45 protein-coding genes (2 of these 45 cut by a window edge) are annotated in these 57671 nt (G+C 57.6%); 33 read left to right on the top strand and 12 right to left on the bottom strand.

Going from position 1 to position 57671, the window contains the following annotated elements:
* A protein-coding gene (locus tag FEM03_RS25670) for an autotransporter-associated beta strand repeat-containing protein (protein ID WP_138087605.1) crosses the window boundary here: on the bottom strand, positions 1–2596 show its start. It extends 5123 nt beyond the left edge of the window; only the first 2596 of its 7719 coding nucleotides appear in the window; its start codon is at positions 2594–2596; its stop codon lies off the left edge, out of view.
* A 207-nt stretch (positions 2597–2803) separates the two neighbouring features.
* Here FEM03_RS25670 and FEM03_RS17605 point away from each other — a divergent pair, with 207 nt between their 5' ends.
* Positions 2804–3229, top strand: a complete 426-nt coding sequence (locus FEM03_RS17605) for a ParA family protein (protein WP_138087604.1) — start codon at positions 2804–2806, stop codon at positions 3227–3229.
* Here the strand turns inward: FEM03_RS17605 and FEM03_RS17600 are convergent.
* A complete protein-coding gene (locus FEM03_RS17600) occupies positions 3202–3828 on the bottom strand; it encodes a DUF4412 domain-containing protein (RefSeq protein ID WP_138087603.1) in 627 nt (208 codons plus the stop codon). The two genes, FEM03_RS17605 and FEM03_RS17600, sit on opposite strands and share 28 nt — an antisense overlap.
* 19 nt (positions 3829–3847) lie before the next feature.
* Here FEM03_RS17600 and FEM03_RS17595 point away from each other — a divergent pair, with 19 nt between their 5' ends.
* Positions 3848–4219, top strand: coding sequence for a hypothetical protein (locus FEM03_RS17595; protein WP_166442950.1), 372 nt, complete (start codon positions 3848–3850; stop codon positions 4217–4219).
* A gap of 17 nt (positions 4220–4236) precedes the next feature.
* On the opposite strand, the gene FEM03_RS17590 is transcribed toward FEM03_RS17595, so the two are convergent.
* Complete coding sequence (locus tag FEM03_RS17590) at positions 4237–5844, bottom strand: hypothetical protein (protein ID WP_138087601.1); 1608 nt, start codon at positions 5842–5844, stop codon at positions 4237–4239.
* 290 nt (positions 5845–6134) lie between these two features.
* Here FEM03_RS17590 and FEM03_RS17585 point away from each other — a divergent pair, with 290 nt between their 5' ends.
* The 5 genes from FEM03_RS17585 (at position 6135) to FEM03_RS17565 (ending at position 8727) form a co-directional block, all read left to right on the top strand.
* Positions 6135–6758, top strand: coding sequence for an OmpA family protein (locus tag FEM03_RS17585; protein ID WP_138087600.1), 624 nt, complete (start codon positions 6135–6137; stop codon positions 6756–6758).
* A gap of 577 nt (positions 6759–7335) precedes the next feature.
* The gene (locus FEM03_RS17580) at positions 7336–7596 is read left to right on the top strand and encodes a type II toxin-antitoxin system Phd/YefM family antitoxin (protein WP_138087599.1); all 261 of its coding nucleotides are present in this window, start codon (positions 7336–7338) and stop codon (positions 7594–7596) included.
* Complete coding sequence (locus FEM03_RS17575) at positions 7587–8015, top strand: PIN domain-containing protein (protein ID WP_138087598.1); 429 nt, start codon at positions 7587–7589, stop codon at positions 8013–8015. The genes FEM03_RS17580 and FEM03_RS17575 overlap by 10 nt, the downstream gene beginning before the upstream one ends.
* 109 nt (positions 8016–8124) lie before the next feature.
* Entirely contained in the window at positions 8125–8319 is a 195-nt protein-coding gene (locus FEM03_RS17570) for a hypothetical protein (RefSeq protein WP_138087597.1), read from the top strand.
* Positions 8320–8322: 3 nt separating this feature from the next.
* The gene (locus tag FEM03_RS17565; protein ID WP_138087596.1) at positions 8323–8727 is read left to right on the top strand and encodes a transposase; all 405 of its coding nucleotides are present in this window, start codon (positions 8323–8325) and stop codon (positions 8725–8727) included.
* A gap of 70 nt (positions 8728–8797) precedes the next feature.
* Here FEM03_RS17565 and uvrA read toward each other — a convergent pair whose 3' ends face one another.
* Positions 8798–14590: an excinuclease ABC subunit UvrA gene (gene uvrA, locus FEM03_RS17560; protein ID WP_138087595.1), complete on the bottom strand. Its 5793-nt coding sequence runs from the start codon at positions 14588–14590 to the stop codon at positions 8798–8800.
* Between the two features lie 105 nt (positions 14591–14695).
* Here uvrA and FEM03_RS17555 point away from each other — a divergent pair, with 105 nt between their 5' ends.
* The 5 genes from FEM03_RS17555 to creB all read left to right on the top strand — a co-directional run bounded on the left by FEM03_RS17555 (position 14696) and on the right by creB (position 18674).
* Positions 14696–15598 carry a hypothetical protein gene (locus FEM03_RS17555; protein ID WP_240772825.1) on the top strand — a complete coding sequence of 301 codons (903 nt, stop codon included), beginning with the start codon at positions 14696–14698 and terminating at the stop codon, positions 15596–15598.
* A 117-nt stretch (positions 15599–15715) separates the two neighbouring features.
* Positions 15716–16924, top strand: coding sequence for an inner membrane CreD family protein (locus tag FEM03_RS25665; protein WP_138087594.1), 1209 nt, complete (start codon positions 15716–15718; stop codon positions 16922–16924).
* A complete protein-coding gene (locus tag FEM03_RS17545) occupies positions 16921–17388 on the top strand; it encodes a hypothetical protein (protein ID WP_138087593.1) in 468 nt (155 codons plus the stop codon). Before FEM03_RS25665 ends, FEM03_RS17545 begins: the two co-directional genes overlap by 4 nt.
* Positions 17389–17442: 54 nt before the next feature.
* Positions 17443–17862 (top strand): hypothetical protein, encoded by a 420-nt coding sequence (locus FEM03_RS17540; protein WP_138087592.1) that lies wholly within the window; start codon positions 17443–17445, stop codon positions 17860–17862.
* Between the two features lie 89 nt (positions 17863–17951).
* Entirely contained in the window at positions 17952–18674 is a 723-nt protein-coding gene (creB, locus tag FEM03_RS17535; RefSeq protein ID WP_206171059.1) for a two-component system response regulator CreB, read from the top strand.
* A 150-nt stretch (positions 18675–18824) separates the two neighbouring features.
* On the opposite strand, the gene FEM03_RS17530 is transcribed toward creB, so the two are convergent.
* Positions 18825–20438 (bottom strand): right-handed parallel beta-helix repeat-containing protein, encoded by a 1614-nt coding sequence (locus FEM03_RS17530; protein ID WP_138087590.1) that lies wholly within the window; start codon positions 20436–20438, stop codon positions 18825–18827.
* Between the two features lie 31 nt (positions 20439–20469).
* On the opposite strand from FEM03_RS17530, the gene creC reads away from it, so the two are divergent.
* On the top strand, positions 20470–21924 hold the full coding sequence (gene creC / locus FEM03_RS17525) for a two-component system sensor histidine kinase CreC (RefSeq protein WP_166442949.1): 1455 nt from the start codon (positions 20470–20472) through the stop codon (positions 21922–21924).
* 177 nt (positions 21925–22101) lie between these two features.
* On the opposite strand, the gene FEM03_RS17520 is transcribed toward creC, so the two are convergent.
* Positions 22102–22335, bottom strand: a complete 234-nt coding sequence (locus FEM03_RS17520; protein WP_138087588.1) for a hypothetical protein — start codon at positions 22333–22335, stop codon at positions 22102–22104.
* A gap of 182 nt (positions 22336–22517) precedes the next feature.
* Between FEM03_RS17520 and FEM03_RS17515 the strand changes: the two genes are divergently transcribed.
* Positions 22518–23831: a bifunctional UDP-3-O-[3-hydroxymyristoyl] N-acetylglucosamine deacetylase/3-hydroxyacyl-ACP dehydratase gene (locus FEM03_RS17515; RefSeq protein ID WP_138087587.1), complete on the top strand. Its 1314-nt coding sequence runs from the start codon at positions 22518–22520 to the stop codon at positions 23829–23831.
* Positions 23832–23872: 41 nt separating this feature from the next.
* Complete coding sequence (gene lpxA, locus FEM03_RS17510) at positions 23873–24652, top strand: acyl-ACP--UDP-N-acetylglucosamine O-acyltransferase (protein ID WP_138087586.1); 780 nt, start codon at positions 23873–23875, stop codon at positions 24650–24652.
* Positions 24653–24691: 39 nt separating this feature from the next.
* Here lpxA and FEM03_RS17505 read toward each other — a convergent pair whose 3' ends face one another.
* On the bottom strand, positions 24692–25969 hold the full coding sequence (locus FEM03_RS17505) for a Gfo/Idh/MocA family protein (RefSeq protein ID WP_138087585.1): 1278 nt from the start codon (positions 25967–25969) through the stop codon (positions 24692–24694).
* Positions 25970–26155: 186 nt separating this feature from the next.
* Positions 26156–28909 (bottom strand): DUF7133 domain-containing protein, encoded by a 2754-nt coding sequence (locus tag FEM03_RS17500; RefSeq protein ID WP_138087584.1) that lies wholly within the window; start codon positions 28907–28909, stop codon positions 26156–26158.
* Between the two features lie 100 nt (positions 28910–29009).
* Between FEM03_RS17500 and FEM03_RS17495 the strand changes: the two genes are divergently transcribed.
* The 3 genes from FEM03_RS17495 (at position 29010) to FEM03_RS17485 (ending at position 32407) form a co-directional block, all read left to right on the top strand.
* Positions 29010–30269, top strand: coding sequence for an outer membrane protein assembly factor BamB family protein (locus FEM03_RS17495; protein ID WP_166442948.1), 1260 nt, complete (start codon positions 29010–29012; stop codon positions 30267–30269).
* Between the two features lie 135 nt (positions 30270–30404).
* Complete coding sequence (locus FEM03_RS17490) at positions 30405–31301, top strand: hypothetical protein (RefSeq protein ID WP_138087582.1); 897 nt, start codon at positions 30405–30407, stop codon at positions 31299–31301.
* A 113-nt stretch (positions 31302–31414) separates the two neighbouring features.
* On the top strand, positions 31415–32407 hold the full coding sequence (locus tag FEM03_RS17485; RefSeq protein WP_206171058.1) for a TIM barrel protein: 993 nt from the start codon (positions 31415–31417) through the stop codon (positions 32405–32407).
* Between the two features lie 93 nt (positions 32408–32500).
* On the opposite strand, the gene FEM03_RS17480 is transcribed toward FEM03_RS17485, so the two are convergent.
* Entirely contained in the window at positions 32501–32866 is a 366-nt protein-coding gene (locus FEM03_RS17480; RefSeq protein ID WP_138087581.1) for a hypothetical protein, read from the bottom strand.
* A 211-nt stretch (positions 32867–33077) separates the two neighbouring features.
* Between FEM03_RS17480 and FEM03_RS17475 the strand changes: the two genes are divergently transcribed.
* The 10 genes from FEM03_RS17475 to FEM03_RS17430 all read left to right on the top strand — a co-directional run bounded on the left by FEM03_RS17475 (position 33078) and on the right by FEM03_RS17430 (position 43997).
* A complete protein-coding gene (locus FEM03_RS17475; protein WP_138087580.1) occupies positions 33078–34328 on the top strand; it encodes an exo-beta-N-acetylmuramidase NamZ family protein in 1251 nt (416 codons plus the stop codon).
* Positions 34329–34344: 16 nt separating this feature from the next.
* A complete protein-coding gene (gene rsfS, locus FEM03_RS17470; protein ID WP_138087579.1) occupies positions 34345–34878 on the top strand; it encodes a ribosome silencing factor in 534 nt (177 codons plus the stop codon).
* 362 nt (positions 34879–35240) lie between these two features.
* The gene (locus FEM03_RS17465) at positions 35241–36497 is read left to right on the top strand and encodes a competence/damage-inducible protein A (RefSeq protein ID WP_138087578.1); all 1257 of its coding nucleotides are present in this window, start codon (positions 35241–35243) and stop codon (positions 36495–36497) included.
* 81 nt (positions 36498–36578) lie between these two features.
* On the top strand, positions 36579–38615 hold the full coding sequence (locus FEM03_RS17460) for a fibronectin type III domain-containing protein (protein ID WP_138087577.1): 2037 nt from the start codon (positions 36579–36581) through the stop codon (positions 38613–38615).
* Positions 38616–38721: 106 nt separating this feature from the next.
* Complete coding sequence (gene dnaN, locus FEM03_RS17455) at positions 38722–39819, top strand: DNA polymerase III subunit beta (RefSeq protein ID WP_138087576.1); 1098 nt, start codon at positions 38722–38724, stop codon at positions 39817–39819.
* Positions 39820–39833: 14 nt separating this feature from the next.
* A complete protein-coding gene (locus FEM03_RS17450; RefSeq protein WP_138087575.1) occupies positions 39834–40310 on the top strand; it encodes a hypothetical protein in 477 nt (158 codons plus the stop codon).
* A 115-nt stretch (positions 40311–40425) separates the two neighbouring features.
* Positions 40426–41274, top strand: a complete 849-nt coding sequence (locus FEM03_RS17445; RefSeq protein WP_166442947.1) for a prephenate dehydrogenase — start codon at positions 40426–40428, stop codon at positions 41272–41274.
* A 2-nt stretch (positions 41275–41276) separates the two neighbouring features.
* Positions 41277–42680, top strand: coding sequence for a 3-phosphoshikimate 1-carboxyvinyltransferase (gene aroA, locus FEM03_RS17440; protein ID WP_138087573.1), 1404 nt, complete (start codon positions 41277–41279; stop codon positions 42678–42680).
* An 8-nt stretch (positions 42681–42688) separates the two neighbouring features.
* Complete coding sequence (cmk, locus tag FEM03_RS17435) at positions 42689–43342, top strand: (d)CMP kinase (RefSeq protein WP_138087572.1); 654 nt, start codon at positions 42689–42691, stop codon at positions 43340–43342.
* A 43-nt stretch (positions 43343–43385) separates the two neighbouring features.
* Positions 43386–43997: a lysophospholipid acyltransferase family protein gene (locus FEM03_RS17430; protein ID WP_138087571.1), complete on the top strand. Its 612-nt coding sequence runs from the start codon at positions 43386–43388 to the stop codon at positions 43995–43997.
* A 42-nt stretch (positions 43998–44039) separates the two neighbouring features.
* Here FEM03_RS17430 and FEM03_RS17425 read toward each other — a convergent pair whose 3' ends face one another.
* Together FEM03_RS17425 and FEM03_RS17420 are read right to left on the bottom strand one after the other, a co-directional pair.
* Positions 44040–45503: a glycoside hydrolase family 130 protein gene (locus FEM03_RS17425; protein ID WP_206171057.1), complete on the bottom strand. Its 1464-nt coding sequence runs from the start codon at positions 45501–45503 to the stop codon at positions 44040–44042.
* A complete protein-coding gene (locus FEM03_RS17420; RefSeq protein ID WP_138087570.1) occupies positions 45500–47779 on the bottom strand; it encodes a glycosyltransferase family 4 protein in 2280 nt (759 codons plus the stop codon). Before FEM03_RS17420 ends, FEM03_RS17425 begins: the two co-directional genes overlap by 4 nt.
* A gap of 205 nt (positions 47780–47984) precedes the next feature.
* Between FEM03_RS17420 and FEM03_RS17415 the strand changes: the two genes are divergently transcribed.
* Together FEM03_RS17415 and FEM03_RS17410 are read left to right on the top strand one after the other, a co-directional pair.
* A complete protein-coding gene (locus tag FEM03_RS17415) occupies positions 47985–50255 on the top strand; it encodes a TonB-dependent receptor (RefSeq protein WP_166442946.1) in 2271 nt (756 codons plus the stop codon).
* A 158-nt stretch (positions 50256–50413) separates the two neighbouring features.
* On the top strand, positions 50414–52537 hold the full coding sequence (locus FEM03_RS17410) for a sialate O-acetylesterase (protein WP_240772824.1): 2124 nt from the start codon (positions 50414–50416) through the stop codon (positions 52535–52537).
* Between the two features lie 12 nt (positions 52538–52549).
* Here FEM03_RS17410 and FEM03_RS17405 read toward each other — a convergent pair whose 3' ends face one another.
* A complete protein-coding gene (locus FEM03_RS17405; protein ID WP_166442945.1) occupies positions 52550–54181 on the bottom strand; it encodes an aspartate:alanine exchanger family transporter in 1632 nt (543 codons plus the stop codon).
* A 281-nt stretch (positions 54182–54462) separates the two neighbouring features.
* Between FEM03_RS17405 and FEM03_RS17400 the strand changes: the two genes are divergently transcribed.
* The 3 genes in view from FEM03_RS17400 to FEM03_RS17390 are tightly spaced (at most 18 nt apart) and all read left to right on the top strand, a layout consistent with a single transcriptional unit that may run on beyond the window.
* On the top strand, positions 54463–55146 hold the full coding sequence (locus FEM03_RS17400) for a hypothetical protein (RefSeq protein WP_138087566.1): 684 nt from the start codon (positions 54463–54465) through the stop codon (positions 55144–55146).
* A complete protein-coding gene (locus FEM03_RS17395) occupies positions 55146–56699 on the top strand; it encodes a Y-family DNA polymerase (RefSeq protein ID WP_138087565.1) in 1554 nt (517 codons plus the stop codon). Before FEM03_RS17400 ends, FEM03_RS17395 begins: the two co-directional genes overlap by 1 nt.
* Before the next feature lie 18 nt (positions 56700–56717).
* Positions 56718–57671 carry the beginning of a DNA polymerase III subunit alpha gene (locus FEM03_RS17390; protein WP_138087564.1) on the top strand. 2157 nt of this gene lie beyond the right edge of the window, so the window shows 954 of its 3111 coding nt (coding positions 1–954); it begins with the start codon at positions 56718–56720; its stop codon lies beyond the right edge, outside the window.

The raw sequence follows: 57671 nt of genomic DNA, 5'->3' as shown, positions 1-57671 counted from the left end.
TGTTGCCGATGGCGCTGAGGGAGAGGTTGGTGGTTCCGGCAAATTCTAGTCCGTAGCCGTTGCTGTTGGTGACGGTGAGGGTGTTGCCTCCGATGGTGAGGTCGCCCATCTGGATGGTTTTGTTGCGGATGCTGCCGCTGCTGGTGAGGTTGTTGACGATGATGGTGGAGTCGCCTTCGATTTGGACGTTGTTGCCGAAGATGAGGGCCTCCGGGGTGCCGTTGGTGATTCCGTTGGCGCGGAGGTCGAGGGTGCCTGCGTTGATGATGATGTCGTCGGCTCCAAGCGTTTGGGTGCCCATGGCGCGGAGAGTGCCGGCGTTGAGGGTGGTGTTGCCGGTGTAGTCATTGTTACCGGTGAGGACGAGCAGACCTGCGCCGGATTTGGTAAGGCCGCCGGTGGAGGTGGCGAGGATGTTGGTGTTGAGATTGACGGTGTCGCCTGAGGCGTCGGCGCGGATGATGAGTTCTTCGGCTCCGCTGGTGATGCCGGTGCCGCCGCTGATGGTGGTGGCGTTGGCACCTGATTTGAGGATGCCGCCTTCGCTGATGGTGAGGGTGGCACCAGCGGCAAGAGTGACGTTGTTTGCAGCGGTGATGCGCAGGCTGCGGATGGCGTCGGTAGTTTGGGCGCTGATGCTGCCGGTCAGGTCGACATGGGAGTCGGTTCCACTGGCCATGGTGGTTCCGGCGGTGACGGTGGAAGTATTGGCATCGGTTACATAGGAGAGGGCGCGAATGAAGCCGCCGCTGTCGTAGGCGGCGTAGTTGTTGCCAGCGACGAAGAGGCCCTGGTCGAGGAATGCTTCCGCAGCGGGCGCGGTGGTGAGGGTGACTTTGTTGAGGGCGGTGGTGGCTCCGGTGCCGCCAACAGTGAAGTTGGCGGTGGCACCTGAGGAGCGAAGGATGTTGTTGAAGGTGAGGGTGGTGTCGAAGGCGGTGGAGCGTTGGGAAAGAATGGTGGCGTCGCCGGCCTGGAGTTGGAGGTTGGCGAAGGTTTCGCTGATGGCGGCGGCGGCTCCGGTGTTGTCGTATCGGAAGGTGCTGTTGCCAGTGATGACGACGTTGGAGAGGTCGTTGATTTTGCCGGTGTTGCCGTTGAGTTGGAGGGTGATGGGCCCGCGCAGGGTGGTGTTGCCGTCGTAGGTGTTGTCGCCGCTGAGGGTGACGTTGCCGACGTTGAGACCTTTGACGCCGGCTTCGAGGGATCTGCCAGCTCCCGCCAAGGATGAGGAAATCACTGTGGTGGTGCCGCTGCTGCCACCTAATTTGAAAGTGTTGGCGTAGGGGGTGATGGTGCCGGAGTAAGTGGAGGTGCCGCTGGCTGAACCGAGGATCATGTTAGGCAGATCGCTCAAGTCAAGGTTGCTGGAACTGGCAGTGTTCCAGGCTCCCACGAAACCGACGGAACTGGTGTCGATGCGGTCGAGGAAGGCTTGGTTGAGGGGGTCGGTTACGATGGAAAGGGAGGCGCCACGGGTGACGAGGACGTTTCTGCCGGTGCCGCCGAGGGAGGTGATTCTTCTGACGACAAGTTTTCCGCCTTCAACAACAGTGCCACCGGTGTAGGTGTTGACGGTGTTGGCGAGGTAGAGGGTGCCGGCTCCGTTTTTGGTGAGGGTGTAGGCGTTGCCTCCATCGCCGAGGACGCCGTTAAAATTGTATTGGGAGGCATTGACGGTAAGAATAATGTCTTTGCCCATGGTCATGGGTCCGTTTTGGCTGAAGCTTTGGGAGCCGATGAAGGTGTAATCGCCATTCATGGCGACGGCGTTGGTGATGGTGAGACTGGCGGTGGTGACGTTGAACATGCCGCCGTTGATGGTGAGGGCAGTGGCGGAGGAGCCGATTGCGGCTGCAGTGGTGTTGAGGGTGAGGGTGCCGTCGTTAAGTGTGACGCCGCCGGTGAAGGTGTTGGTGCCGCTGAGGGTGAGGTTGGTGCCGCCGGGACTGTCGACGAGGACGCCGATTTGTCCGGTCCCGTCGGTGATGTTTCCGCTCAGGGCGATGGGGCCGACGTTCGGAGATGATGCGTAGGGGCTGGAGCCAAAGGCTGGAAATACGGTGCCTGGAATGGTGATGGTTTTTAGGCCTGTGGTGGCAGTGCTGATGTTTCCGGATACGGTGAGGGTGCGGTCGGTCGCTGCGTTGATGAGCGAAAGAGAGCTGTTGAGTGAGAGGGGCGCGGAGACGGTATCGCCGTTGCTGTTGCCGAGCTGGATGATGGTTGAGTTGGTAGCGTTCGGGCTGTTGTCGAACGTGAGGGTGGAGAGGTTGGATGTGGATAGCAGGTAGGAGCGGCGATCGGTGGTGTTGTTGTCGCCTAGACGAAGGTGGCCAATGGTGCGGTCCGAGTTGAGGTCGATGGTCTGGTTGGCGGTGATGATGTTGAGGTTGCCGAAGTTGGCGGTGAATCCGGCACCGTCGGCGATGGTGTTGGACGTCCAATTACCGGGGGTATCCCATGCTCCGCCGAGGAGGTTGCTCCAGGTGCCGTCTGCGCCTTCGGATTGTTGCGGAAAGATGGAGACGCAAAGAAGGATGACGCTGCAAATAAAGTGCAGGGCATGGGGGTGGTGTGGACAGAGCTTGGTCATGGGAGATCGGTGAGCCGCGATGCTAGGGAGATTCTACTTTTTTTGCAATGGGAAAGATGGACGAGGCAATGCTCAACCAAAGCGAAATAATTCAATGAGGCCCGAGCATGCTAGGATGGGGGGCACTATTAATTTCCCGACTTTCCAACTGATGAAACATCGAGAAATCGAGGTTGTTTTTGTGCTCAGGCTTTGGTAGGTGGATCGATGTCAGCGAAACGATTGGCCATGCTCAATTTTAAGGGGGGTGTCGGCAAAACGGCCAACACGGTGAACATGGCGGCGGCGCTGGCTTTTCATCCTGATTTTGGGGGTCAGCGTGTGTTGGTGGTGGATTTGGACCCGCAGTGCAATTCGACGTTCTGGTTGCTGACGAGGGAGGGATGGAATCCGCTAAACGAAGAGGGTTGCACGATTCGGGCGTTTTTTTGGCCGCAGGTGGTGACGCATGGGTTGAAAGTAAGGGATTACATCGTGCCGGTTTCGGGCATTCCGATGAAGGGAAAACTGGACATGCTGGCCGGGGATTTTTCTCTATTGGAAGTCGATGATGACGGTATTCGAGGTTGCTCGAATGCCGTGTGGATGAAGGGTGTGGGGGGCGATTATTTGGGGAGATTTATTTCCTGGTAGCCGGCGGGGATGGAGATTTCGAATTCGGAGTCGTCGACGGGGGTTTTTTTGATGGAGTTGATGGTAATGGTCGAGGTGGTGCCGGCGGTTTCCATTTGGGTTTTGATGACCAATCCGTCGATACCGCCAGTGGGATTTGGTGCGTCGGGGATGGTTGTCAGTTTCTCGTATTCTTCTTTGAATTCTGCGTAGTCGGGGAAGTCGTTGGTGGCCCAGAAGGTCATTTTGGTGCCGGAGTGTTCGATGGTCCAGATGGCGCACTTGTAGCCGTTGACTTCTTCGGTTTTGCCGTTGTCGATGGCTTTGATGTCAGGGTCCGCTACGGTGGTTTCTGCTGCGGTTTTGATTTGGGCGGGGTCGGTTTTGATGACCATTTTGGTGGGATGCATCAGGGTGATGTTTTCCATGGTCTCGATATTAACGATGGAGGTGGTCGTGTTGCCGAGATCGGTGCGGATTTTGTTGCCTTTGACTTTCAAGGTCATTTTGGAGGTCGGCTGCGTGGAGTTTTCGATGGTTTGTTCGATGACGAGGTCGGCTTGGGCGATGGAGGTGATGGCAAAAGCAGTGCCGATGAGAAAGTTGATTTTGGTTTTCATGGTTGTGAGGGTATTTGATTTGAATGGTTCCAAGGGCGGTGGCGCAGAATGGATGGAGGTTGCTAGAGGGGAATGTGGGGGCGGTAATGCTTGTGAGGAAAGTAATAGAAAGCGGGTGTTGGCGGCGAGGGTTTTTTTAACGGGGAGTGAAAGTGGTGGGTGGTGGGCTGTTGAGGTGGGAGGGGATTCGGACAAGGAGGCGAATGAGTCGCTGAAGGTGTGGGGCAGATTGACAGAGGCGGAGTTTTTGCCGGTGTATCGTGGATTGGATGCGGATTTGCTGAAGCGGGCCGGGGCGATGCTGGGGTTGAAGATTGGCAAACCAGCGCCTGCGAATATGAAGTCGCTGCACAAGGCCGCGCACCGGTTTGCGGTGAACACGGCTTCATGAATGCGAGGTAGCGCGGGTTATTCGGCGCAGAGACCTTCGGAGGGTCGGCTGGTGATGCCGTTGCCTTGGGCTTCGGTGTCGCGGTTTTGATTGGCGGTGCGGGTGTTGGCGGTGAATTCAATTTGTGCGCGTCCGGGGTTGTAGTTCCAATGGGCGCGGTCAGGCACGAAGTCGACGCGCAGGAACCATTTGCCGGGGCGGTCGGGGGTCCATGCCCATTGCAGGGTGGGGGTGTTGCGATGGACGATGGTCCATTCGCGCTGGGTCTCGTGGCGCACAAGATAGGTGACCCGGGCGTTGTTGCGGGGCATATCGGTGGTGGAAGCGCTGGGCCATTCGATTTTGACGTAGGGAGCGACTTTGATCCAGCGCTGAACGCCTGTCTGACCCTGGTTTTGGTCGATGCTAACGCGCAGGACGATGTGAGGGGCATTGCCGGCGGGTTCGACGTAGATGGGAATGAAGTCGCCAAGGCCGACGGCGCGGGGTCTGCCGCGCTGGGTGTTGGAGGTGACTGGCGGGGTTTGCTCGCGGGCGAAAGCGCGCTGTTCTTCGGAGCCGAGGGGGACGCCGGCGCTGTAGACGACGACCTTGTAGGCGAAGTGGCCGGAGTCTGGGAGGGTGTAGCGAATTTTGGGGCTGCGTTGCTGGTTGGCGATGGTGCGCCAGGCGCGGTCGGTGTCGTAGCGCACGAGGAAGGTGTAGCGGTAGTTGGGGGTCATGGGCTTGCCATCAAGGGTGGCGACGAATTCGATTTCGTTGTTGAGGATGATGGACGTGGGTGCCTGGGTGATTTTGAGGGTGGGTTTGACGAAATTGGCGACGTCGGTGCGGTCGTTGGCGAGGTTGCGGTCGGCGGTTCCGACTTCGTTGGAAGCGGTGTAGACGAAGTCGAGGTTGCTGGTTCCGCGTGGGATGGTGGTGGTGACGGTGGGTGGGGTGAAGGTCAGGCCGGAGCCGGGTTTGGCTTCGATGATGATGCGCAGGCCAACGGGATGGCTGAAGCGGAACTGTCCCTGATTGTTGGTGCGCACGGTGGAGATGAGTTGACCGGTGCTGGCGTTTTTGATGAGGAAGTGGCGATTGGAGACGTCGGCCTGGCTCTGGGATCGGGGGTGGCGTTTGAGGTTGCCGAGGATGGTGCCGGTGACGGTGGGGGCGTTGGAATTGGAGCCGGAGTCGAGACCGGTGGGGGTGGGGACGCGGGTGTTGTTGATGTTGTTGGGGTCGTCGGCGCGTTGGGCGGTGGCGATGATGGTGGGGATGTCGCCCGGTCCGCGGGGGTGGAAGCGCAGTGGGTTGGGGGTGAAGTGGTAGCCGCGGACGAGGACCTGGATGATGTGTGGCTCGTTGGTGAGCCGGAACTGGTAGGTGCCGTCGCGGGCGAGGGCGGTGCTGTCGGTCATGCGGCCTGCGGCGTTGGTGACGCCGACGCGTCCTTGATTGAAAGGAACGAGAGAGCCGTCGGCGTTGCGGAGTTGGACCTTGCCTTTGTAGAGGGCGGTGCGCACGGGTTCTTGGGCGCTGAGGTTGAGGTTGAAGGTCAGCATGTTTAGGCAAGTGCCAAAGAGGGCGAAGGCGATCAAGCGGGTGATGCTGGGGCTTATGAGTTGGATCGGTTTCATGAGTGTGGGTGAAGTGACGGACAGGCGATTGGTTTTATTCAGTGGTTGTCGAATTTTGGCTTCAGGGAGTGATGAGGCAGATGGGGATTTTTTTGCCATGAGCATGATCATGGTCTTGCGGTTGGATGTGAAAGATCCGTGGGTTTGTGACACGGCGGCGATTTGGATCGAGCTCCGGATTTTTTGATGAGAGCGGGACAAGTGTTGGACCGACCGGGAGAGAGGGAAGCTGCCTGACAAGCGCAAAGGGGTAGCGGGAACCGATCTATGGTTGAACCAACCCATTTCGAATGATGAAACTAAAATTGCTTACTTATGGTGCCGCGATGACTTTTTTCGGTGTTTGCGGAACGATGTCGACATTGGAGGCCCAGGGGTCGGACGACGCGGTGACGGCAAAAGAGCTTGAGGTGAAACAAAAGGAGATCGAGCTCGAAAAGGCCAAGCTGGATAATCAAAAGGCGGAACTGCTGGCATTGGAAAAGGCGAAGGTGGAACTGGCCAAGAAGGAGCTGGAACTGGAGAAGGCGCGGATGGATTTGGCGGTGAAAGAGACTGACAGTGAGCTGCAGATGCAGTTGTCGGGAGATGTGCTGTTTGACACGAACAAGGCAGTTCTGAAGGAGGATGCGCAGGCGAAGTTGAAGCAGGTGGGGCTGATCCTGGCGGCCTATCCGGAGGGTGCGGTGACGGTGACCGGACATACCGATTCCCGTGGTGAGGCGGAGACGAATATGGAACTGGCGGAGGAGCGTGCGGAAGCGGTGAAAGTGTGGTTGATGAATCAGTCGGGACTAAAGGATGAACGCATCAAGGTGAAAGCGATGGGTGAGGAGGTTCCGGTGGCGTCAAACGAGACGGCGGATGGACGTCAGCAGAACCGCAGGGTGGAGATTGCGGTGAACAAAGGGTGAGGAGTGAGGAGTGGGGTGGGGCGTTGAAGTTTAATTGGCTTCAACGCCCAAGTGCACGGCGAGCCATAGGGCGTCCGAAGAGCTGCTTTCGACGCAAAGCTTTTGATGTTTTGGGATGGTGAGATGGCCGCCTAGGCGGAGGCCTATGGTCTCACCGGATTCGAAGGTGAGGACGGCGTGGCCACGTAGCAGGGTGACCCATTCGTCCGAAGGTTGGTCATACTAGAAGCCAGGCGGACTGGCGGCGTTGTAGGAGACGATCGTTCGATGGTAACGCCGCCGGAATGGAGGAGGGGTTCGGTGAGCTTGCTGTGTGGAGAAATGCGCGGGGAGGCGAAGAGGTTAAAGACAGTGGGCATTTTAGGAAATGAGTTGGGTGGAGGGAGCAATGCGAATTTAACGATTTGCTACCAATTTGTGATGAATTGGTAGCAAATCGTTTCAAGAATGGCAGGCGCAAGTTTGGGCCAGGAGGTGATACGCCAAGATCGGCGGAAGGATATTGGGTATTAGGACGAGTCAGGATCTGATGGATACTTGATTGCATTTCGTAATTGTGTAGATTACATAGTTACGTATGGAGACGGTTATCAGTTCCACGGAGGCGGCGCGGCATTTGGGGGATTACCTTGCCCGCATCAAATACAAGGGAGAGCGATTTATATTGACCCGAAATGACCGGCCAGTGGCTGAATTGTCTCCGGTTTCCGGAAGTCATGTTGCCACATGGGGACAGTTACGTCATGCGCTTGCGGGGTTGCCGATTGATTCATCGTTTGCAGATGATTTGGAGAAAGTGAACCTGTCTGACCAGTTGCCGGTGAATCCATGGGATTGATTCTGGACACTTCTGCTCTAATTTCGTTGGAGCGTATGCTGGCACGCGGGCTTCAATCCGATCTTCCTGACGATGAGGAGATCGCTCTGCCAGCGATTGTTTGGGCTGAGGCTTTGACGGGGGTTCGTCTTGCGGATTCACCCATTCGTGCTGCGCAACGTCGAGCGCGTCTCGAAGTTTTACGACGGACGTTGGAAGTGCAACCGTTTACAGCGGAGATGGCCGAACATTATGCTGACATTTTTGCGGAGTTGAGTGAGGCGGGAACGATGATTCCGCAAAACGATCTTACGGTGGCGGCCACGGCGCGGACTTTGGGTTTCGGTGTGCTGGTCGGGCCGAAGGATGAAGTGCATTTCCGGAAGGTGGAGGGGTTGGTGGTGCGGGTGTTGGGGGTGCGGGTGTTGGGGGTGGGATGAGGGTTTTTCTTTGTGCTTGTGTTTTGATGGGGAAGGTTTAGGAGGAGGGACATTTTTTGTCCCTCTCTTTTTGAGATGAGAGGGACAGGAATGTCCCTCCTCCTATCCGATGAGCGAGTTCCTAAACCCCTTTGATGAAGTTGATCGACATGGGTCGCAGCTGCCGCATTGGCAGCGGGATGGGGTGATGCAGTTTGTGACGTTCAGACTCGGGGATGCGATGCCGCAGGAGAAGTTACGGGTTTGGAAAAGGGAACGGGAGATTTGGTTGGGTCTTCATCCAAAGCCGTGGACGCCGGAGTAGGAGGTGGAGTATCATCGGCGGTTTACTGCACGACTGGAAGAGTGGCTGGATGAGGGGATGGGGTGTTGTCTTTTTGATGAAGAAGCGAATCGGGAGATTTTAGAGGAGGTGATGATGCGGTTTCAGGGGACGCGGGTGGAGCATCAGGCGTGGGTGATCATGCCGAATCATGTGCATGCGTTGTTCGTTCCGCGTGAGCCTTTGCCGGGGTTGATTAAGGTTTGGAAGGGCGTGTCGGCGAGGAGCATTCGTCGGGGGAGTATCTGGCAGGAGAATTATCGGGATACGATGATTCGTGATGAGGGGCATTTTGCCCGGGTGGTGAGTTATATTCGGAGGAATCCGAGAGGGCTTGGGGTGGGGAGGTTTACGTTGTGGGAGGCGGAGCGGGCGAAAACGGTGGTTTGAGACTGGAGGAGGGACATTTTTGTCCCTCGGGGGGGTTGGGGTGATGAGAGGGACAGGAATGTCCCTCCTCCTAGAGCATTGCTTTAAGAAATGGGGCGGTGTGGCTGGTTTTGGATTGGGCGACTTTTTCGGGGGGGCCTTGGGCGACGATTTGTCCGCCGCGTTCGCCGGCTTCGGGGCCGATGTCGATGATGTTGTCGGCTTCAGCGATGACGTTCAACTCGTGCTCGATGACGACGACGGTGTGGCCTTCGTCGACGAGACGATGGAGGATGTCGATGAGTCGGGCGACGTCGTTGGCGTGGAGGCCGATGGTGGGTTCTTCGATGAGATAGAGGTTGCGCTTGGTGGTTTTGAGGCCGCGCATTTTGTCGGTGATGGTGCGGCCCTGGCCGGCCTGAAGTTCGGTGACGAGTTTGAGGCGTTGGGATTCGCCGCCGCTTAGGGTGGGGCTCGGTTGGCCGAGTTGCAGGTATCCGACGCCGGTGTCGGCGAGGAGTTGCAAAGGACGGGCGATTTTGGGCAGGCTGGAGAAAAATTCGGCGGCTTCGGTGATGCTCATTTTGAGGACTTCGCCGATGTTTTTGCTGTTGTAGGTGACTTCCATGGTGGCGGCGTTGAAGCGCAGGCCGTTGCAGGTTTCGCAGTGGACGCGGGTGCTGGGGAGGAAGTTCATCTCGACTTTGATTTCGCCGTTGCCCTGGCAGGATTCGCAGCGTCCGCCTTCGGTGTTGAAGGAGAATCGGCCGGGACCGAAACCGCGGGCGCGGGCGGTGGGGAGTTGGGCGAAAAGTTTACGGATGTCGTCGAGGACGCCGACATAAGTGGCGGGGCAGGATCGGGAGGTTTTGCCGATGGGGGATTGGTCGACTTCGTAGACGGAGGCAAGATTCTCTGAGCCTGTGAGATTGGTATTTTTTGATTTAGGTTTGGCCTTGGTGGGTTTTGCCAAAGCTTCTTTGACGGCGGGGTGGAGGGCGGCGCGCATGAGGGTGCTTTTGCCGGAGCCGCTGACGCCGGTGAGGACGGTGAGTCGGGCGAGGGGGATTTTTAGGGTGAGGTTCTTGAGGTTGTTGTTGTTGGCGTTTTCAAGAGTTAGCCAGGCGTCGGGGGCGTTGGGTTTGGGGAGGGGGCGGCGTTTGCCATGAAGGGGGTGGATCATGGGCTCGCGCAGGGCTTTGCCGGTAACGCTGGTTTTGTGTTTGAGGATGTGGGCGAGGTTGCCTTGGGCGATGATTTCGCCGCCGTATCGGCCGGCACCGGGGCCGAGGTCGAGGATGGTGTCGGCAGCGCGCATGGTTTCTTCGTCGTGCTCGACGACGAGCAGGGAGTTGCCTTTGTCGCGCAGAGCGAGGAGGGTGTTGAGGAGTCGTTGGTTGTCGCGGGGGTGGAGGCCGATGGTGGGTTCGTCGAGGACGTAGAGGACGCCGCGCAGGTTGGAGCCAAGTTGGGCGGAGAGGCGGATGCGTTGGGCTTCGCCGCCGGAGAGGGTGTCGGCGCTGCGTCCGAGCTGGAGGTAACCGAGGCCGACTTCCTGCATGAAGTGGAGGCGTTGTTTGATTTCGGTGAGGATGTCGCGGGTGATTTCGGCTTCGGTGCCGGTGAAGGTGAGGGTGGCGATGAGGGCGGCTGCGCGTTCGGCGGAGAGGGTGGCGAGGTCGCCGATGGCGAGGGGGGATTGGGGTGAAGGAGGTGTGTTGGCTGATTTCTTTTTGGTGACGGACAGGATGTCCGTCTCACGCACCGACTGGAAGTCCGTGTCACGCTTGAGGCGGACGCTGCGGGCGATGCGGTTGAGGCGGGAGCCGTGACAGGTGGGGCAGGGTTCCGTGGAGTGGTCGGCGCTGTCGAATTTGCGTTCTTCTTCGAGTTCGGCTTCGAGTTGGGAGATGTCGTCGCGTTTTTGGTCGCTGCCGGGGTTGGAGGTGATGACGCCGAATCCGCGGCAGTCGGTGCACCATCCGTGAGGGGAGTTGAAGGAGAAGAGTCGGGGGTCGAGTTCTTCGAAGGACATGCTGCACTGGGGGCAGCTCATCTGGGTGTTGAGGATGTGGATGGACTGGTCGGGGAGGCGCAGTTTGAGGGTGCCTTTGCCGAGCTTGAGGGCGCGTTCGATGATGGGGCGCAGGGTGTGGATGTCGATGTTTTTGGAGGTTTGGGCAACGACGGCGTCGATGGTGTGTTCTTTGAAACGTTCGAGTTTTTGGAAGTTGGCGGTGTCTTTGAATTTGCCGTCGACGAGGAGGGTTTCGATGCCTTGTTTGGCGGCGGCTTCGGCGATGTCGGTGTGGAAGCCTTTGCGGGCTTTGATGAGCGGGGCGAGGATGTGGACGAGGTGGGTTTTGGCTTCCTTGGCGACGAGGTTGACGATGGCGTTGACGCTTTGTTTTTCGACGGGGATGTGGCAGTCGGGACAGTATTGGGTGCCGACTTTGGAGAAGAGGAGGCGGAGGAAGTGGTAGATTTCGGTGACGGTGGCGACGGTGGATTTGCCGGAGCCGCGCGAGACGCGTTGTTCAATAGCGACGGTGGGGGGGACGCCGGTGATGAGGTCGACATCGGGTTTTTCCATCTGCTCGACAAAGGTGCGGGCGTAGACGGACATGGAGTCGAGGAAGCGGCGCTGGCCCTCGGCGAAGATGAGATCAAAAGCGAGGGAGGATTTGCCGGAGCCGCTGAGGCCGGTGACGACGACGAGTTCGTCGCGGGGAATGTTGACGGAGATGTTTTTGAGGTTGTGTTCGCGGGCGCCGCTGACGGAGATGGAGTTGAGAGTTGAGAGTTGGGGGTTGAGAGTCTGAGGGCGATATTTGGCGGGTTGTTCGCGAAAAGTGGCGGATGGGTTGAGGAGTTCGGTGAGATATTTTCCGGTCCAGGAGGTTTGAGATTGGGCGATGAGTTCGGGGGGGCCGACGGCGACGAGTTCGCCGCCTGCGGAGCCGGCTTCGGGGCCGAGGTCGATGACCCAGTCGGCGCATTTGATGACTTCGAGGTTGTGCTCGATGACGAGGATACTGTGGCCTTCGTTGGTGAGGCGCTGGAGCAGTTTTACGAGGAGGGCGATGTCGTCGAAGTGGAGACCGGTGGTGGGTTCGTCGAGGAGGAAGAGGGTGGTGTTTTGCTCGGAACTGGGTTCGAGGAGATGACCAATGAGTTTGAGGCGCTGGGCTTCGCCGCCGGAGAGGGTGTTGAGGGGTTGGCCGAGACGGAGATAGCTGAGTCCGGCTTCAGTGAGGAGATGGAGGGGGGCGAGGATGGATTGGAGTTTGCGGTCGAAGGGGGAGGGTTTGGGCTGTGGATGGCTCCGCACTTGAGCTCCCTGCCGGACAGGCAGAATGCCTGTCCCACCCACAGGCTGCAAGCCTGTGTCACTGGTAAGGGAACTGAAAAATTCGATGGCGTCTTCGATGGTGAGGTTGAGGACGTCGTGGATGTTTTTGCCGTTGAGCTGGTATTTTAGGGCGTGGGTTTGGTAACGTTTGCCTTCGCATTCGGGGCAGCTGACGTAGAGGTCGCTGAGGAATTGCATCTCGATTTTTTCGAAGCCGTTGCCCATGCAGCGCTCGCAGCGTCCGTTGCCGCTGTTGAAGGAGAAAAAGCCGGGGGTGAGGTTGTCGGCTTTGCCGTCGGGGGTTTCGGCGAAGAGTTGCCTGATGAGGTCGAAGGCACCGATGTAGACGGCGGGGGTGCTGCGGGGGGTGCGGGCGAGGGGGGATTGGTCGACCATGACGATGGTGCCGACCTTGTCGATCCCGTCGATGGATTTGACCTTGCCGGGTTCGTCTTCGGTGGCTTCGCCGCGCTGGCGGAGGAGGTTATTGTAGAGGACGTCGTGGATGAGGGTGGATTTGCCGGAGCCGGAGACGCCGGTGACGGCGCAGAGGAGGCCGAGGGGGATGTCGACGTTAAGGTTTTTGAGGTTGTTTTGTCTGGCACCTTTGATGCGGATGTGCTGGCCGGGTTTGGGCTGGCGGCGGGTGGTGGGAACGGGGATGGTTTTGATGCCGTAGAGGTAGTCGCCGGTGAGGGAGGAGAAGGTGGGAGTGAGGTCGCGGGCTTTGGGTTTTTTGGAAGATAAGGCTCGGGACGAGCCTTCTACTTTGGTGTGCAGGTCGGTGAGGGGGCCGTGGAAGACGAGGTGGCCGCCTTTTTCGCCGCGACCGGGGCCGATTTCGATGAGGTTGTCGGCGGCGCGCATGACGGCTTCTTCGTGTTCGACGACGAGGAGGGTGTTGCCTTTGTCGCGGAGGCCTTCCATGACACCGATGAGTTTGCCGATGTCGCGGGGATGGAGGCCGATGGAAGGTTCGTCGAGGACGAAGAGGGTGTTGACCAATGACGCACCGAGACAGGTGGTGAGGTTGACGCGCTGGAGTTCGCCGCCGGAGAGAGTGCGGGTTTGGCGGTCGAGATTGAGGTAGGTGAGGCCGGCGCGTTCCATGTAGCTGAGGCGCGAGACGATTTCATCGCGCAACATGCGGGCGGCTTTGTCGGAGTCGATGATTGGGAGGGTTTCGAAATAAGGGAGAAGTTCGCTGACGGGGAGTTGCCAGAGGTCGTGCAGGGTTTTGCCTTCGACGTTGAAGAAGGAGGCTTCGATTTTGAGTCGGGAACCGAGGCAGTCGGGGCATTCGGTGTAGGCGCGGTAGCGGCTGAGGAAGATGCGGACGTGCATCTTGTAGGCGCGGGATTCCTGCCATTTGAAGAAGCCGCGGATGCCATACCATTCACCGTTGCGATAGGCTTCTTCGGGATCGGAGTTGTCGCCTTCGATGAGCCATTGGCGGTCTTCCTTGGTGTAGTCTTCGAAGGGGAGGTTGAGGTCGATATGACGGGCTTTGGCGCACTTGACGAGGTCCTGCTGGCATTCGGCGTAGGTGTCGCCGGTGAAGGCTTTGACCAGTCCTTCGTTGATGCTGAGGGATTCATCGGGCATGGCCTTGGTGAGGTCGAGCGCGAGGGTGCGTCCGAAACCCCGGCAGGTGGGGCAGGCTCCGACGGGGTTGTTAAAGGAGAAGAGGCCGGGGGTGGGGGCGGGCAGTTTGAGGTCGCAGTGGGCGCAGTGCCAGGTGGTGCTGAAAGATTTGAGATCCAAGATTTGAGATTTGAGATCGGTGAGGGCGATGGCGACGGTGCCTTTGCCGAAATGGAGGGCGACTTCGAGAGCTTCGATGAGGCGGGGTTTGTTGGTGGGGGCGAGCTGGATGCGGTCCTGGATGACCTGGACCTGGGCGGGGAGTTTCTTTTTGAAGGATTGGGGTTCGTCGGTGCGGATGACTTCGCCGAACAGGAGGACGCGGGTGTAACCCTGGCTTTGAAGGAAGGTGAAGAAGTCGGCGGTGTTGGTGTCGGAAGGGACGGGAATGGCGAAGGTGATGAGGGCGGTGGTGTCGGCGTGGTGGTGGAGGAGGTCGTGCTGGATGGAGTCGGGGGTGTCGGGCTGGACGGGGCGCTGGCAGCTGGGGCAGGTGGCTTTGGCGAGCCGGGGGAAGAGCATTTTGAGGTAGTCGTTCAGCTCGGTGATGGTGCCGACGGTGGAACGGGTGGAGCGGATGTTGTTGACCTGCTCGATGGCGATGGCGGGGGGGATGCCGTGGATGGCGTCGACCTTTGGTTTGTCCATGCGCTCAAAAAACTGACGCGTGTAGGGGGAGAAGGTTTCGACGTAGCGGCGCTGGCCTTCGGCGTAGATGGTGTCGAAGGCGAGGGAGGATTTGCCGGAGCCGGAGGGGCCGGTGACGACGTTGAGCTGGTAGAGGGGGATGTCGAGGTCGAAGCCTTTGAGGTTGTTTTGATGGACGCCGCGGACCTGGATGATGTTGGCGGGTGGGCTGGGCTTTGAGGAAAGTGGGCGGCGGGACATGGGTGTGGGCGTGAACCTAGAGATACGTTTGCGGTGTGCAATGAGGGGGTTGGGATTTGTGTTTTGTGAGGTTGCGTTGAGGAGGGTTTGGGGTTTGTTCGAGGAATGATGAAGCCGCTTCTTTCCATTGTGTTTCTGGGTTTTTTCGCGTCGCTCGTGGAGGGGCGGGAATTTCGTGAGTTGACGAATCTGGAGGGGAGGAAGATCAAGGCGGAGTTGCTGGATCTGACGCCGGAGGGGGTGCTGAAGGGGGTGTTTAACTTGAAGCCGTTTGAGATCGCGCTGGATCAGTTGTCGGAGGAGGACCGGGTATGGCTTAAAAAATGGGATGCGGAGAAGAAGCTGGGCAAGGACGCGGCCTATTATGACCGGTTGATATTTGAGGATGATTTTTCAGGCGAGGGGTTTGGTCCGAAGTGGGGTCATTACAAGAGCAATAGTGTGGTGAAGGACGGGGTTTTGGTGGGGATCACGGGGGTGGGATCGGATCATGCGGCGGTGGACAACATCAAGTTTGAAGGGGAGCAGGATTTGGAGGTGTCGGTGAAGTTCAAGTTTGTGAGTGCGGAGGCGAAGCGGTTTGATATCTGGTTTGATGACAAGGATTTTAAGGGGGCGCACGCGGGACATGTTTGTCAGGTGTCGGTATCGCCGACGCAGGTGCAGGTGATGGATGCGAAGGAGGGGATGTTCCGCAATGATTTGAATGCGAAGCGCAAAGCGCCGGAGGGGTTCAGTGCGGAGGAGAAAAAGTATCTGGAGACGAAGGTGGTGAGGTGGCCGGTGAAGGTGACCTTGAATGAATGGCACACGCTGGTGGCGCGGACGAAGGGGGATGAGGTGACGGTGACTTTGAACGGGGATGAGGTGGGAGTGTTCAAGTCGGAGGGGGTGGCGCATGAGACGAAGTCATTGGTGAGTTTGACGACAAATCTGGTGGATGTGCATTATGATGATTTCTCGGTAAAGGCAGGGGGAGGGGATGGAAAAGTGAAAAGTGAAAAGTGAAAAGTGAAAAGTGGGGTGAGCTGACTGAAGTTCTTTTCACGGGGAATTCATCGGGGCTTCATGAAGGGTTCATGGAGGGCGGACAGAATGAGGTTGTTATTATTGAACCTCATTTTGATGCTTATGAAACTTGGACGGATGATTGCGATTGGTGTGGTGTTTTGGGTGGTCACGTTTGCGTGGCTTTTGCTGGGGGTGCGGATGAGTGCGCGATCGGCAATCGCGAAGGATGAGATGGGCAACGAGGTCCGCGAGGTTTGGGGGCCGGGGCTGGTGCAGGGGCATGTGGAAGTGTCGGGGATGGTTCAGGGCTCGGATGTGGTGAGGTTGGAGTCGACGCAGGTAGAGGTGGATTTGAAATATCGTCCGCAGAAGCGCGGTTTGCTATGGCACCGGACTTATGATGTGGCGTTTGGATTGAAAGGCGTGGTGGCGAACGGCAGTGAGTCGGCGCAGAATGTGCGGTTGAAGCTGGTGCTGCCGGAGGGGAACACGAGTTATGACCAGTTCAAGTTCCGCGTGGGCGAGGAGACGGAGACGCGGGTTGCGGCGAAGAACGGGGTGGTGGAGACTTCGGTGATGATTCCGGCAAAGTCAGAACTGCCGCTGGAAATTGGGTATGTGGCGCGGGGGATGGATAGTTGGAGTTATGCGTTTGGAACCGATGTGAGATTGCGGGATTTTGGGCTGAAGATGCGCACGGATTTTGAGGAGATCAGCTTTCCTGTGGGGTCGAGTTCGCCGACATTGCGGACGCCAGCGGCGGAAGGGGAGGGATGGTTGCTGGAGTGGCGTTATGAGGATGTGCTGGCGGCGCGGGGGATTGCGATGGAGATGCCGGGGGTGGTCAATGCGGGTCCGGTAGTGGCGCGGATCACCTATTTTGCGCCGTTGTCGTTGTTACTATTTTTTGGGGTGGTGATGGTGGTGGGAATGCTGCGAGGGGTGGATCTGCATCCGGTGCAGTATGGTCTGGTGGCAGCAGGGTTCTTTGCGTTTCACGCGTTGCTTGGATATCTGGTGGATGTGATGCCGTTGGGATGGAGTTTTGTGATCGCGACTCTGGTTTCGCTGGCTTTGGCGAGCGGGTATTTGTATCTGGTGAAAGGGAAGGCGTTGGCGGGTCCGGCGTCGGCAGCGCAGTTGGTGTATCTGGTGTTGTTCAGTTACAGCTTTTTCTTTGAAGGATTCACCGGGTTAACGTTGACGGTGATCGGGGTGGCGACACTTGCAGGGTTGATGTGGGCGACGGCGAGGGTGGATTGGGATGGGGTGGTGGGGAGCGGTCGGAGTATGTGGATTGGTGGGAGAAAGGAGGAGGCGTGAAAAAGGTTTTTTCTTGTTTTGTCATCATAGGTTTCATTTTTCTGGGGCCCATTTCCTGCGCCGTTCATTTGATTTTGATCGGTCATGATATCGAGCGAATTGGTGCGAAGCTTGACCAATATGGTGAGGCGGATTGGTCGCTGATGTTTAAAGAGGCGGCCCGTTGGCATCAACAGCTTCTGAGTGATGGCACATCGTTTGGTGAAAGAGTGAAGTCCGTCCAGATGTCAAAGGGGGTGGAGAAAATGGGATTTCCAGCGGTCGTTTTTTACGAAGAAGGATTTGTGTTCAACCGAAGTATCAGCGGAGGCCCAGGAGTTCGCGTAGATGTTTTAGTTCATCCGAAAAATGATGGAGAGCCATCATGGCAAGTTATTAGAAAACGAGGGGTGTATTATTCCTCCACGCGTGGTCGCATAACTCCACAGTATGTTTATCTGGATGAGGATGGAGCTCTAGATTAGAAGAAGAGCGAGTGATTCGTTTTGGCTATGGAGAAGTTCTTTATCTGGAATTATATGAAAATTTACCTGCGCATTATTCTTGGCATGCTGTTGATCCTTTCTCCTGTGTTCTGGTATGGATATCAATTAGGACAGTATGAGCAAGGGGCGAAGAATATTGCGATGCATCTGTCGAGCATGTCTGATGACGATTGGTCGAAGGTATATGATACCGGAGAGTCGTTGTATAAGAAGCTGATTATTGAATCACGTAATGATCATGCTGTTGTTCCAGTTGATAAGTTGCCGCCTGACTTGAAGGCGTTGGGGTTTGATGGTGCTACTTTGGAGTCGGATGGCCTCTATTTCAGTATCGGGGGCGGACACATGCTCAACTCAGCTTCTGTAAGAATCATTATTTTTCCGCCGGAAGGGGAAACGCAAAGAGTCGAAATAAATGGGTGGAGAGAGTTGCGAACTTGGAATCGAGATTAATCTTTATGGATTCGAAGCGTTTGCTTTTAGACACGGCTATTTTTTATTCGGTGGGTAGCGAAATCAGAGATGAAGTTTGTATTATGAATGTGAATCAATCACCGCGGGTTTTGATTGTTGAGGATGAGCCGTCGATAGCGGATAATATTCTGTATTCGCTGGAGTCGGAGGGGTTTGTGGCGAAGGTGGTGGGGACGGGGGCGGAGGCGTTGCGGGTGATGGTTGATGAGGATTTCTCTTTGTTGATTCTCGACGTGGGATTGCCGGACATGTCAGGGTTTGAGGTTTGCCGGAAGTTGCAGGGGTTGAGTGATGTTCCGGTGATTTTTCTGACGGCACGGAATACGGAGGTGGACCGGGTGGTGGGGCTGGAGATTGGGGGGGATGATTATTTGTGCAAACCGTTTAGCCCGCGTGAGTTGACGGCTCGGGTGAGGGCGGTGTTAAGGAGATATAACGGCAATGGGAAGGCGCGTGTTGATGGGGTGGAGCTGTCGGAAGGTGCGTTGGTGGTGAAGCCGGTGGAGGTGGATGAGGGAAGGTGTTTGATCCGTTATTTTGGATCGGCGTTGCCGCTATCGGCTTATGAGTTCCGGCTTTTGAAAACGATGGCGAAACATCCGGGGCGGGTGTATTCGCGGTCGCAGTTGATGGAGTGTGCGAGTGATGAGCCGGATGCGGCGATGGAGCGCACGGTGGATGCGCATGTGAAGTCCTTGCGCGCGAAGATGAAGGCGGTGAAGGAGGGGGTGGAGCCGATTGTGACGCATCGGGGCTTGGGGTATTCGTTGGCGGAGGTTTGGGAGGGGTGAGGGGGTGTTTCAACCACGAATGGACACGAATTCACACGAATGATAAGGCAGACCGACGGAACGCCGGTGGTCCGATGATGGGAGGGATGGCCGATGAAACATCGGCGCTCCATGGAACTGAGCCGACGTGACGTCGGCAGAAGAAATGCGTCAACGCCATTCGGAGGCGCCCATGTCGGGGGATTTGCCTTTGAAGGTGGTTGGTTGGGTGTCGGGGAGCTTGCCTTTGAAAAGGATGGAGAGGTCGGTGCCGGTGTCGATGGCGGCTTCGAGGGGTTGATCGATTGGGGCAGGGGGCTGGATGAGGTTGTGATCAGAAATTTGAAGGTCGTCGGGAAGGCCTTTACTGCGGGATTTGTAGATGCCTTCCTTGGTGAGGATGAGGTTGTTGATGAAGTGCCAGTTCGGGGTGGTGAATTTTTCGGTGGGTTTGTGGATGAGGATGCTGACGGCAGGGTTTTTGCCGGTGATGGTGTTGTGATAGAGGAAGCCCTCGGCGGGGGAGGAGTCCATGCTGAACCAGATGTTGAAGGGGGAGCCGTCGATGAGCTGGTTGTGATGGATGAAGACGGGTCCGATGCGGGGGGTTTTGAAACGGAGGCCTCCGTGGGTGCGCCGCAGGGTGTTGTGGTGGACGTTGACGTTGATGCAGCCGCCGCCGAGTTCGATGGCGGAGTCGCGGGTGTTTTCGATGAGGTTGTGGGCGATTTCAGTGTCGCGTCCGTGGTCGGGGTTGGTCAGGGGTTTGCCGAGGGTTTCAACGGAGTAGTCGCCGACATTGATGCCGTCAAAGACGCGGTCGATGTTGTTGAGGAGGATGCGGTTGGCGGTGCCGGCGCGGAAAAGGTTGATGGCGACGCGGTCGTAGTAGCCGGTGTCTTTGTGGATGCGCCAGATTTCGTAGTTGGGTTTGTCGTCGGTGAGGGGAGGCTGCCATTCTTCGAGGGCACCGCGGGTGATTTGATTGTTGTGGATGGTGCAGCGCGAGGTGTTGTTAGTGAGCAGGATGCCGGTTTCTTCGTAGCTGGTGATCTGGCATTTTTCGATGGTGGAATCGGTGCTGTTTTGAAGATGGATGGAGGTGGCGGAGTGACGGAGGCTGAGATCTTTTATCTGGACGTTTTGGGTGTTTTCGATGGTGATGAGAGGGGCGTCGTTGGGGACGATGGCGAGATTGGTGTCGGAAGGAGTGACGTTGTCGGGGAGGCGGAGATAGATGAGTTTTTCTCTGGGGTGGTAGATATAAAGGGCGCGGATTTGGGTGAACTGGCTGAGGGGCGGGCCGTTTTTGAGAAGAGTTTGCCAGTGCCAGTCGCCGGGTTTTTGGGCGCGGTCGAAGTCGAGGGCGGCGATAAATTTGTCTTGGAAGAGGAGTCCGGCGGGTCGGTGTTTGCAGGGGGTGGTGTAGACGTGGGGGAGATCGGGGGCGGGTGTCCAGGGGGTGGTGATGGGTTTGGAACCGTCGAGTATGGCACCGGGTTGGCCGAGGAGGGTGAGGGGTTTGTTGATGGTGATGGTTTCGAAGTAAATGCCAGGTGCGAGGATGAGAGTGTCGCGGGGGTTGGCGGCATCAATGGCGGGTTGAAGGATTTTGGTTTTTGAAGAGGTGGATGGCCTGAGTCGGATTTCATCGGCACGGAGGCAGGTGCTGAGAGTGATGAGGAGGACTAGGAACAGGTGGAGGCGCATGGACGGGGTAGGTTTTTTGTGAAGTTGAGATTGCGTGGGATGGGAGAAACGGGGAGGCTGGGCGGAAGGTTTCATGAAGTGGCTGGCTTTTTACTTCAGATTGGTGATGCACTTTATCAACACGGCGTCGCTGACGTCGCGGTTGCTGGCGGGGTTTACCTTGATTGCAGGGATGGGATTTTGGTTGATGATGGACAAGGTGTTGGATCGGGTGGAGAGGCAGTATCTGGAGGCGGCGGAGGAGGGGATGGTGGACATGGCGAACCTGCTGGCGGAGCTGCTGGAGCGGGATCTGGGGCCAGGGGGAAATTTTGATCCGAAGGTGTTGGAGGAAGCGTTTGTGGGGGTGAAGGGGAGGGTGTTGGAGGCGCGAATCTATTCTTTGGTGAAGACCGAAGTGGATCTTGAAGTGTATGTGACGGACGCGGACGGGCGGGTGTTGTTCGATTCGATGCACCCGGAGCAGGTGGGCGATGTGCGGTCGATGCGGGATGTGTTGTTGACGTTAAAAGGCATGTATGGAGCGAGGTCGACGCGATGGAACGAGGAGGACAAGAACTCGTCGATGCTGTTTGTCGGGGCGCCGATTTTTGTGGAGGAGAGGATTGTGGGGGTGGTGAGTTTGGGTAAGCCGCAGAAGAACGTTTTTATGTTTCGGGATGAGACGAAGGAGTGGTTGAAGCGGACGATTGGGAGTTTGGTTTTGGCGATGATGATGGGGTCGTTTTTGCTGGCGCGGTGGACGACGCGTCCGATTCGTCGGCTGACGGATTACGCGCGGGCGATTACGAGGGGGGAGCGACCGCGTTTGCCGGGGTTGCATGGGAGCGAGATGAAGACGTTGGGCGGGGCGTTTGAGTCGATGAGGGATGTGTTGGAGAACCGGGAGTCAGTGGAGCATTATGTGCAGACGTTGACGCATGAGTTGAAGAGTCCGGTGGCGGCGATTCGCGGGGCATCGGAGTTGTTGCAGGAAGGCGAGATGAACGAGGCGCAGCGGCAGAAGTTTTTGCGGAATATTCAGCTGGAGTCGTTGCGATTGCAGGATTTGTTGGATCGTCTGTTGAAGCTGACGGCGCTGGAGAAGCAGAAATTTTTAGAGTCGGCGATGGAGGTCGATTTAAGTGCGGTGGCGCGCGAGGTGTGTGAGCATTTCACGGCGGTGGCGGAGCAGCGTCAGTTGCGGGTGAAGTGCGAGATTGAGGACGGATTGAAAGTGTTTGGGGAGGCGTTTTTGTTGCACACGGCGTTGAGCAATCTGGTGCAGAATGCGGTGGATTTTTCGCCGGATGGTGGAGTGGTGTTGGTGAGATTGAAGCGCGATGACGAGGAGCGCTGGGTGAGGTTTTTGGTGGAGGATGAGGGACCGGGGATGCCGGATTATGCGGCGTCGCGGATTTTTGAGAGGTTTTATTCGCTGCCGAGGCCGGGAACAGGGAAGAAGAGCAGCGGGTTGGGATTGTGTTTTGTGAAGGAGGCGGCGGCGCTGCACGGAGGAACGGTGGTGATCCGGAATCGTGGGAGTGGGGGTGTGAGGGCGGTGTTTGCGGTGCCGGGGTAGGAAGAAAAGGCGAAAGGCGAAAGGCGGAAGGCGGAAGGCGGAAAGGTAAAGTGAGATGGGCAACTTAGCGATTCCTTGATGTGGGATTGACAAACCTGGTTCTGAGACCGACGGCACGTCGGTGGTCCGATGCGAAGTAAAAACTCGCGGTCCTTTGAGGGGAAGCCAAAGCCAGTTTTACCAAAACCAGGCGAGCAGGGCTGCGATCACGATGAGAGTGAGAGACATCCAGTGCCAGTGGTCAATGATGTTTTGCACGCAGGCGCGGGATTCCTGGTCCATGGGGGATTCGCCGACGCGGGAGTTTTCGGAAAGACGATCCTGGCCGGTTTTGATCAGTTCAAAGAAGCTTACGACGGCATGGCCCACGTAGTAGACGGCCTTGATGAGGATGGAGGCTGGATCGGGCATGGTTGACCGGGAGTGACCAGGAGGCCTTGGATCGGAGATTAGTCTACCTGCGAGTGGTGGGAATGGCAAGGTGGAGACGTGATGACAAAAGGGCAATGAGCAGGACGAAATGCCACTTCGCGGTCAAGGGGGGTGGATGATGCGCTTGACTCGGAGGTTGAGGCGGTTAAGGGAATCGGTTCATGTCTGACCGTCAACACACTCTGGCTAAAGCGGCTTCTCTCGAAGGCACTTCGTTGCATACTGGCGAAAAGGTTACGCTGACCCTGCAACCGGCACCTGCGGGGTTTGGGATCAAGTTCCGCCGGGTCGATATGGAGGACAAGCCGTTCATTGAGGCTTCCGTGGATAAGGTGCAGAAAGTGGAGCGGTCGACGACGATTGCTGAAGGCGGCGTGATTGTGCATACGGTGGAGCATGTGCTGTCGGCGTTGACAGGGATGGGGATTGACAATGCGATTGTGGAGATGGACGCGAATGAGCCGCCGATCGCGGATGGGAGTTCTCTGCCATTTGTGGAACTGATCAAGAAGGCCGGTCGGGTGGAGCAGGCGGAGTTGAGGTCGGTCTTTGAAGTGCGCGAGCCGATGCATCTGGAGTCACGCGATGGCAGTTTGTTGACGATTGTGCCGGACAAAAAGTTTCGGATCTCCTGCACGCATGTGGGTCCGGGTGGGAGGACGACGCAGTTTTATTCGACGGAGATTAATCCCGAGACTTATGAAAAGGAGATTGCTCCGGCGCGGACTTTTGTTTTTTACGAGGACATTGCGCCGTTGCTGGAGAAAGGGCTGATCAAGGGGGGGACGCTGGAGAGTGCGGTGGTGATCCGTGGGGATTCGGCGTTGAGCAAACATCCGATGCGGTTTGATGAGGAGTTTGTGAGGCACAAAATCCTCGATATCGTGGGTGATTTGACATTGTTTGGAAAACGCATCATGGGCCACGTGATTGCGGTGCGTCCGGGGCATGGTCCGAACACGGAGCTGGCGCGGAAGTTGAAGAAATCGTATGAAGAAATGCGGTCGATGGTGCCGGTGCCGGTGAGCATTCCGCATGGGGAGGCGGTGTTGGGGATCAATGAGATCATGAAGATTCTGCCGCATCGTTATCCATTCCTTTTGGTGGATCGCATTGTGGGTTTTGAGGGCGAGACGAAGTGCACAGGAGTGAAGAACGTGACGATCAATGAGCCGTTTTTCCAGGGGCATTTCCCGGGTCATCCGATCATGCCGGGCGTGTTGCAGTTGGAGGCGATGGCGCAGGTGGCGTCGATCCTGTTGCTGCGGGCACCGGAGAATCAGGGCAAGATTGGTTATTTCATGAGCGCGGACAATGTGAAGTGGCGCCGGCCGGTTTTGCCGGGGGACATCCTGTTTATCGAGACGGAGATGTTGAAAGTGAAACGTTCGATTGGTCAGGCAAAGGGACGCTGCATCGTGAACGGTCAGGTGGTGAGCGAGGCGGACTTGATGTTTAGCTTGGTGAACATGTGAGGTCGGCGAATGGTGATGGTTTGACTGATTACTAACTGACTATGGCTTCGCAAATTCATGCTACGGCGATTGTTCACCCGGACGCGGTGATTGGGGAGGACGTGGTCGTGGGGCCGTATTGTGTGATTGGTGAAGGGGTGAGAATTGGGGATGGTTGCACGCTGCAGAATCACGTGACGATTTGTGGGCCGTCGGTGATTGGTGAGAGAAATCAGTTTTTCTCCTTTACCAGCATCGGTCAGCGGACGCAGGATCTGAAGTATGCGGGGGAGCCGACTTATCTTGAGGTGGGCGATGACAATGTGTTTCGTGAGTTTTGCACGGTGAATCGCGGGACCTTGCCAGGAACGAAAACGATCGTGGGGAGCCATAATCATTTTTTATCTTACTGCCACATCGCGCATGACTGTGTGGTGGGGAATCATGTGATTTTCTCGAACAATGGGACGCTGGCGGGGCATGTGATCGTGGAGGATCACGTCATTCTTGGGGGGCTGACGGCGGTGCATCAGTTTTGTCGATTAGGTAAACATTCGATCACCGGTGGGTGTTCGAAGATTGTGCAGGACTGCATGCCGTTTACCATTGCGGATGGGAATCCGGCGAGGACGCGGAGCATCAATCAGGTGGGCTTGCAGAGGAATGGATATGGGGACGATCAGGTGGCGGCGATCCGCAAGGCATATAAGACTTTTTTCAGGAGCAAGCTGAACATGGCGCAGGCGGTGGAGAGGTTGAAGTCCGAGGGCGGGATGACGGCGGAGGTGGCGCACATGGTGGCTTTTGTTGAAGGTAGCCAGCGGGGGATGGTGGGATCTTAGAAAGGATAAAGGATAAGGGATAAGGGATAAAGACTCAAGCTATGCTGGGAGCTTCCATTGGTCGCCGTCGCGCATGGGGCGGGTGAGGAAGGTGTTGGCTTCGGGGTCGGAGTCGAAGGTTTCGGTTTGGGGATTGTAGGTGAGGGGGCGGTTGAGTTGGGCGGAAAGGCTGGCGAGGTGACAGATGGTGGCGGCGCGTTGGGCAGATTCGGAGTTGGCGGCGACGGGACCGCGGGTTTGGACGGCGTCGATAAAATTGCGGAAGTGATGTTTGGAGACGAGGAGTTGGGTGTCGGTGTCTTTGAGTTTGGTGCGCAGGATGTCGAGGTTGCTGGCTTTGAGGGTTTCGTTTTCGGTGAAAATCCAGCCTTCGGTGCCGATGAATTTGGTGCCGTAGGTGGCTTTGTCGTCGGTGGTGAAGAGGGTGATGCGCGGTCCGCCGTGGTATTGGAGTTCGATGTGGTATTGCTCGGGGGCGTCGTAAAGGCTGGAGTTGCGGCGGGTGACTTTGGTGGCGTGAACGTGGGTGGGGGAGGTGTGGTCCATTCCGGCGCCCCATTGGCCAACGTCGGCGAAGTGCGCGCCCCAGTCGGTGATGTAGCCGGGAGAGTAGTCGTTGATCCAGCGGAAGTTGAAGTGGCAGCGGGCGGCGGTGTAGGGTCGGTCGGGGGCGCTGCCGAGCCATTGGGCGTAGTCGAAGTGGGCGGGGATGGGTTCGGATTTTTCCTGGCCGGTGAAGCCGCCGCGGATGGCGAAGGTGCCGGGGACGCCGAGTTGGATTTCTTTGAGTTCGCCAATGTAGCCGTTGCGGACGAATTCGCAGGCCATGCGAACTTTCATGTTGGATCGACGCCAGGTGCCGCATTGGAGGATGCGTTGGTGTTTTTGCACGGCGTTGCAGATGGCGCGGCCTTCGGTAATGCTGGCTCCGAGGGGTTTTTCTGAGTAGAGGTCTTTGCCGGCCTGGGCGGCGGCGATGGCAATGTGGGCGTGCCAGTGGTCGGGGGTGGCGTTCATCACGGCGTCGATGCCGGGTCGGGCGAGGGCTTCCCCATAATTGGTGAAGCAATCGGCGGGGGTGAGGCCGGTTTTGGCCATGGCGCGTTCGCGGTGTTTGGCGTCAACGTCGCAGAGGGTGGTGATCTGCACGCGTTCGTCGGCGAGGAAGTTGCCGAGGTTGCTAATGCCCTGTCCGCCGAGTCCGATGCAGGCGAGGTTGATGCGGGAGTTGGGGGCGGTGGCTCCGGCGCGGCCGAGGGTGGAGGAGCCGAGGATGAGGGGGAAGGTGGATTTGAGGAAGTGACGGCGAGAGGGCATGGTGGTGGGAAGTCGGAGGTCGGAGGTCGGAAGTCGGAAGTCGGAAGTCGGAAGTCGGGAGTGGGCAAGGGGGCGCGGCCGGTGGGAAGAGGGTAGGAGGGAAGGTTGGCGGTGGGGAGGATTGTTGACGTGGAGTGCGGCGAGACAGGCAAAATGCCTGTCACACCCACAGGCTGCAAGCCTGTGTCACAGGGATTTGATGTAGAGGATGAGGGACTGGATTTGGGATTCGGTGAGGATGCCGTTGTAGATGGGCATGCCGGCGTCGAATTTTTCGTAGCCTTTGATGACTTTGGCGTTGGGGTCGATGATGGATTCGTGGAGATAGGGGGCGTCGGCTTTGACTTTGGTTTTGCCGTCTTTGAGGAGGCGTTCGCTGCCATACAGGCCTTTCCAGCTGGGGCCGACTTTTCCGACGACACTGCCGTCGATGCTGTGACAGGCGATGCAACCGGTCATTTCAGCGAGGCGTTTGCCTTGTTCGAGGGTGGGTTTTTCTTCGGTGACGGCGGCGACGGGTTGTTTGGGGGTGAGATCGATTTGGATGTCGCCGAAGTTTTCCTTGATAGGGTCGAAGGGTTGGAGTTTGGCGGGGGTGAAGTAGGCGCTGTTTTGGGCGGGGAGTCCGTCGGCCCCTTTGATGCCCCAGCCGACGCGCATTTGCATGACGGGTTTCATGTCGGGGATGCCGAGGAAGAGGCTAAGTTTGTCGGTGGAGAGGTAGGCGCTGCTGGGTTGCATCCATTCCTGGCCGGGGGTGCCGTCGAGCTTGAGGTGGGGGGAGCCGTATTTTGGGGTGCGCTGATAGTTCCAGCGTTCGATGCTGTAGCTGGCGAGGTCGGCGGCGGTGGTGGGGTCGAGAGGAAGATTGAAACGAAGGAGGACGCCTTTGTCGGTGGGGCTAAGGTCTTTGAGGAGAAGTCGGGGTTTGCCAGTGTAACGGATGCGTGCGAGGCCGCTGATGGGTTTGGCGGTGGTGCCCCAGACTTGAAAGCCGGTGATGTAGAGCTGGCCGTCGGCGGGGTTGACGATGCCGTTGAGAGGCGGGAGGTCGAGGTCGCGGCTGAAGGGGACGACGGTGGCGCGGGTAGGGTTGGCGGGATCATCGAGGAGGACGCGGAAGAGTTCGGGTCGATTGTAGCCGATGTGGATGCATTCGTCGTTGAGAGGGCCCATGTTGGCTCCGGTGAGCCAGACCTGGGAGGCACCGGAGGGATTGACCGGATGGGGGATCCAGGCGAGCGGTTCGGCGATGGGGGCGGGGTATTTTTCTTCGGGGAGGAGGTCGCTGAGAAAGCCGTAGTATTGGTTGTCCTTGAGGATGTGGAAGGGGGTGGAGGGGACGTAGTTGCCTTGCTGGTCGCTGGCGGTGACAAGTCCGGTTTTGGGGTGGACGCCGATGAAGGGCTGGCGCAGGCCGTGGGCGATGGTGGTGTAGGATTTGCCGTCGGGGGCAATTCGAAGGACGCTGCCGTTGTCTTTGCCGATGGTGGTGCCTTGCTGGCCGCCTTTGGCAAGGTAGAGGGCGCCATCGGGGCCGAGTTTCATGCTGTTGGGGAACTCGCGGGTTTCGGCGGTTTGGGTGAAGAGGTTGCAGAACATTTCGTGGGTGTCGGCTTCGCCGTCGCCGTTTTGATCGAGGATTTTCCAGATGCCGTTGCGGTCGAAGACGAAGAGGTCTTTGTCGCGGGCGACGATGGACATGGGTTCGTGGAGGCCGGAGGTGTAGCGTTTCCAGGTGACGTCTTTGAGGTCGCCTTTGAGGCCGGAGATGAGCCAGATGTCGCCGTCGAAGGTGACGCCGGCGGCGTTGCCGTTGTTGTCCAGGAAGGTGAGGTCGGCGAGGCGGACTTTGCGGTGCCAAGGGTTGTCGTTGGGGAGGGGGATGGAGTCGGTGACGTAGGCGGCGTCGGAGGATGGGGCGAGGGTGGCGGTGGTGGTGAGGGGGCTTGGGGTGGACCAAAGGGGGGCTGCGCTGAAAGGGTCTTTTTGTTTAGAGTTAGACTTGGCAGGATGGTCTGGTTTGCTGTGTAAGGCAATCAACTCCAACAAGACATGCTGGGTGGCAGTGGAAGGAGGAACGAAGACATAATAAGTGCCGTCTGGCGCACATTTTAGGACAGCTTTTTCAAGAGTAGTTCCTTCGGGAGAATCCGTGCCAACCGATAAAGCTAGAGTAGAATTATCATCTGGAGAGGTGTTGCCTAGAAGAAACACCGAGTCACTCAGATCTGGGCTTAGCAGGTTGGGTATTTTCCCGAGAACCAGCGCTAACGATTTTTCATGAGGGGCAATTGTAAAAAGAGTGGTGATACCCGGGACTAAGTCAGTTTTTCTTGGCGCTGCATCAATATCGATATCAATACCGGCCAGACTAATGGTGAACGAAACACCCTTCGAATCGTAGCGTAGGGCCGTGAGCTTGCCATTTTGACTAGATAAAGGGCCGCGGCCGATTTCTTCTGGAGTGAAGGGCGCGGGGCGGGGGTCGGTGAAGGTGGGAGTGTCGGTTTCGGATTGGAGCACCTGCCAGCCGGGGTAGATGCCGTTGGTGAGGAGGATTTTGCCTTGGGGGACGGGGAGGTGTTCCTGGCCGTCTTTGGTTTTTTGTCCGGCGATTTGATAGGAGCCGGGGGCGAGGGCGTTGAGGGTGGTGGGGGGCTTTCCTTCTTCGGACTGCCAGATGCAGGCGATGCGGAGGAGGTCGGTGTCAAAACAAGCCCAGAGGTTGTGGCCGAGGTTGAGGATGATGCCGCGCGGGGTGAGATTGTTTTTGGCGTGGGGTTCGCCGAGGTGGCGGGCGTCGAGAACGGAGGAGAAGAAGGGGAAGTCGGGTTCGATCCAGGGAGTGGTGTCGACTTTGGCTTTGAGGTCGTCCTTGGCGGGGGCGCAGGAGATGAAGGTGGCAGAAAGGAGGAGGGCGATAGCAGCACGACGCATGAGGAGAAAACAGCAGATGGGGAGGGGGTCTGTCAAACTTTGCGGTGGTTGATATGAAAGGATGATAAGACGGCGGAAAAAGAGACGTTTGATTCGGCGCATGAATTTTGACCGACTGCTCTTGGGATTGTTGATGGGAACGCTGACGGCGGGAGGACTGAATGCTGAGGAGTGGTCGAGATTTCGCGGTCCGAACGGGTCGGGGGTGGCGGAGGTGAAGGATGTGCCGGTGAAGCTGGATGATGGGACGCTTGCCTGGAGTGCGTCGGTCGGCAAAGGGTGGTCGTCGCCGGTGTTGTGGGAGGGGAAGGTGTATCTGACCGCAGAGGCGTCGGATTCAAAACGGTTGGTGAAGTGCCTGGATGCTTTGGATGGAAGTCTGCTTTGGTCGTATGAGCTGCCCTATAAAGAACACAAACAGCATCATTTTAATACTTTCGCTTCGTCGACGCCGTTTGTGAATGAGGCGGGGGTGTTTGTGAACTGGACGAATGGGGAGACGGTGGAGGCGCTGGCCCTGAATCATGAAGGGAAGCTGTTGTGGAGACGGGAAAATTTGTCGGCTTATGTGCACGAGCATGGGTCGGGCAGTTCGGCCTTGGTGGTGGACGGGGTGATGGTGGTGAGGTGTGAGTTTCAGGGTCCGGAGAATGTCATTCTCGGATTGGATGCGAAGACGGGGGAGACAAAGTGGAAGTTGCCGGTGGAGACTTCGAAAAACACTTACAGCACGCCGGTGGTGCGTGAGACGTCGAAGGGACGCGAGGTGATGATGGCGAATGAGGCCAATGGATTTTTTGGAGTGGATGTGGTGTCGGGCAAGATGAACTGGCAGCACAATCCGGGGTATAAGCAGCGCAGTGTGGGATCGTTTGGTTTTGACGGGAAACGGTTGTTTGGGACGATGGGGTCGGGTGGGGGCGGCAAGGAGAGTGCGCTGCTGGATTTTTCGGCGGGCGGGGACAAGCCGGTTGAGGGGTATAAGCTGACGGCGGGGATTCCCTATGTGCCGACGCCGTTGGTGGTGGATGGGTTGATGTATCTGTTGGGGGACGGGGGAATTTTTAAGTGTGTGGATTTTGCCACGGGGGAGCAGATTTATGAGGAACGGCTGACGGGCAAGGGCGGGAGCAGCACGAAGTTTTTCTCGAGTCCGGTGGCGGCGGATGGGAAGATCTATTGTTGTTCGCAGCGGGGTGAGGTGCTGGTGCTGAAGGCGGGGAAGGTTTTTGAGGTGCTGGAGGTGAGTGAGTTGGGGGAGGCGATCAATGCGACGCCGGCATTGGAGGAGGGAAGGATTTATGTGAGATCCGGGGAGGAGTTGAAGGTGTTTGGGAAGAAGGCGAAGGTGAAGGGCTGAGGGGTGTGGGTTGACTGTCAAGGAGGGTGGGCAGGGGTAGACGTTGGGCTCCGGCGAAAGCGGTGCGTAGCACCGCAGTCCAAATGTGAGTTTTGGCTTTTCCTGAAGCTCGGGAGGTTTTAGGGTGGAGGCCTCATGAGGTTTGCGAATGGTTTATTTTTGCTGTTGTTGATGGTGGCTGCTGCGGTTCCGGTGCGGGCAGATGTTCATGCGCTGAGGAGGGAGCTTGACCGGTCTTATTCGGCCTGGCGCGAAGCGATGGCGACGAAGAACTTTTCTGGATGGCAGCAGACCACGGCGGCGCACCGGCAGATGTCGATTCGCAATTTGATTGTGAGTCAGCAGCAGCCTTTTCCTGCGGCGCTTTTTGCGGTGCCGATGAAACCACCAGAGACGGCACCTCTGCGATTTGTTGAGGTGCAGCAAAACGGCGAGACGGCGTCGCTGGTGTATTTTGGCAAGGTGGACCTGGGGATCGCGGACGCGGCGGAGATTCCGGAGAACTTGTTGTTTTTGAGGTTTGTGAGGGAGGCTTCGGGCTGGAAGTTTGATACAACGAGCTTGATCAATCTGGAGCCGCAGCCAGATGTGCGGGCGGTGCTGAAAGGGGGCGGGAAGCCGGGGTTGTTGAGCGATCCAGATTTGTTGCCGACGGGAGTGGTGCCACCGGTGGCGAAACCTTGTCCGAAGCCGGACCGGATCGGGGTGTTGCAGGTGGCTTCGTTTGGTTATGAAACGAGGGCGGTGGTGAACGGCTTTGATGTGGCGTCGGTGACGGACAATGCGGAGGAGCACATCATCATTGGAGGATTGCGCGACGGGGTGAATCCGCTGGTGCTGGATTTGAAGGAGGTGCCGTTGCCGCCGGGAGCTCCGGCCGATGCTGAACGGGTGGTGAGGGTCAGTGCGCTGGTGCTGACGGGCGAGGAGAAGCGTCCGGCAATTGAGGTTTTTGAGTGGAAACCGACAGCGCAACCGGGGGCGGGGACGCAGAATTTGGTGATCCATGTGAGCAAGATCACGCTGCGTTAGTGATTTGAATTTTAAGCGTGCTTTTCGCGGGCGGCTCTTTATGCTCGTTGCTCGAATTCGAAACCCAATTCCATTACATCATGGCAAATACTCTTCCTAAACTGCACAACGCAATGTGGCCTGGTCTCGTCGGCAAGGAACCGGATACGGATCATCCACCGATCAGCCTGGAGCGCATGCTCGAATTGACCGTGGCCGCCGAGGTGGATGGTCAAAAATTTGAGGGGGTGGACTTGTTTTTGTTTCATCCGCACACCGATCCTGACGCAACCGACGATCAGCTCAAGAGCATGGCGGACAAGATTGCGGGTCACGGGTTGAATGTGGGTTCGTTGGTGGCGCCGATCTGGCCAGGCACGGTGGGCGATACGGCGTTTGGTGATGCCGAGCAGCGCAAAAAATTTGTGCTGGCGGTCGAGAAGGCCTGCCGCATTGGCAAGATTTTGAATGAGCACGGCGTGCGCAAGTATGGGGTGATCCGTATTGACACGGCGGGTGGTCCGGGAGCTTTTGCAGAAGACGAGGCAGGCAATTTGCAGCGTGCATCGGAGACCTTCCGTGAGGCGGGTGCGGTGGCCGAAAGCTACGGTGAGCGTCTGGCGGCTGAAGGCGAAATTTGCTGGGGCGGGATGCATTCGTGGAGAACGATGCTGAAGCTGCTTGAGGCAACCGGACTGCCGAAGACGGTGGGCTTCCAGGCTGACTTGGCGCATACCTATTTGTATCTGCTTGGCTACAACGCGCCGGAAGATGCGTTGCTGCAGCCGGGTTATTCACAGGCGGAGTTTGACGCCGCTTACACGACGATGACCGATGCTTTGCGTCCCTGGACGATTGATTTCCACGTCGCACAGAATGATGGATCGGTGCATGGCACGGGTTCGCACGACCGCACGGGTCGCCATTGCGTGGCGGATGATCCAAATGGCAAACTGGACATCACGGCGGCCTCCGGCTACTGGCTGAAGGATGCAGCGGAGCGTGGCATTCAGCACATTTGCTGGGATGGTTGCATGTTCCCGAATGCGGTTTTGGAGGATGCGAAGACCTGGAACACCATTCTCGCAGCGATGATCAAGGTGCGCGAGGCGCATGGTTGGAGCTGATCAGTTTCGAGTAACGCGTTAACAAAACAGCGGCACGGACAAAGGTCCGGTGCCGCTGTTTTTCGTTGGGGGATCGATTAAGGTAGGGGTCGATTAATCCGCAATGATGATGCGGTTCACGACGCGAGTTTCGCCCTCGGTGGCGTATTGAACGCTGACGGGAACGCCGACTTTAACGCGGGTGCGGACTTGTTCTTCGGTGAGAGTCTGGCCGGATTTGGTCACGTAGGTGACGGATTGGCCGTAGCGGTAGTTCATGGGGCCGGAGGTTTCTTTCACGATGAAGGTTTTGCCGGGGGAGTATTCGTGAAGGGTGCCGGTAGAGGTCTGTGTGGTAGTTGTGGTGGTGGTGCCGCCAGCGCCATCAGTGGTGGTTGTGGTTTCCTCGGTGGTGGTGGTTTGGGCGAGGGAGATGCCGGTGCTGAGAGCAAGGGCGAGGAGGGTGGTGGTGAGCTTCATGGTGTATTTAGGTTGGCAGTTTTTTTGTGGCTTATTGGACCGCGTCGTGCGACCGGTCATCACTGAACGGATCGAGTGAATGGGGATGATTGGCGGTCACCTGAGGCCGAACTAGGGGGCTTGCCTGAGCTTGACGGGGGCAGGAGATTCTCCGTTCAGCAATGGAATCCGCTGGTTGCAATGTGTGGGGGATTCATCGAATGAAGGGTGTATGCCTTTTGTTTGGTTGAGACGAGTTCTGATGTTGGGAAGTGCGCTGTTGATGGCGGGTTGTGCTTTGCCATCATTGCCGTCGATGGCTCCGACCGCTGGGCGGGCATCTCAGGGTGGTCCTTTTCGGTTGGGGATTGATGTGCTGGCGGGGAACCGGTTTGATTTGTTGCGTGGGAAACGGGTGGGGTTGATTTGCAATCAGACCAGCATGTCGGGCACGGGGGTGCATACCCGCGTGCTGTTGCAGAGGTCGGGAGTGAATTTGACGGCGTTGTATGCGCCGGAACATGGGATTGACGGGACGATCAAAGCGGGGGTGCATGTGAGCAACCGACGGGATGCGGTGACGGGATTGACGGTTTGGTCATTGTATGGTCCAACGCGCAAGCCGACGCCAAGGATGCTGGCGGGGATTGATGTGCTGCTTTTTGATCTGCAGGACATCGGGTCGCGAAGCTACACCTATATCAGCACGATGGCGCTGGCGATGGATGCGTGTGCGGAGACGGGCAAGGAGTTTGTGGTGCTGGACCGGCCGAATCCGATGGGCGGGTTGCGGGTGGAGGGGCCGCCGGTGGAGCCGAAGTGGAAGAGTTTTGTGAGTCAGATCAATGTGCCGTATGTGCACGGAATGACGACGGGGGAGCTGGCGATGATGATCAGTGGCGAGGGCTGGTGCTCGGCGCGTCCGAATTTCCGGGTGGTGCGGATGAATGGCTGGAATCGCAACATGGTGTGGACGGACACGGGGTTGAAGTGGTATCGGACTTCGCCGAACATTCCGCATGCGAACTCGCCGATTTATTATGTGGCGACAGGGATGCTGGGTGGCGCGGCGGCGGTGGATGTGGGGATCGGGACGGAGAATCCCTTTGGTTATGCAGGTGGGCGTGGGGTGAATGCGGCGGCGTTTACGGCGTATTGTCAGAGACTGGGATTTTCGGGGGTGTCGTTTTCGCCTTATTCGCGAAACGGGTTTGGCGGGGTGAAGTTGGGGATCAATCCGAGGGCGGCGGCGAACATCACGGCGCTGGATGTTTTTATGATTGCAGAGTTGAACCGGCTGTCGCGGGGAGCGGTGCTGGGGAAGATGTCGGCGTCGCAAATCAGCCTGTTCAACAAGGTGTATGGCAGCGATTCGTTGCGTCGGGATTTGATGCGCGGGGTGTCTCCGGCGCGAATTGTTGGGTCGTGGAGCGGATTTGAGAACAGTTTCCGCTCGAAACGTCAGCGTTATCTGTTGTATTAATGGAATCTATTTATTTATGGCAAAAAAGAAATCAGCCGAGTTATCTCCGATCACTGACGGAGAATTGATGGCCTTTGCGGCGGCCACGTATGCAGAAGACAAGAAGGCCGAGGACATTGTCATCATGGACATGCGCGGCATTTCCCCGGTGACCGATTATTACGTGCTTTGCACGGCGAATTCGATGCCCCACCTGCGGGCGGTGCGCAATGAGTTGCGCGATCGTTTTTGGGAGGAGCAGACGCTGAAGCCGGTGGCGGCGGATGAGAATTTCGAGAGTTTGTGGATCATTCTTCATTACGGGGATGTGATGGTGCACATTTTTCACAAGGATCGTCGCGATTTTTATGCGCTGGAGGAGTTGTGGGGCGATGCGCCGCAGGTCGAATGGCCGCTGGCAAAGGCGGAGCCTGAGAAGCCGAAAGAGAAAGTGGCGGCTGTCGTGAAGAAGGCGGCGGCGAAGAAATCACCAGCCAAAAAGGTGGCAGCCAAGAAAGCGGCTGCCAAAAAGGCGGTGAAGAAGGCGGCGAAGAAATCCACTGGCAAATGATCGGCGGGGTCTGAATCAGTCGGCCAACCACACCATCCGCATGGGCATGGGCGAATACAACACACCACTGCTGAATGTTCCTTATCTATTGGCGGCTCTTGGAGTGCTGAGCTGGGTTTGCGGCAGCGTGACCTTGTTTGGGCGTCCCCTGGCACTTCGAATGGGGCCGTTTTGGGTGGGATGCCGTTGTTTTGGTGTGGGTGTTTTGATGACGTTGGTGTCGACGCAAGAATTTGAGCAGCGGTCGGTGGTTTTTCTTTGGGTTGGTGCCCTTTCGCTGCTTGTTGGTAGCGCCAGAACGAAAATCGTCGCTCCAGTGAGTTCGAAGCCAGGAGATTTTCGTCAGGGGTAAACGCAAGGGCATGAAAATTGAGATTATCAATACAGGAACGGAACTGTTGATCGGCGATGTGATCAACACCAACGCGGCTTGGCTGGGACAGTGTTTTGTGGAGCTGGGGCTGGAGGTGTCGCGTTCGACCTGTGTGCCGGATGGGGCGGCGATTCAGGAAGCGCTGGGGGAGGCTTGTGCGCGGGTGGATGTGGTGATTGTGACGGGTGGGTTGGGTCCAACGATGGACGATGTGTCGAGGGAGGGGGCATCGGCGGTTTTTGGGCTGGCGATGGATTTTGATGACGAGGTGCTGGCGTGGTTGACGGCGTTTTTTGCATCGCGTGGGAAGCCGGTGAATGAGCATAACAAACGGCAGGCGATGAAGCCGCGTGGGGCAATCGTGATGCCGAATGCGCATGGAACGGCTCCGGGATTGTATCTGCCGGCGGAGTTGGGGGCAGCGCGCGGGTTGAACTGCCATGTGTTTTTGTTGCCGGGTCCGCCGCGGGAGCTGAAGCCGATGATGACGGAGCAGGTGGTGCCAGTGCTGCGATCACTGTTGCCGGATGGGAATTCGACGGAGTGCCGGTATTTCAAGTTCACGGGCATGGGGGAGTCGGACATTTCGATGGCCCTGCAGGGCGCACTGGAGGCGATTGGGGGTTTGGAGATTGGGTATTGTCTTGGCAAAGGGGATGTGGATGTGCGGTTGCGGGGTTCGGTGGCGGCTTTGGATGAGGCGGGAACGTTGTGCCGGGAAAAACTCGGAGAATTTTTGGTATCGGACGACCGGCGCTTGCTTGAACAGGTGGTGGTGGAGAAGCTGAAAGAACAGGGGCAGTGGGTGGCGACGGCGGAGAGTTGCACGGGCGGGTTCATTGCGAGCCGGTTGACGGATGTGAGCGGGGCATCGGGGGTGTTTGGATTGGGGTTGGTGACGTATGCGAACGAGGCAAAGACGCGGCAACTGGGGGTGCCATCGGCATTGATTGAGGAATTTGGGGCAGTGAGCGCGGAGGTGGCGGCGGCGATGGCGGAGGGGTGTTTGCAGGTGAGCGGGGCGGACCATGCGTTGGCGGTGACCGGGATTGCGGGACCGGGCGGGGGTTCGGAGGGCAAACCGGTAGGGACGGTGTTTGTGGCGCTGGCTTCGAAAGGGCGGGCGACGGAGGTGAGGCGGCGGTCGTATCCGGGAGGGCGTGACCGGTTCAAGATGCTGACCAGTCAGACAGCTTTGGATTTTTTACGGCGTCGCTTGTCAGGGTTTGATCTGCCGGGTGAGTGATGGTCTTGTCATCACGTCGGCTTTGTGGTAAATAGGCAGGCTGTTTGTCCAGAGGATCAATTTTTTTCCGTTTATTTGACCATGTTTTCTGTTGCCATTTCCCGATTTCGAAGAAGCCGCCCAGCGGTGCGGTTCTTGTTGTGGGGTCTGGTCATGATGATGTCGACGTTGGTGCATGGAGATGTGAAACGTCGCGGTGAAGAGGCGGAAAAAAAGAACAAGAATCCGATTCAGGTGCCGGAGGTGAGGGCGGTGGGCGCGAATTTCATCGCCGGCGGGCGTGTGGAAGTGGAGTTGGTGGCGGTGGTGGGAACGTTGCGGAGGGTGGAGTTTGTGATTCGTGATCAGCCGCAATTTGGAAGTTTATCTGAAGTTCGCCCGCATCCGAGGGACAACAACAAGGCTTTCATCATTTACACGCATCAGGGCAAAGATGCGCCAACGGCAGATCATTTTACCTATGCGTGCCGGGTGGATGGCGGGCCGTTTTCGGCACCTGGAAGGGCGACTCTGACCGGACAGAAGTTTGATCCGATTTTGAAGGTGCGTTCACAACCGATGTTCAATCGGATTTTTGCGGGTGGGCAGATTGAGTCGAAGGTGATGGTGGAAAATGTGGGGGCGGCGGCTTTTGACGGGAAATTGAATTGGGAAGCTCCTTTCTTTGGTCCGCCGGATTTGCAGGTGGCACCAGGGCAGAAACTGGAGTTTGTGGTGGCGTTCAGACCGGACAAGGCCGGGCACTACCGTTGGGAACTGCCGTTGCAGACGAACCAGGATGCGGAAAGTGTTTTGCAATTTTATGGGGACAGCATTCCGGCGCTGACGGTGAGTCCGGGAAGGATGTTTTTGAAGTGGGAGAGTGAAACGCGCGAGCGGTCGGCGATTCTGACGCTGGCGAATGGTCGTCCAGACATGATGGATGTGAAGTTGAGGCTGCCCAAGCGTCTGCAAGGGGGCGATGTTGTGACGATCAAACCGCAGGGTCGCGAAGATGTCAGGTTATGGCTGGCGGCGACGGATGTGGCGGAGTTTAGTGAGGAGTTGGTGATCGAGGCGGCGGGTGTGACGGAGCGGGTGTTGATCACGGCGGAAGCGCAGCCGGCACAGTTGCGACTGGTGACTCCGACTGACAAGTGGTTGAATTTTGGTTCGGTAAAGCAGCGTGAGGAGGTGGAGCGCGAGTTTACGATCGCGAATCATGGGGGGCAGGATTTGCTGACGACGCTGGCGTTGCGTCCGCCATTTGCGGTGGAGGAGCTTGGGCAGACGATTCGGCTGGAGCCGGGTCAGGAGCGTCGGTTTTTGGTCAAACTTGACACTCGTGCGGCGGGCAAGTTTGATGTGAATCTGGAGATTTCAGGGGCTTCTCAGAAGGCGGTGATCAAGATGGAGGCGGTGGTGACGGCAGTGGCGCTACCGGGCGCTGCCAAGGCTGGTCCTGCCAAGCCCAACACGGTGCGGCCCAGTGTGGCGGAGGCGAGTCGCCCGAAGACCGAAACCTCCTTGGAGCGGCCATCGGTGGCGGCCGTTTCGCCGCAAATGCCAAAAGCAAAAGCTCCTCCGGTGGCTGGTGGCAGTGGCAATCCGCCGCCGTTGGACAGGAAGGGGCTGGTGTCTGCGATGCTGGCAATGAGAGGGATGCGAGTGGACAAGCTGGAGGTGAATCCCAATCTTGAGCAGGTGAACGAGATTCAGGCGCATGGAATGACTCAGTCGAGCCTCATTTTGTCATGGCCACAGACGAAGGTGAAACCGGCTTCCTGGAGGGTGGAGGCGGCGTCCAACGGCATGAAGCCTGAGGAAAACTTGATCGTAAAATTTTGGCAGCCGATCAGTAACTGGAGTCCAGCGGAAGGTGGCGATGCGGATAAAATTTCGGTGAATGTGAACGCTTTGAGGCCGGGTTTGCAGTATGAATTCCGGGTGGTGGGGGTGGATCAGGAGGGCAAGGTTTCCGAACCATCGCCGTCCATCATGGTATCCACCCTGCCGGCCTGGCGCGTTCCGGCCTGGGTGTGGCGGGTGCTGGTGGCGGGGGCGCTGGGCATGGTGTTTTACATCCTTTTCCGGGTGCGGCGCGGAGATTTTGAGTTCGAACACAAGCTTGGCATTTAACCTTCGGCACGAAGGTGGGGATTTTCTATCGACAGTGGGCGCTTTCTTGTCCATTGTGCTTGCTTAATTTTTGCCTCTCGCTATGAGAGATTTGCAAGTTCGCACCATGAAATTTACCATCAGCAAGGAAGCTTTCCTCTCGGCGTTGCAGCAAGTGCAGCATGTTGTCAGTTCGCGCACGACACTGCCAATTTTATCCAACGTCCTGCTCAGGGCTCAGAACGGTCGTTTGGAATTGTCGACGACGGATCTCGACGTCAGCATTGCCGGTTCGGTCGAGGCCGAGGTGGAGACTGAAGGGGCGACCACGTTGCCTGCCCGTCGTCTGGCGACCATCGTGCGCGAACTTCCCTCGGATGAGGTGGACGTTTCGGTGGATGAGAAGAATGTGGCGCACATCCGCAGCGGACCGAGTTATTTTAAGGTGATGGGGCTTGCACATGATGAGTTTCCCCCGCTTCCCGTGTTCAGCGAGGCGAAGGAGTTCCGCATTGAGCAGCGGGTATTGCGCGAGTGTTTGCGCAAAACGTCGTATGCGATTTCGACCGACGAAACTCGCTACGTTTTGAACGGCATTTTTTGTGCGTTCAAGGACAGCATGATGACCATGGTGGCGACGGATGGACGTCGTCTGGCGATGGTGGAGCAGGAGCTGGAGTTTCCGCAGAGTCAGGAAGTGGACATCATCATCCCGACCAAGGCGGTGAACGAAGTGCAGCGTTTGTTGGACGACGAGGGGGAGTTGATCATCAAGATCAGTGCTGGCCAGATTGGTTTTGACCTGGGCAACTATTTCCTGACCAGCAAGTTGATCGAGGGCAATTACCCGAACTACCGTCAGGTCATTCCCGGCGAGAGCCGCGAGCGCATTGCCCTTGAGCGCGAGCCGCTGTTGCGCACGCTGGTGCGTGTGTCGTTGCTGTTGAGCGACAAGTCGAATTCCGTGAAGCTGCATTTCAGCCAGGACAACGTTGAAGTGGTGGCCAATTCCCCGGATGTGGGTGAGGCGCGTGAGAGTGTGGCGATCGCTTACAAAGGTCCGGAAATGGTCATTGCGTTCAACCCGGAGTTCATGATGGCTCCATTGCGCAATCTGGCCAGCGATGAGGTGTATTTGCACCTGATTGATGACATCAGCCCCGGAGTGTTGCGTAGTGGTTCAAACTTTCTCTATGTGTTGATGCCGATGCGTGTAAATTCCTGAACTCAAACAGCCCCATGAAAAACGCCACTTTGCTCAAACTTATCGCCGCGCCGTTTTGCCTTGCTTTGGCAAGCTGCGCCTCCACTGAAGCTCCTGTTCGGACCCCTGGCGGTCAGTCGTTGGATCAAGCCCCACCCGCGCGTTTTTCGCCAACGGTATCGGATACCAGCCCACAGACGGGTCCAGACACTTCGGCGATTGCAGATGATCTTCCTGGCACGACTACCACGACGACAACCACCACCAGCCCAGGGACCGACGTTCCTGCTCCTCCTGTGGAGACCCAGCCTCCGGTGATCGCACCGGGTGGTGGCGAACAACCAGTGGCCCCGGCAGCGCCTTCGTATGGCAAACCAGTTCCCGGTCGTGTGGGTTTTGTTTATCCTCCTGGTGTTGAAGGCAAGCCGGAGAACATGGTGGACGTGCGCGATTTCACTCCAGGTCAGAAAGTTCGTGATCCTCGCACGGGCAAAATCTTTCTGGTTCCTTGAGCCAACGGATTCAATCAGTAGAATTGACAGGGCGCGTTGATCATCAACGCGCCTTTTCTTTCCGCAGGAGTCGAGTCGAAACATGAACAGTCAAGCGTCTTATTTGCCTTCAAAGGTGGCAATCCTGGGTCCCGGCTTGCTGGGTGGATCGCTGTTGATGGCGCTGCGCCAAAAGCTGCCCGGCGTTCATTTGCGGGCTTGGGCGAGAAGACGTGAGGCGGTGGCGGAGCTGGAGGCTTTGGAACTGGCGGAGATTTGTTCGGACGACCTTGCGATGGTGGTGGAAGGTGCCGATTTGGTGGTGATTTGCACGCCGGTGCGGACGATGGCGGTGCTCGGCAGGCAGTTGGCGAAACTTCCACTCGCCAAAGGTGCAGTGGTGACGGATGTGGGAAGCGTGAAGGCGATGGTGGTGGCCGGGATGGAGGAAGCTTTGAGCGGCTCGGGGTTTGATTTTGTTGGGAGTCATCCCATGGCGGGATCGGAGCGCGCGGGGTTGGAGGCGGCGCGGGCGAACTTGTTTGAAGGACAGGGGTGTTTGATCACGCCCACGTTGTTTACGACGGACAGGGCGCTGGGTGTGGTGCGGGAGTTTTGGAGGTTGATGGGATGCCGGTTGTTGGAGATGGGGCCCGAGGAGCATGATCGGTGTGTCGCGCGAATTAGTCACATGCCGCATCTTGCAGCGGCGGCGGTGACTTTGGCGGCGATGCAGGACGATCATTCCGTGAGGCTGTGTGTGGGCAACGGATTTCGTGATACCACGCGGGTGGCTTCAGGGAATCCGGATTTGTGGACGGGAATTGTGTTTGAGAATCGTGACGAGGTGCTGCATGCAGTGCGGGCTGCGCGAGACCGTTTTAGTGATCTGGTTGATATCCTTGAAAAACTGGACGAAGACAAAATGCGCCAATTTCTCCGTGAATCGAAAGTTTTGCGGGATTTGGCGGCACCAAACGTTTGATCATGTCCCAATTAAAAATTCGCCCACTTAAGAACATCCCTGCTGAAATCATTGTGCCGGGGGATAAGAGCATCAGTCATCGTTCGGTCATGTTTGCGGCTCTCTGTGAGGGGCAAACGTTGATTGAAAATTTCCTGTCCAGCGAGGACTGCCTTTGTTCGTTGGAGGCGATGAAGGCGCTGGGGGCGGAGTGCGAGGTTCTGAAAACGGATTCGCGTGGCAAGCCGGTGACGTTGTTGATGACGGGGCATGGCATGAAGTTGCGTGAGCCGTTGGCCGTCATTGATTGCGGCAACTCGGGCACGACGATGCGCCTGCTGTCGGGGATTTTGGCAGCGCAGAATTTCAAGGCGACGATGACCGGGGATGAGAGTCTGCAAAAACGCCCAATGAAGCGGGTGGCGGAGCCACTGGAGATGATGGGCGCCAAACTGAAGGGGCAGGGCGTGAAGGTGACGGCTCCGTTGACCGTAAAGGGCGGAGAGTTGCGGGCGATTACGTATCCTCTGCCCGTCGCAAGTGCGCAGGTGAAGAGCGCGGTGTTGCTGGCGGGTTGGAACACGTTTGGCAAGACGACGGTGATCGAACCGGAAAAGACGCGCGATCACACGGAACGTCTGCTGGCGCATTTTGGGGTGAAGGTGGTGCGTGAAGGGAATGCGATCAGCATTTATGGCGGCCAGAAACCGGAACCGAAGAATTTGTATGTTCCGGGCGACATCTCAAGCGCGGCATTCTGGATGGTGGCGGCGGCGGCATCACCAGACTCGATGCTGGTGCTGAAGAATGTGGGGCTGAATCCGACGCGGACCGGCGTGATCAATGTTCTTGTCCGAATGGGGGCTCACATCACCGATGCAGTGACGGTGGGCGAGGGCGAGCCGCGGGGAAACGTGGTGGTTCGCGGTGGTGAAACTTTGCGTGGCACGGTGATCGGGGGCGCGGAGATTCCCAATGTGATTGATGAGCTGCCGATCCTTGCGGTGGCGGCGGCTTTGGCGCAGGGGAAGACCATCATCAAAGATGCGGCGGAATTGCGGGTGAAGGAAACGGACCGGATTGCGGCGGTGGCGAAAAATTTGCGCTTGATGGGCGTGCCGGTCGAGGAATTTGAAGATGGCATGGAGATCACCGGTGGGCAGCCATTGATTGGAGCCGAGCTGGAGTGCTGGCATGATCACCGCATTGCGATGGCGTTTGCAATCGCCGGATTGTTTGCGGAAGGCACCACAACGATTAATGGCACCGAGTGCATCGCGACGTCCTACCCTGGATTCGAGCAGCATTTGGAGCAATGCATGACGGAACCGCTGAATCCCGAAGTGGTGACCAAGGTGGTCGATCATGTGCCCTTTCGTAAAAGTGACAGCAAGGCGCCCTCGGGAACGGCGGATTCTTCATCATGAGTATCAATATGAGTGAGCATCACGTCATCGCGATGGACGGTCCGGCGGCTTCGGGAAAAAGCAGCGTGGCGGGAGCGATTGCGGATCGGTTTGGCTGGGTGTTTGTCAACACCGGCAACATGTATCGTGCGGCCACATTGGCTGCCTTGCGGGCTGAAGTGGATGTGAACGACAAGGCGGCGGTGATCGCAGCGGTGGATGAAGCAGAGGTGGGCGTGGCGGTGGTCGGTGGTCGTAGTGTGGTGACACTGAAAGGCGAAGCAGTGGAGGATGAGCTGAAGGATCAGTCGATCAACCTGGCGGTTTCGCATGTGGCGGCGGTGCCTGAGGTGCGGGAGAAGCTGGTGGCCATGCAGCGGGACTTGTTGCAGGAGCACAGCCTGGTGATGGAAGGTCGCGACATTGGCACGGTGGTTTTTCCTGAGACGCCCTGGAAGTTTTACATCGATGCTTCGGAGGAGGTGAGGGCGAGCCGGCGAGGTTTGCAGGGTCAGGCGGATGCGGTGTCGGAACGGGATCGATTGGATTCGACCCGCAAGGTGGCGCCTCTCAAGGCGGCGGCGGATGCAGTGGTGATTGACAGCACCGAGCTTTCTTTGGAGCAGGTGGTTGAAGAAGTGCTTGCCATTCTCGGTGCCCGCGGGCTGACGGTGAAGGAATGAATGATGATGATTGATCATCGAAAAACTATTTTCGACTTAACTTATGAAATTGGCTTACTGGTTGGGTTACACGTTTTTCAAAACGATGGCCCGGGGATTTTTCGACTACAGTGTCGTGGGCAAGGAGCGTTTGGAGATTGAGGGCGGCGCGTTGTTGGTTTGCAATCATGCGAGCTTTCTCGATCCGCCATTTGCAGGCATTGCATTGGATCAGGACATTCACTTTTTGGCACGCAAATCGCTGATGACGAATCCGATGGCGAAGGCGGTTTACAAGGCGTGGAACTCGATCCCGGTGGATCAGGACAAGCCGGACATGTCGAGTTTGAAGGCGGTGGTCCGCTTGTTGAAGCAGGGCGAGAAGGTGCTGGTATTTCCGGAAGGATCACGGACCGCGGATGGCAATTTGCAGGAAGGGCAGCCGGGCGTGGGATTGATTGTGACCAAAGCCTTGGTTCCGGTGATCCCGATGCGTTTGTTCGGGACCCGTGAAGCGTTGCCAATGGGTGGGAAATTTTTCCAGCCTTCTGAGATCACCCTGGTGGTGGGTGAGCCGTGGTTTTATGATGCTTCGAAGTATCGGGAGGCCGGCAAGGAGCTTTATGCGGCGATCAGCAAGGAGTTGATGGCTGAGGTGGAGAAGTTGGGAATTTAGAAAAAAAGATGAAGGCGGTCTGGAGACCGCCTCTCCTTGAACTTAACTGAGGAGGGCGGCGAGGAGTTCGTCGAGGGGGACGCTGGCGATGGCGGTGGCTTTGTCGCTCATGGCGTAGGGGAGGATGATTTTGTCGTCGTGGAGGAGGGAGCCACAACTGTAGACGACGTTGGGGACGTAACCCTCGCGTTCGATGCCTTCGGGAGAGAGGAGAGGTTTGCTAAGTCGGCCAATGACCTTGGTGGGATCTTCGAGGTCGAGCAAGACGGCACCGATGCAGTATTTGCGCATGGGGCCGACGCCATGGGTAATGACGAGCCAGCCGGCTGGGGTCTCGATGGGAGAACCACAGTTACCGACTTTGACGGATTCCCAGACTTCGGCGGGACGAACGAGAAGTTGAGGATCGTTCCAATAGTGGAGGTTGTCGGAGAACATGATGAAGAGGTTCTCATCGTCCTGTCGGGACAGCATCGCATAGTGGCCGTTGACGCGTCTTGGGAACAATGCCATGCCCTTGTTTTGAACAGCTCCACCGTTGAGGGTGATGACGCGGAAGTGCAGGAAGTCTTTGGTCTCAATGAACTGGGGCAGGATGGCGCGACCGTTGTAAGCGGTGTAGGTCGCGTAATACATGACGGACCCGTCATCTTCGACGAACTTCACAAAACGGGCGTCTTCGATGCCGTTGCTTTCATTGGGCGAGACGGGAAAGATGATGCGTTCACTGATGCCAAGTTTGGAAGGGAAGCGCAATTCGTAGTTGGAATCGGCGAGCCATTGAATGCACTCAAGCGTGCGTTTGAGTTCGTGATTCGCGGGCTGGTTTTCGTGACGAACGGTGCCCACGCTTTGGTTCAGATCATCACGGGTGAAGTCGTTCGCGAGCGGGGCCATGACGGACTCGGCGAAGGCGTTGTCGAATCCCATTTCGCGGAACTTATGAATGAAGCTGGACTTGCGGTAGCTGGGGTTGACGACCACTTCGGGAACGGTGACAAAACGCGAGGTGCTGTCGAGATGGATGTGGCCATCCGGCGCAATGAGTCCAGAGCGGAATTCGATGGAGGAGATGTGGCCTTCGCCGGTGGCGCGCAGGCTCATGATGAATCGTAGTCCGCCCTCGGGGACATCGGATTGATCGGGATGGGGGACGATGGAGGGATTGAAAAGCGCGGCGGATTCCAGCGCGTATTCGCCGGAGAAGAGAGCGCCGATGAGGAGTTGTCTTGGTCGGGAAAGCGGGTGTTGGTCGACGATGTGGGGAACCACTTTATGGTAGTGTTCCAGCAGCTGTCTTTCGATGTCGAAGTGTCGTGAGTCGAACTCCTGATGCACGGCGTCGAGTTCCTCGGTAACTTCCTCCTCGGTGAGTGCAAGAGCGCGTCCGAGGATCGCAGCGATGCGATGGGGTTCGGATGGAATGAAGGGTCGGATGATGACGCGCGCGCTTTCGGGCAACAGCATGATCTCGTGTCGGCGCAGGTGGATGGGACTCGAAATCATGAGGGGTTGCTGTGAGGCATGGTGATGAGGTGTTCGGCGTAATTCATTTCGGCAAGGGAGAGATGGAAGGCGAGGGAGGATTCGGCACCCTGGTTGGCATTGACGCGATCGTGATGAAGGCCGTCGCTGCAGCCTCCGGTGCTGGAGTCGTAGAGGCTGAGTCCGAGGTCGTTGCGGCCAAGGAACCATTCGAAAGCACGTTTGGCTTCTTTCGACCACGCGGGATCCTGGGTGTAGCGGAAGGCTTCGAGGCAGGCGGAAACCATGGCCTGGGCTTCGACGGGTTGTTGATCGAAATCGGCGTGGATGCCGTCTTTGACACAGAAGCCGTTGCTGCCGATGGGACGGAAATGGCCGGCCTGGGTTTTCTGCAAAGAGGTGAGCCAGGTGAGGGATTTGAGTCCGATCTCAAGCGCTTCGGGATGGGGCATCCACTGGCCGCTGAGAATCAATGCCTGACAGAGTCGGGCGTTGTCATAGGTGGCGATGTTCTCAAACCACGGCCAGTCTTCGGTGGCGCAGTTTTTCCAAAGGGTGACGAGTTTGTCCGTGAGGATTTCGCGTGCGGCATGGAGATCCGGACAGTCGGGAAGCTGGCGAAGGTATTCGTGGATGCCAAGGATGGTGAAAGCCCAAGCGCGTGGTGATGAAAAGTTTTCGACCACGGGCAGGGCGTGGTTGAAAAGTTTGATGCAGAGGCGTCGGTGGCCTTCGTTGCGGGTTCGCCCAACGCCGACGCCGAGGGCCCACAGGGAGCGACCATGACTGTCTTCGCTGCCGGCGTCTTCGAGCCATTGTCGGCCATGGCTCATGAAGTTGCGGAAGCGCCGGGTTTCGTAGTTGAGGGCGGCAGAGAGGAAGGCGAGGTAGCCGGTGACGAGTTGATCGAGGTTCTCTTCGGGGGGCTTGCCGCCGAGTTCGTCGAGAAGGTTGCAGAGGATGAAGGCGCGGGCGTTGTCATCGACGCAATACCCTTCATGGAAATTGGGGACGTTGAACGAGGCGTGTTGGAAGATGCCGGTGCCGTCGCTCATGCGAATGATGTGGTCGAGTCGCAGTGGCGGGAGGTCATAGGGTCGACTGGCCAATGTCCAACCGGCGAAGGCGGTGCGGGGGGCGGATTTGCGATCGACGCGGGCGTGTTGAAAGGTGTCGAGATAACGCTGGGCAACGGCGGGCCAGATCATTTCGCGTCCGAGCTGATAAGCGTCATGGCGGGTGCGGTCGAGTCGCTCGGGATCGTCGAGATAAGCGCAGACGCCATCGGCGATCGCGGTCGGATTGCGGAACGGCACGAGAGTGCCGCGGTCATTGGCGAGCAGTTCGGTGGCGTGCCAGTAAGGCGTGGAGACAACCGCTTTGCCGGCACCAAACACATAGGCGAGGGTGCCGGAGGTGATTTGCGCTTCGTTGAGATAGGGGGTGAGATAGATGTCGGTGGCACCGATGAACTCGGTGAGATCATCGAGCGAAACGAAACGGTTGTAGAAGATTACGTGCTCTTTGACGCCACGTTCTTCGGCGAGTCGTTCGAGGCTGAGTCGATAAGTTTCGCCTTCCCGGGCGACGAGATGCGGATGGGTGGCACCGAGGATGAGATAGACGACGTTGGGATGACGTTTGACGATGGCTGGGAGCGCTTCAATGGCATATTCAATGCCTTTGCCGGGTCCAAGCAGGCCAAAAGTGAGCAGCACCATGCGGCCTTCAACACCGAATTGAGCTTTGAAAAAACTGGAGTCGTTGAACGGAATGTTGGGGATGCCGTGGGGGATGATGTCGACCTTGGCGTCGGGAACGGCATAGGTGTCGCGCAGGATGTCGGCACCTTTGCGGGCCATGACCACGAGGCGATCGCTGCGTTGCACCAGTTCCTCCATCACTTGGCGCTGGGCCGGATTCGGGGATTGCAGGACGGTGTGCAGGGTGGTGACCACGGGCATGCGCACCTCCTTGAGCAGGGCGAGAAGATGGCTACCTGCAGGTCCGCCGTAGATGCCGAATTCATGCTGGACGCAGAGGACGTCGGTGTTGTTGAAGTTGAGAAAATCGGCGGCGCGGCGGTAGGAGTCCAGATCTTTTTCGAGCATCTCGAAGCGCACTCGCGGTGGATACTTGTAACCTTCGAGCTTGTCGTTGACGGCACCTGCAAAACATTGGGCAGTGGGGATCGCGTTGCCGACCGCTTCACACAAATCATGCGTGAAGGTGGCAATGCCGCAGCGCCTCGGCTCGTAACCCCCGACAAAAGCAATGCGCCCCAGTGGCGCAACCATACTCAAGACTGTCCTCTCGTTGGAGACATGGTATTCATGGTTAACAAGACTCCTGTTATGAGAGATAGCAAGGGGTAGTTTGGCCGGGGCGGAGAAGTGATTTTTTTGTTGTGGATTGTGCGCGGTTGGCTATAAGATATATATGCGCATATCAGCATATATAACATTGGGGACGGTGATGCTTTTGGGAATGACCTCCGAGGCCATGTCCCAAGAGGAAACGGCGAAACCTCAAGCGGGGGAATTGATGGAGGTTTTGGTGATCGGGGAGGCGTTGCCGGATGCGCAGAACCAACCGGTGAGCGCCAGTTTGCTAACGGAGGAGGACGTGGTGAATTTCAGAATCAGGGAGCCTCAGGATATTGTGCGGCTGACTCCCAACCAGAGCGCGACGGATTCAGGTTCGCGTTCTTTTGGGGATGTGTATTCGGTTCGCGGTCTGACGAACACCGTTTTTTTCGGTGCGCCCGCAACGACGGTCTATGTGGATGATGTGCCGTTTGGAGAGACGTTTACGTATGCGCAGAATCTGATGGCGGTGAACAGTGTGGAGGTATTGAGAGGGCCGCAACCGACGGTGGTTGGTCGCAATACTTATGGTGGTTTGATCAATGTGCGCAGCCTGAGACCGACCAACGAATTAAAGGGGGCATTGGAATACGGGTTTGGATCGTATGAAGTGCATGATGCGGAAGGGTATCTGATGGGACCGATTGTGAATGACGTTCTTCATTTCCGGCTGGGGGGACAGTTTGATTCGCGGCAGGGGTATCTGTATAATCCGGTGTTGAACAAGAGGGCTGATGACCAGGAGCACTGGGGGCTTCAAGGCGGGTTGTTTTGGGAACCTGCCGATGGTTGGGAGGTGAGTCTGACGGGGGGATATGATGAGTTCAATGACGGGGCACCGCGGTTGACGTCTTTGGATCGGAGTGATTTTTATGAGGTGGAATCGGATGTGGATGGGGCACAGCATCGAACGGTGGATCATCAGGCTTTGCGCATCGCGTATGAGTCGGACTCATGGCGATTCTTGAGCGTCACTTCGCGGCGTAACTTTGACTTGGATCCCTATCTGACCGACCTCGATTTTACGCGTGATCCATTCGGGTCGTCAGTCATCAAGCAGGATCAGGAAATCTGGAGTCAGGAGTTTCGTTTTTCGAGTAATGATAAGAACTCGCCGTTTCAGTGGAACGTGGGGGCGTATGGTTCGACCAGCGAGATCAATGGAACCGGGTTGCGCAACATTTTCACACAGCAGCAGACCATCACGCAGACGGACATCACCACTGAGACCGCCGCCGGTTTGAGGGAGGCGATTGCGGCGCAACTACCGTTTCCGATTCCATTTACCCTGCGGGTGCCAAGGGTGGTTTTGACCTCGGTGTCGGAATCAGACATCGCGATCCAACAAGTGACGACGCATCGCATTGAGGAGGATGCGCTGGCGTTTTTTACGGGAGGCAGCTGGTCGGGTTGGGAGCCGCTGACGTTGCATGGCGGTTTGCGTTTTGATTGGGTGCGGCGCAAGATGGTTCGCGACAAGACATCGGACACGGACGTGGTGACGGTGACGAACTTTGAACCGCTTGGGACCATCAATGCGGTCGCGGATTTGGGATTTTTTGGGGCGATGCCGTTTGAGGCTCCCTTGCCGACGCCTGAAACGTTGGTGACGTTGACCAAGATTGCCGAACGTTCGCCGCGTCAGGAGTTTGAGAACGAGTGGGTTCATGTAACGCCAACGGTGGGCATCGATATGAAGCTGAACGATGATATGATGATCTATGCGAAGTCGACCTATGCCTTCAAGCCGGGAGGTTTCAGTGCTTATGTGGATGATGCACGCTTTGTGGAATTTGATGATGAGCGATTGTGGGCGACTGAGGTGGGGCTGAAGACCCAGTGGCTGGACGGCAGGGTGGTGGCCAATGTGGCGGCGTTTTACCATGACATTGAGAACTATCAGGTCGAACGCAGCATCGGGGTGACTGACTATGCGGTGTTCAATGCGGCGGAGGCGAGGACTTACGGAATCGAAGTCGAAAGCCGGGTGGAACTGTTGCCGCAACTGGATTTCCTTGGGTCGTTTGGATGGGCGCATGCGCGGTTGACGGATTACGAAGATCCGGTGACGGGGCGTTCATTGGATGGGAATACCCCGCCATTTGTGCCTGAGTTTGATGCGGCTCTTGCATTGGACCTGCATCTCGACGCGGGCTTTTTTGTGCGGGTTGAATATCTCATTCTTGGAGAGACCTGGTTTGACGATTTTAATCGCGACGAGTTTCGCCAGGGGAGTTTTGGACTCGTCAATGCGGCGGTTGGCTGGCGTGCACAGAATTGGAGCATTGCTTTGTATGGAACCAATCTGGCCGAAGAAGAGTATTACTCCAACATGAACACGGATGTGCGAACTGGAGCCCCAGGTGCGCCGCAGGAATTTGGCGTTAGGGTTGGGGTCACGTTTTAGCGAATGGGCAGGCGTTGCCTTCAGCAAAAATCTCATCCTTTTGCATTGCTGGAGATGGGGATATTTGCTGAAGTAGCCATCCAATGATTTCGTCCCTGTTCCACCGGCTTTGCTTCTTTGTTGCTTTTGCATGGGGGGCTGTGAGTTGGAGTTTGGGAATGGCGCATGCGGAAGTGAAACTGCCTGCCATTTTTGGCGATCACATGGTTCTGCAGCGGGACATGAAGCTGCCGGTTTGGGGTTGGGCGGAGGCGGGCGAGAAAGTCAGCGTGCAGCTTGGTGATGGGAAGGTGGTGGATGCGGTGACGGATGCGAAAGGGGAATGGCGTGTGGAGCTGCATCCGGTGGCGGCGGGTGGACCGTTTGAAATGACGGTGAAGGGTGCCAATGTGGTGAAAGTCAGCGACATTCTGGTGGGCGAGGTTTGGGTTTGTTCAGGTCAATCCAACATGGAATGGGCGGTGCAGAGCAGTCTTGATCCACAAAAGGAAATCGCGGCGGCGAATTTTCCGGCGATCCGCCATATCAAGGTGCCACTGATTGCGGCGAGCACACCGCAGACGGATTTCAAAGGAACGTGGCAGGTGTGCAATCCTCACACGGTCGGAGGCTTCACGGCGGCGGGGTATTTCATGGCGCGCGAACTGCACAAGGAGCTGGGGGTGGCGATTGGATTGATCAATGCATCGTGGGGTGGGACGCGCATCGAGCCTTGGGTGCCGGCGACGGGTTTTGAAGGGATCGAGAGATTGAAGGACATCCAACAGCTGATTCAGATCAAACAACCCACGCATCCGCAATACCAGCAGTTGATGGAGAAGCATCTGGCCGATTTGGAAGTCTGGAGCAAGAGCGCACGCGAGGCGCTGGGATCGGGTAAAGCGGTGTTGCCATCACCCGCTTTTCCAACTGCGTTGCTGCCATTCACCACCCACGGCGAGCCAACCACACTTTACAACGCAATGGTGCATCCGTTCGTTGGGTTTGCGATGCGTGGGGCGATTTGGTATCAAGGCGAATCCAATCATGGGGAAGGAAGTTTGTATACGGAGAAGATGAAGGCGTTGGTGGGCGGCTGGCGCAAAGTATGGAATCAGGGCGAGTTCCCATTTTATTATGTGCAAATTGCGCCGTTTCTCTACGGTCAGGAAGATCCCTTGGTGTTGCCGACTTTTTGGGAGGCGCAATACGCAGCACTGGAAATTCCTAATACCGGGATCGTTTCAACGATGGACATTGCTGACTTGAATGACATTCATCCGAAGAACAAACAGGACGTGGGGAAGCGGCTGGCGTTGCTGGCTTTGAAGGGGACTTATGGTCGTGAGGAAGTGGTGGCTTCAGGTCCCGTGTTCAAGGCGTTGAAGGAGGAACCCGGCAAGTTGCGGGTGACGTTTGATCAGGTGGCAGGTGGTCTGAAATCGCGCAATGGACAGCCGCTCGACTGGTTTGAGATTGTGGGTGAGGACACGGGCTATGTGAAAGCGGACGCGGTGATTGAAGGAAGCGACGTGGTGTTGTCGGCGGCAGGAGTCAAGCAGCCGACGGCGGTGCGTTTTGGTTTCAACAAAGCGGCGCAGCCCAACTTGGTGAACTCGGTGGGATTGCCAGCCTATCCATTCAAGGCGGGGGAGATCAGGATCAAGGACATGCTCAAGGAAAAGGTGGCTGAAGCGGCGGAGTATGAGGTGCTTTATGATATGGATTTGTCGAAACTTAGTGGTGCTCCTATTTATGATGTGGATAACTCGGATAAGATTAAAGGAACGGTTGAACGCGTGGCATGGTTTGTGGATTTGCGAGATAGCAGTGGGGCGTTGAAATACTGTTATGTTTCGGCGGATGCTTTGACCAATGAACTGAAGAAGCTGGGCATTCCAACGGCTGCTTCAGGGGCCTCGTTTCAGCAAGTTATCAAAAACGCGCGGGTGTTGAGCAATGTGCCGGGTTTGCCAAATGGCGAGGTGGGCGACTTGTTGAATGTGGAGTTCTGGCCGGGCAATTATGGTCCGGCGAATGGGGTCGGGGTGCCCAATGCCTCGGATGCCTTGTATGATTCGGGGGATCTGATCGCAGGTGCGGAGGCGGGTTATGGTTCGATGCAGATCCATCATCATGGCAGCAACACAACCTTGTTTGCCATCAACAATTGGAATGCTGCGCAGAGCGCTGATATTGGTATTGGCAACAGCACGGGGCAGTCGCGCGACTGGACGTTTACGCAGAATGCCGGGACTTATCAGCACAAGCGACTGCGGGTGTTGGTGAAGATGAAGAAGTAAGTGCTTTCATCATCAGCCAAGCACCAACAGTTGCGCGATGATGATCTTCAACACCAGGGCGAGGGGGAATACCGTGGCGTAACTGATCGGGACGGCGTCTCCGGGAATGCGGTGGGAGGCGAAGGTGAGGGCGGCGGGCTGGGTTTGCATGCCGGCGCTGAAGCCGAGGAAAGCGCCGAGATTGCGCTCGCCGCTGAGTCGCAGCAGCAGCCAGAGCATGAAGTGAAACAGCAAGACGATGGAGACGGCGGTGGCGACCAGCATCATGCCTTGAAGGTTGAACACGGCGGAAAGGCCACCGCCTGCGCGGCAGCCGACGACGGCGAAGAACAGCGCGATACCAAGGTGACGCAGGGCGAGGTTGTTGGAAAAGGGGATGTTCCAGATGAGTGGTCCGGTGCGGCCAAGGTAACCAAAGAGAAGGGCGATGACCAGTGGCCCGCCTGCGGCGCCGAGCTTGAGGGGATTTGACAACCCGGGCAGGGCTAGGGGAATCGCGCCGAACACGAGGCCGAGGAAGATGCCAAGGACAAAGGTGAGTGACCCTTGTGACCCGAGGGCATGCAGGGAGTCGCCGATGTATTTTTTGATGTCACCTTCCTGACCCTGTTTGGCAACGATGCGGACCCGATCTCCAGGCAGAAGCCGGATGTTGCGGTTGACGGAAAGCTCGACATCACCGCGGCGCACGCGGGTGAGGACGCCGTCCATCTTTTCCAGGTGATCGGCGATCTCGCCAAGGCTGCGTCCGGCCAGTTTCGGATTGGAGAGCACGTAACGATGAACGGTGAAACCTTTTTGCCGGGTCTCGAAGGTGCCGCCGGAGAAGCGGCCCAGCAGCCGGGCACCATCGGCCAGTTGCTCGGCATTGCCGATGACGACAAGGCGGGCCCCTTGATGAATGCGGGTGGTGGGATGGACCACTTCCGCGTTGGTGTCGGTATGAAACACACGGGAGAGAAGAAGGCCGGTTTTTTGGGTGATTTCTTCGGCAAGCCAATGGTCTTTGTCAGCAGGCAGTTGCTCCACTTTCAAGGTGTCGGCGACGTCGGTATGAGACGAACTGGGCGGGGCGATGGCGGAGGGGCCGAAGGCTCTGCGGCAGAGCAAATGGTAAAAAATCAGCAAGGCGATGAGGCTGAAGGGGTAGGCGATGCCGTATCCGACGACGATCTGGTTGGGCAGTTCGGGGTCGCTGCTGATGCGGCGGATGGAATCGGTGGCGGCGGCGAGGGCGGGGGTGTTGTTCATCAAGCCGCAGAGCAGTCCGGTGAGCAGTTCTTTGCTGGCCAGCTGGCTGCGCATGCAGAGCCAGATGAGCCCGGCACCGCTGCTGATGCAGAGGACCACCATCAGGTTGACGCGCAGTCCTGATTTGCCCAGCGAGCGGAAAAAACCGGGTCCGGCTTCCAGTCCAACGCAGTAGACAAAGATCGCGAGTCCGAGCGTTTGGATCAGTTCCGGAATGGCATGACCAAACGCGGGATTCCAGAATCCGAAGGCGAGCCCCACGAAAAGGATGGCTGCCATGCCGAATCGGAAATTGCCTGGCAGGCGGATTTCTCCCAACGCATATCCGAGGGCGATGACCAGGGTGAGGAGTGCGAGCGGATGGGCGAAGAGGAAGGTTTGAAGCGTGTCCATGGCGGGGGTTGATGTGGCAGCCATCAACGCAGGGAATGAGCCAAGTCGAAGTTGGCGAGATTGGCTTGCCGTCAGCGCAAGGGTGGTGCCCTTATCCGATGAGTCAAGGTTGTGTTTGTCAGGTTCTTGTTTGCGGATCAACTCATGGGCGGAACATCCGTGTTTGGTATTGGTGAAGACAAAAAAACCGGTGGTTGCCGACGGTTTTAGGGGACCGCAGAAACTTTCGGTTCATAAGGATTGCAGATACTATGCTTATGAAATATGTTCAAAAGAACACTATGATCCCGGCCAATGTGATTTCTTTGCGTGAAGTATTGCGGGAGCAATACCCGGAGGCGCATGCGCATGCGCTTTCGTCGGGGGGAGAAATGGGGGCGATTCAGACGGGGTGGGCTTGTCTGGATGGAATGCGGCTGATGCAGGGAACGGTGGCGGAGATTGTGGATGAGCGGGGCAGTGCGGGGGCGGGGTTGTTGTTGCTGGCGTTGATGGAGGCAGAACGGGAAAGCTTGCGACCCAGGGTGGCGTTGGTGGATGGGGCGGATGCGTTTGATCCTGCGAGTGCTTCGATGGAGACGCTGAACCGTTTGTTGTGGGTGCGGTGTCGGGATGCGAACCGGGCGATTCGGGCGGCGGATTTGTTGCTTCGCGATGGCAACATCACGCGGGTGTTGTTGGATTTGCAGTTTTGTCCGGCGCAGGCGTTGCGGCAGATTCCTGCGCCTGCATGGCATCGCTTGCGCATGCTGGCGGAGAAGGCGGGGACGTTGTTGTGTGCGTTTACGTCGTTTCAGATGGTGCCGTGTGCTCGGGCGAGGTTGTTTTTGGAGGAGACACATGCGGTGGAGGCGTTGGATGGGTCGCGTGAGGGTTTGCTGTCAGAGTTGCGCGGCAGGGTGCAGCAGCGGGGCGGGAGAAAGGGCTTGGAGCGTCGACTAAACTCAATGGCGGAGGCGGGGTGATGAAAGGAGGTCTTTCAGCGTTTTATGCGGCGTTGTGGCTGCCGCGTTTTCATTTGCAGGCGGTGTTGTGTCGTCAGGCTTTTTCGAAGCGATGGGTGGCGGTGTTGGATGGTGATGGTGATGGTTCTAATGGTGAGGATGAGGACATGGAGAACAAGGGGCGGGTGCTGCATGCGAATGGTCGCGCGGAAGCGCAGGGGGTGGTGGCGGGAATGACGGCGTCGCAGGCGTTGGCGCGGTGTCCGCGTTTGGAATTGCTGCGGCGGGATGCGCAGGGGGAGCGGGCGGCGCAGGAGGTGTTGCTGGCATGTGCGTCGTTGTGGACGCCGGATTATGAGTCAACGCAGCCGGGGTTGTGTGTGCTGGATTTGTCGAGATCGAGTTTCGCGGAGGTGAAGCGCGACAGCAGGGAGGCGGGTCAGCGCATGCGCGAGTGGTTGCGCGAGAAGCGCTTGGGCGTGCGGGTGGGGATGGCGTGCAAAGCGGATCTGGCGATCCTGGCGGCGTTTGCGGCGCGGCCGGTGTTGACGTTGGGCGATGATGCGGAGGATGGGGCGAAGTTGTTGCAGCATTTGCCTTTGAGTGTGTTGAAGCCATCGCGGGAGGTGATGGAGGTGCTGCGTTTGTGGGGCATTCGGACGCTGGCGCAACTGGCGGCGTTGCCGCGTGCGGAGATGGCGTTGCGGCTGGGGCAGGAGGGCTTGTGGTTGTGGGATCTGTGTCGCGGGGGACGCGGGCGGTTGTTAAAAAGGGTGTGTCCGGTGGTGGGGTATCGCGAGGAGGTGGAGCTGGAGCATCCGGTGGAGTGTCTGGAGCCGCTGTTGTTTTTATTGAGGCGTCTTCTGGATGATCTTTGTGGGAGGCTGGCGGATGCGTGGCTGGTGGCTTCGGCGCAGTGGGTGCAGTTGCGGTTTGATGATCGCACGGTTTATGAAAACACCCTGCGAGTGGCGGAGCCGACGCGGAATGCGGCGTTGTTGTTGCGGTTGTTGCACACGCATCTGGAGGGCGTGAGTGCGGGGGCGCCGATTGTGGCAGTTGCTTTGGAGTTGGTGTCGGTGCGTCCGTTTGGACAGCAGTCGGGATTGTTTGAACGAGGTTTGCGTGATCCGAACCGCCTGGCGGAGACCTTGGGGCAGCTGGAGGCCTTGCTGGGGGCGGGTCAGGTGGGCAGGGTGAAGATGCTGCCGAGTCGTCGACCGGATGCGTTTACCTTGGTGAACTATCTGGAGCCGGTGGCGGCTGCGGAGGCGTCGTTACCGGGATCAGAAGAGCGCTTGTTGATGTCGAATGGGCTGCCGTTGAGGCGGTATCGTCCGGTGAGGCCGGTGCTGGTGGGTTTGGATGAGGGAGGGAGACCGGAGGCGTTGCAGGTGGGTGGTGGTGGATGGTTGAAGGTGACGGCGGCGGGTGGGCCGTGGTTGGTGTCGGGGGACTGGTGGAATAGTGGTGCATGGGAGCGCGAGGTGTGGGAGGTGGCGGTCGATGACGGGGCTTTGTATCAACTCGTTCGCGAGAAACAGGGCTGGGTATTGGATGGTTTGTTTGGTTGAGCGGAGGGAGAGGATGATATGGCTTTTGTGGAACTTCATGCGCGCAGTGCTTTTAGTTTTCTTCGAGGTTCGTCGTCGCCGGAGGCGTTGGTGACGCGTGCGGCGGAGCTGGGCATGGGGCAAATGGCGGTGTGTGATCGGGATGGGGTTTATGGCAGTGCGCGGGTGCATCACAAGGCGGGTGAGCTGGGCTTGCGCGGTTTGGTGGGGGCGGAGTTGACGATGGAGGATGTGACGGTGTTGCCGGTGCTGGTGCGAACGCGGGAGGGGTATCAACATTTGTGCCGGTTGCTGACGCGGGCGAAGTTGCGGGCGGCGAAGGGAGAGAGTCGTGTGTTATGGGATGAGCTTGCAGAACATGCGGGAGGATTGTTGGCCTTGAGCGGGGATGAGGAGGGGCCTTTGGCGAGGGCGATGATAGGTAAAGATGGGAAAGGGGATGCGCCGGGGGTGGTGGAAAAATTGGTGAGGATTTTTGGTCGGGATCATGTGGCGGTGGAGGTGCAGAGGCATCGGCTGCGCAAGGACAAGAAGCGGGTGGATGGATTGGTGGAACTGGCGGAGCGGTTTGGGGTGCCGTTGATGGCTTCGAATGGGGTGTGTTACAGTCGCATGAACGGGCGCTTGTTGCTGGATGCCTTCAGTTGTTTGAGGCATCATACGACATTGGATGAGGCGGGTTTGATTTTGGCGGCGAACTCGCAGCGGGGGTTGAAGAGTGAAGCGCAGATGCGGGAGTTGTTTGCGGATCTGCCGCAGGCGGTGGACAACACGCAGCGGGTGGCGGACCTGTTGGAGTTTACGTTGGAGGATTTGGGATATGAGTTTCCGAGTTATCAGGTGCCGGAGGGGCATGATATGGCTTCGTATCTTCGCGAAGTGACTTATGCGGGGGCGGGTCGGCGTTTTCCTGATGTTAGTGAGAAGGTGCGCAGGCAGTTGGACAAGGAGCTGGCACTTATTACCAAGCTG

The sequence above is a fragment of the Phragmitibacter flavus genome, assembly GCF_005780165.1.
In the GTDB taxonomy this organism is placed as follows: domain Bacteria; phylum Verrucomicrobiota; class Verrucomicrobiia; order Verrucomicrobiales; family Verrucomicrobiaceae; genus Phragmitibacter; species Phragmitibacter flavus.
This window is presented reverse-complemented; position numbering and strand designations above follow the sequence as displayed.

Excerpts from the sequence above, each read along its gene's own strand:
- FEM03_RS17430 (WP_138087571.1), top strand. The coding sequence starts at position 43,386 with ATGAAATTGGCTTACTGGTTGGGTTACACGTTTTTCAAAACGATGGCC.
- FEM03_RS17585 (WP_138087600.1), top strand. The coding sequence starts at position 6,135 with ATGATGAAACTAAAATTGCTTACTTATGGTGCCGCGATGACTTTTTTC.
- FEM03_RS17400 (WP_138087566.1), top strand. The coding sequence starts at position 54,463 with ATGATCCCGGCCAATGTGATTTCTTTGCGTGAAGTATTGCGGGAGCAA.
- FEM03_RS17575 (WP_138087598.1), top strand. The coding sequence starts at position 7,587 with ATGGGATTGATTCTGGACACTTCTGCTCTAATTTCGTTGGAGCGTATG.
- FEM03_RS25665 (WP_138087594.1), top strand. The coding sequence starts at position 15,716 with ATGCTTATGAAACTTGGACGGATGATTGCGATTGGTGTGGTGTTTTGG.
- FEM03_RS17485 (WP_206171058.1), top strand. The coding sequence starts at position 31,415 with ATGTGGCCTGGTCTCGTCGGCAAGGAACCGGATACGGATCATCCACCG.
- FEM03_RS17505 (WP_138087585.1), bottom strand. The coding sequence starts at position 25,969 with ATGCCCTCTCGCCGTCACTTCCTCAAATCCACCTTCCCCCTCATCCTC.
- dnaN (WP_138087576.1), top strand. The coding sequence starts at position 38,722 with ATGAAATTTACCATCAGCAAGGAAGCTTTCCTCTCGGCGTTGCAGCAA.
- uvrA (WP_138087595.1), bottom strand. The coding sequence starts at position 14,590 with ATGTCCCGCCGCCCACTTTCCTCAAAGCCCAGCCCACCCGCCAACATC.
- FEM03_RS17425 (WP_206171057.1), bottom strand. The coding sequence starts at position 45,503 with ATGATTTCGAGTCCCATCCACCTGCGCCGACACGAGATCATGCTGTTG.
- aroA (WP_138087573.1), top strand. The coding sequence starts at position 41,277 with ATGTCCCAATTAAAAATTCGCCCACTTAAGAACATCCCTGCTGAAATC.
- FEM03_RS17515 (WP_138087587.1), top strand. The coding sequence starts at position 22,518 with ATGTCTGACCGTCAACACACTCTGGCTAAAGCGGCTTCTCTCGAAGGC.
- FEM03_RS17450 (WP_138087575.1), top strand. The coding sequence starts at position 39,834 with ATGAAAAACGCCACTTTGCTCAAACTTATCGCCGCGCCGTTTTGCCTT.
- FEM03_RS17555 (WP_240772825.1), top strand. The coding sequence starts at position 14,696 with ATGATGAAGCCGCTTCTTTCCATTGTGTTTCTGGGTTTTTTCGCGTCG.
- FEM03_RS17420 (WP_138087570.1), bottom strand. The coding sequence starts at position 47,779 with ATGGTTGCGCCACTGGGGCGCATTGCTTTTGTCGGGGGTTACGAGCCG.
- rsfS (WP_138087579.1), top strand. The coding sequence starts at position 34,345 with ATGGCAAAAAAGAAATCAGCCGAGTTATCTCCGATCACTGACGGAGAA.
- FEM03_RS17475 (WP_138087580.1), top strand. The coding sequence starts at position 33,078 with ATGCCTTTTGTTTGGTTGAGACGAGTTCTGATGTTGGGAAGTGCGCTG.
- FEM03_RS17520 (WP_138087588.1), bottom strand. The coding sequence starts at position 22,335 with ATGCCCGATCCAGCCTCCATCCTCATCAAGGCCGTCTACTACGTGGGC.
- lpxA (WP_138087586.1), top strand. The coding sequence starts at position 23,873 with ATGGCTTCGCAAATTCATGCTACGGCGATTGTTCACCCGGACGCGGTG.
- FEM03_RS17530 (WP_138087590.1), bottom strand. The coding sequence starts at position 20,438 with ATGAAACCTTCCGCCCAGCCTCCCCGTTTCTCCCATCCCACGCAATCT.
- FEM03_RS17415 (WP_166442946.1), top strand. The coding sequence starts at position 47,985 with ATGTCCCAAGAGGAAACGGCGAAACCTCAAGCGGGGGAATTGATGGAG.
- FEM03_RS17480 (WP_138087581.1), bottom strand. The coding sequence starts at position 32,866 with ATGAAGCTCACCACCACCCTCCTCGCCCTTGCTCTCAGCACCGGCATC.
- FEM03_RS17590 (WP_138087601.1), bottom strand. The coding sequence starts at position 5,844 with ATGAAACCGATCCAACTCATAAGCCCCAGCATCACCCGCTTGATCGCC.
- FEM03_RS17495 (WP_166442948.1), top strand. The coding sequence starts at position 29,010 with ATGAATTTTGACCGACTGCTCTTGGGATTGTTGATGGGAACGCTGACG.
- FEM03_RS17460 (WP_138087577.1), top strand. The coding sequence starts at position 36,579 with ATGTTTTCTGTTGCCATTTCCCGATTTCGAAGAAGCCGCCCAGCGGTG.
- FEM03_RS17605 (WP_138087604.1), top strand. The coding sequence starts at position 2,804 with ATGTCAGCGAAACGATTGGCCATGCTCAATTTTAAGGGGGGTGTCGGC.
- FEM03_RS17600 (WP_138087603.1), bottom strand. The coding sequence starts at position 3,828 with ATGAAAACCAAAATCAACTTTCTCATCGGCACTGCTTTTGCCATCACC.
- FEM03_RS17570 (WP_138087597.1), top strand. The coding sequence starts at position 8,125 with ATGAGCGAGTTCCTAAACCCCTTTGATGAAGTTGATCGACATGGGTCG.
- FEM03_RS17465 (WP_138087578.1), top strand. The coding sequence starts at position 35,241 with ATGAAAATTGAGATTATCAATACAGGAACGGAACTGTTGATCGGCGAT.
- FEM03_RS17395 (WP_138087565.1), top strand. The coding sequence starts at position 55,146 with ATGAAAGGAGGTCTTTCAGCGTTTTATGCGGCGTTGTGGCTGCCGCGT.
- FEM03_RS17490 (WP_138087582.1), top strand. The coding sequence starts at position 30,405 with ATGAGGTTTGCGAATGGTTTATTTTTGCTGTTGTTGATGGTGGCTGCT.
- FEM03_RS17410 (WP_240772824.1), top strand. The coding sequence starts at position 50,414 with ATGGCGCATGCGGAAGTGAAACTGCCTGCCATTTTTGGCGATCACATG.
- FEM03_RS17500 (WP_138087584.1), bottom strand. The coding sequence starts at position 28,909 with ATGCGTCGTGCTGCTATCGCCCTCCTCCTTTCTGCCACCTTCATCTCC.
- creC (WP_166442949.1), top strand. The coding sequence starts at position 20,470 with ATGCACTTTATCAACACGGCGTCGCTGACGTCGCGGTTGCTGGCGGGG.
- cmk (WP_138087572.1), top strand. The coding sequence starts at position 42,689 with ATGAGTGAGCATCACGTCATCGCGATGGACGGTCCGGCGGCTTCGGGA.
- FEM03_RS17540 (WP_138087592.1), top strand. The coding sequence starts at position 17,443 with ATGAAAATTTACCTGCGCATTATTCTTGGCATGCTGTTGATCCTTTCT.
- FEM03_RS17580 (WP_138087599.1), top strand. The coding sequence starts at position 7,336 with ATGGAGACGGTTATCAGTTCCACGGAGGCGGCGCGGCATTTGGGGGAT.
- FEM03_RS17405 (WP_166442945.1), bottom strand. The coding sequence starts at position 54,181 with ATGGACACGCTTCAAACCTTCCTCTTCGCCCATCCGCTCGCACTCCTC.